57 protein-coding genes and 2 pseudogenes (2 of these 59 cut by a window edge) are annotated in these 55,718 nt (G+C 58.9%); 26 read left to right on the forward strand and 33 right to left on the reverse strand.

Going from position 1 to position 55,718, the window contains the following annotated elements; all coding sequences use genetic code 11:
* The 4 genes in view from ACYJRZ_RS17880 to ACYJRZ_RS17895 are tightly spaced (each overlapping or abutting the next) and all read left to right on the forward strand, a layout consistent with a single transcriptional unit that may run on beyond the window.
* Window positions 1-234, forward strand: partial view of an ABC transporter permease gene (locus ACYJRZ_RS17880; RefSeq protein ID WP_459461109.1) — the 3' portion only. The gene continues 771 nt to the left of window position 1, outside the view; only the last 234 of its 1,005 coding nucleotides appear in the window; its start codon lies beyond the left edge, outside the window; it ends in the stop codon at window positions 232-234.
* Window positions 231-1,247 carry an ABC transporter permease gene (locus ACYJRZ_RS17885; protein WP_459461111.1) on the forward strand — a complete coding sequence of 339 codons (1,017 nt, stop codon included), beginning with the start codon at window positions 231-233 and terminating at the stop codon, window positions 1,245-1,247. Before ACYJRZ_RS17880 ends, ACYJRZ_RS17885 begins: the two co-directional genes overlap by 4 nt.
* Complete coding sequence (gene rhaM, locus ACYJRZ_RS17890; RefSeq protein WP_459461113.1) at window positions 1,244-1,570, forward strand: L-rhamnose mutarotase; 327 nt, start codon at window positions 1,244-1,246, stop codon at window positions 1,568-1,570. Before ACYJRZ_RS17885 ends, rhaM begins: the two co-directional genes overlap by 4 nt.
* Window positions 1,567-2,949 carry an FGGY-family carbohydrate kinase gene (locus ACYJRZ_RS17895; RefSeq protein ID WP_459461115.1) on the forward strand — a complete coding sequence of 461 codons (1,383 nt, stop codon included), beginning with the start codon at window positions 1,567-1,569 and terminating at the stop codon, window positions 2,947-2,949. The genes rhaM and ACYJRZ_RS17895 overlap by 4 nt, the downstream gene beginning before the upstream one ends.
* Here ACYJRZ_RS17895 and ACYJRZ_RS17900 read toward each other — a convergent pair.
* Window positions 2,946-3,770, reverse strand: coding sequence for an aminoglycoside phosphotransferase family protein (locus ACYJRZ_RS17900; protein ID WP_459461117.1), 825 nt, complete (start codon window positions 3,768-3,770; stop codon window positions 2,946-2,948). The two genes, ACYJRZ_RS17895 and ACYJRZ_RS17900, sit on opposite strands and share 4 nt — an antisense overlap.
* Before the next feature lie 15 nt (window positions 3,771-3,785).
* Between ACYJRZ_RS17900 and ACYJRZ_RS17905 the strand changes: the two genes are divergently transcribed.
* Together ACYJRZ_RS17905 and ACYJRZ_RS17910 are read left to right on the forward strand one after the other, a co-directional pair.
* On the forward strand, window positions 3,786-4,163 hold the full coding sequence (locus ACYJRZ_RS17905) for a hypothetical protein (RefSeq protein ID WP_459461119.1): 378 nt from the start codon (window positions 3,786-3,788) through the stop codon (window positions 4,161-4,163).
* A 1-nt stretch (window position 4,164) separates the two neighbouring features.
* Entirely contained in the window at window positions 4,165-5,271 is a 1,107-nt protein-coding gene (locus tag ACYJRZ_RS17910; protein ID WP_459461121.1) for a branched-chain amino acid ABC transporter substrate-binding protein, read from the forward strand.
* Between the two features lie 79 nt (window positions 5,272-5,350).
* Here ACYJRZ_RS17910 and ACYJRZ_RS17915 read toward each other — a convergent pair whose 3' ends face one another.
* The 4 genes from ACYJRZ_RS17915 to ACYJRZ_RS17930 form a co-directional block, all read right to left on the reverse strand.
* The gene (locus tag ACYJRZ_RS17915; RefSeq protein ID WP_459461123.1) at window positions 5,351-6,175 is read right to left on the reverse strand and encodes a sugar phosphate isomerase/epimerase family protein; all 825 of its coding nucleotides are present in this window, start codon (window positions 6,173-6,175) and stop codon (window positions 5,351-5,353) included.
* Window positions 6,176-6,204: 29 nt separating this feature from the next.
* On the reverse strand, window positions 6,205-7,380 hold the full coding sequence (locus ACYJRZ_RS17920) for a dihydrodipicolinate synthase family protein (protein ID WP_459461125.1): 1,176 nt from the start codon (window positions 7,378-7,380) through the stop codon (window positions 6,205-6,207).
* A gap of 12 nt (window positions 7,381-7,392) precedes the next feature.
* Window positions 7,393-8,550, reverse strand: coding sequence for a Gfo/Idh/MocA family protein (locus tag ACYJRZ_RS17925; RefSeq protein ID WP_145318542.1), 1,158 nt, complete (start codon window positions 8,548-8,550; stop codon window positions 7,393-7,395).
* Window positions 8,551-8,677: 127 nt separating this feature from the next.
* Window positions 8,678-9,385, reverse strand: coding sequence for a TetR/AcrR family transcriptional regulator (locus tag ACYJRZ_RS17930; protein WP_459461127.1), 708 nt, complete (start codon window positions 9,383-9,385; stop codon window positions 8,678-8,680).
* 286 nt (window positions 9,386-9,671) lie between these two features.
* Between ACYJRZ_RS17930 and ACYJRZ_RS17935 the strand changes: the two genes are divergently transcribed.
* Entirely contained in the window at window positions 9,672-10,883 is a 1,212-nt protein-coding gene (locus tag ACYJRZ_RS17935) for a TIGR03862 family flavoprotein (RefSeq protein ID WP_459461129.1), read from the forward strand.
* A gap of 20 nt (window positions 10,884-10,903) precedes the next feature.
* Here ACYJRZ_RS17935 and ACYJRZ_RS17940 read toward each other — a convergent pair whose 3' ends face one another.
* Window positions 10,904-11,857 (reverse strand): NAD-dependent epimerase/dehydratase family protein, encoded by a 954-nt coding sequence (locus ACYJRZ_RS17940; protein ID WP_459461131.1) that lies wholly within the window; start codon window positions 11,855-11,857, stop codon window positions 10,904-10,906.
* 185 nt (window positions 11,858-12,042) lie between these two features.
* Window positions 12,043-12,429, reverse strand: a complete 387-nt coding sequence (locus ACYJRZ_RS17945; RefSeq protein WP_459461133.1) for a VOC family protein — start codon at window positions 12,427-12,429, stop codon at window positions 12,043-12,045.
* A gap of 261 nt (window positions 12,430-12,690) precedes the next feature.
* Between ACYJRZ_RS17945 and ACYJRZ_RS17950 the strand changes: the two genes are divergently transcribed.
* Together ACYJRZ_RS17950 and ACYJRZ_RS17955 are read left to right on the forward strand one after the other, a co-directional pair.
* Entirely contained in the window at window positions 12,691-13,206 is a 516-nt protein-coding gene (locus tag ACYJRZ_RS17950; protein ID WP_459461135.1) for a P-loop NTPase family protein, read from the forward strand.
* Between the two features lie 229 nt (window positions 13,207-13,435).
* Entirely contained in the window at window positions 13,436-14,482 is a 1,047-nt protein-coding gene (locus ACYJRZ_RS17955) for an isopenicillin N synthase family dioxygenase (RefSeq protein WP_459461137.1), read from the forward strand.
* A 62-nt stretch (window positions 14,483-14,544) separates the two neighbouring features.
* On the opposite strand, the gene ACYJRZ_RS17960 is transcribed toward ACYJRZ_RS17955, so the two are convergent.
* Both ACYJRZ_RS17960 and ACYJRZ_RS17965 read right to left on the reverse strand, forming a co-directional pair.
* Window positions 14,545-14,865, reverse strand: coding sequence for a 2Fe-2S iron-sulfur cluster-binding protein (locus ACYJRZ_RS17960; protein WP_459461139.1), 321 nt, complete (start codon window positions 14,863-14,865; stop codon window positions 14,545-14,547).
* Between the two features lie 29 nt (window positions 14,866-14,894).
* A complete protein-coding gene (locus tag ACYJRZ_RS17965) occupies window positions 14,895-16,127 on the reverse strand; it encodes a cytochrome P450 (protein ID WP_459461141.1) in 1,233 nt (410 codons plus the stop codon).
* Between the two features lie 123 nt (window positions 16,128-16,250).
* Here ACYJRZ_RS17965 and ACYJRZ_RS17970 point away from each other — a divergent pair, with 123 nt between their 5' ends.
* Both ACYJRZ_RS17970 and ACYJRZ_RS17975 read left to right on the forward strand, forming a co-directional pair.
* Window positions 16,251-17,132: a helix-turn-helix domain-containing protein gene (locus ACYJRZ_RS17970; RefSeq protein ID WP_459461143.1), complete on the forward strand. Its 882-nt coding sequence runs from the start codon at window positions 16,251-16,253 to the stop codon at window positions 17,130-17,132.
* Between the two features lie 151 nt (window positions 17,133-17,283).
* Window positions 17,284-18,210 (forward strand): cation diffusion facilitator family transporter, encoded by a 927-nt coding sequence (locus ACYJRZ_RS17975; protein ID WP_459461145.1) that lies wholly within the window; start codon window positions 17,284-17,286, stop codon window positions 18,208-18,210.
* Between the two features lie 89 nt (window positions 18,211-18,299).
* Here ACYJRZ_RS17975 and ACYJRZ_RS17980 read toward each other — a convergent pair whose 3' ends face one another.
* The 3 genes from ACYJRZ_RS17980 to greA form a co-directional block, all read right to left on the reverse strand.
* A complete protein-coding gene (locus tag ACYJRZ_RS17980; protein WP_459461147.1) occupies window positions 18,300-19,466 on the reverse strand; it encodes an acyltransferase family protein in 1,167 nt (388 codons plus the stop codon).
* Between the two features lie 115 nt (window positions 19,467-19,581).
* Window positions 19,582-20,403 carry a class I SAM-dependent methyltransferase gene (locus tag ACYJRZ_RS17985; RefSeq protein WP_459461149.1) on the reverse strand — a complete coding sequence of 274 codons (822 nt, stop codon included), beginning with the start codon at window positions 20,401-20,403 and terminating at the stop codon, window positions 19,582-19,584.
* 96 nt (window positions 20,404-20,499) lie between these two features.
* The gene (gene greA, locus ACYJRZ_RS17990) at window positions 20,500-20,982 is read right to left on the reverse strand and encodes a transcription elongation factor GreA (RefSeq protein WP_459461151.1); all 483 of its coding nucleotides are present in this window, start codon (window positions 20,980-20,982) and stop codon (window positions 20,500-20,502) included.
* Window positions 20,983-21,285: 303 nt separating this feature from the next.
* Here greA and ACYJRZ_RS17995 point away from each other — a divergent pair, with 303 nt between their 5' ends.
* Window positions 21,286-21,912, forward strand: a complete 627-nt coding sequence (locus tag ACYJRZ_RS17995) for a LysE family translocator (RefSeq protein ID WP_459461153.1) — start codon at window positions 21,286-21,288, stop codon at window positions 21,910-21,912.
* 27 nt (window positions 21,913-21,939) lie between these two features.
* Here ACYJRZ_RS17995 and ACYJRZ_RS18000 read toward each other — a convergent pair.
* Together ACYJRZ_RS18000 and ACYJRZ_RS18005 are read right to left on the reverse strand one after the other, a co-directional pair.
* Window positions 21,940-22,623 (reverse strand): annotated as a pseudogene (locus tag ACYJRZ_RS18000) (GNAT family N-acetyltransferase).
* Window positions 22,623-23,114 (reverse strand): MarR family winged helix-turn-helix transcriptional regulator, encoded by a 492-nt coding sequence (locus tag ACYJRZ_RS18005; RefSeq protein WP_459461155.1) that lies wholly within the window; start codon window positions 23,112-23,114, stop codon window positions 22,623-22,625. The pseudogene ACYJRZ_RS18000 and the gene ACYJRZ_RS18005 overlap by 1 nt, the downstream one beginning before the upstream one ends.
* Before the next feature lie 427 nt (window positions 23,115-23,541).
* Here ACYJRZ_RS18005 and ACYJRZ_RS18010 point away from each other — a divergent pair, with 427 nt between their 5' ends.
* The 3 genes from ACYJRZ_RS18010 (at window position 23,542) to ACYJRZ_RS18020 (ending at window position 26,591) form a co-directional block, all read left to right on the forward strand.
* A complete protein-coding gene (locus tag ACYJRZ_RS18010; protein WP_459461157.1) occupies window positions 23,542-24,351 on the forward strand; it encodes a WecB/TagA/CpsF family glycosyltransferase in 810 nt (269 codons plus the stop codon).
* The gene (locus ACYJRZ_RS18015) at window positions 24,348-25,601 is read left to right on the forward strand and encodes an FAD-dependent oxidoreductase (protein ID WP_459461159.1); all 1,254 of its coding nucleotides are present in this window, start codon (window positions 24,348-24,350) and stop codon (window positions 25,599-25,601) included. Before ACYJRZ_RS18010 ends, ACYJRZ_RS18015 begins: the two co-directional genes overlap by 4 nt.
* Before the next feature lie 105 nt (window positions 25,602-25,706).
* Entirely contained in the window at window positions 25,707-26,591 is an 885-nt protein-coding gene (locus tag ACYJRZ_RS18020; RefSeq protein ID WP_459461161.1) for a GNAT family N-acetyltransferase, read from the forward strand.
* Between the two features lie 48 nt (window positions 26,592-26,639).
* Here the strand turns inward: ACYJRZ_RS18020 and ACYJRZ_RS18025 are convergent, their stop codons facing one another.
* From ACYJRZ_RS18025 to ACYJRZ_RS18035, 3 genes are read right to left on the reverse strand one after another with little or no spacing between them, the layout of a single operon-like run.
* The gene (locus ACYJRZ_RS18025; RefSeq protein WP_459461163.1) at window positions 26,640-28,193 is read right to left on the reverse strand and encodes a hypothetical protein; all 1,554 of its coding nucleotides are present in this window, start codon (window positions 28,191-28,193) and stop codon (window positions 26,640-26,642) included.
* A gap of 59 nt (window positions 28,194-28,252) precedes the next feature.
* Window positions 28,253-29,353, reverse strand: a complete 1,101-nt coding sequence (locus tag ACYJRZ_RS18030; protein WP_459461165.1) for a glycoside hydrolase family 5 protein — start codon at window positions 29,351-29,353, stop codon at window positions 28,253-28,255.
* Between the two features lie 29 nt (window positions 29,354-29,382).
* Complete coding sequence (locus ACYJRZ_RS18035) at window positions 29,383-31,542, reverse strand: GumC family protein (RefSeq protein ID WP_459461167.1); 2,160 nt, start codon at window positions 31,540-31,542, stop codon at window positions 29,383-29,385.
* 242 nt (window positions 31,543-31,784) lie between these two features.
* Here ACYJRZ_RS18035 and ACYJRZ_RS18040 point away from each other — a divergent pair, with 242 nt between their 5' ends.
* Window positions 31,785-33,197, forward strand: coding sequence for a lipopolysaccharide biosynthesis protein (locus ACYJRZ_RS18040; RefSeq protein WP_459461169.1), 1,413 nt, complete (start codon window positions 31,785-31,787; stop codon window positions 33,195-33,197).
* Window positions 33,194-34,336, forward strand: a complete 1,143-nt coding sequence (locus ACYJRZ_RS18045) for a glycosyltransferase family 4 protein (RefSeq protein WP_459461171.1) — start codon at window positions 33,194-33,196, stop codon at window positions 34,334-34,336. Before ACYJRZ_RS18040 ends, ACYJRZ_RS18045 begins: the two co-directional genes overlap by 4 nt.
* On the opposite strand, the gene ACYJRZ_RS18050 is transcribed toward ACYJRZ_RS18045, so the two are convergent.
* Together ACYJRZ_RS18050 and ACYJRZ_RS18055 are read right to left on the reverse strand one after the other, a co-directional pair.
* Complete coding sequence (locus ACYJRZ_RS18050) at window positions 34,289-35,755, reverse strand: glucosamine inositolphosphorylceramide transferase family protein (RefSeq protein ID WP_459461173.1); 1,467 nt, start codon at window positions 35,753-35,755, stop codon at window positions 34,289-34,291. The genes ACYJRZ_RS18045 and ACYJRZ_RS18050 overlap by 48 nt on opposite strands.
* Window positions 35,756-35,963: 208 nt before the next feature.
* A complete protein-coding gene (locus ACYJRZ_RS18055) occupies window positions 35,964-36,668 on the reverse strand; it encodes a hypothetical protein (RefSeq protein ID WP_459461175.1) in 705 nt (234 codons plus the stop codon).
* Window positions 36,669-37,371: 703 nt separating this feature from the next.
* Here ACYJRZ_RS18055 and ACYJRZ_RS18060 point away from each other — a divergent pair.
* A complete protein-coding gene (locus tag ACYJRZ_RS18060) occupies window positions 37,372-39,102 on the forward strand; it encodes a tetratricopeptide repeat protein (protein ID WP_459461177.1) in 1,731 nt (576 codons plus the stop codon).
* A gap of 81 nt (window positions 39,103-39,183) precedes the next feature.
* Here ACYJRZ_RS18060 and ACYJRZ_RS18065 read toward each other — a convergent pair whose 3' ends face one another.
* From ACYJRZ_RS18065 to ACYJRZ_RS18120, 12 genes are all read right to left on the reverse strand, one after another.
* The gene (locus ACYJRZ_RS18065; RefSeq protein ID WP_459461179.1) at window positions 39,184-40,020 is read right to left on the reverse strand and encodes a bifunctional allantoicase/(S)-ureidoglycine aminohydrolase; all 837 of its coding nucleotides are present in this window, start codon (window positions 40,018-40,020) and stop codon (window positions 39,184-39,186) included.
* A gap of 390 nt (window positions 40,021-40,410) precedes the next feature.
* Entirely contained in the window at window positions 40,411-41,874 is a 1,464-nt protein-coding gene (locus tag ACYJRZ_RS18070; RefSeq protein ID WP_459461181.1) for a sensor histidine kinase, read from the reverse strand.
* The gene (locus tag ACYJRZ_RS18075) at window positions 41,871-42,545 is read right to left on the reverse strand and encodes a response regulator transcription factor (RefSeq protein WP_459461183.1); all 675 of its coding nucleotides are present in this window, start codon (window positions 42,543-42,545) and stop codon (window positions 41,871-41,873) included. Before ACYJRZ_RS18075 ends, ACYJRZ_RS18070 begins: the two co-directional genes overlap by 4 nt.
* 179 nt (window positions 42,546-42,724) lie before the next feature.
* Window positions 42,725-43,069 (reverse strand): type II toxin-antitoxin system RelE/ParE family toxin, encoded by a 345-nt coding sequence (locus tag ACYJRZ_RS18080; RefSeq protein ID WP_459461185.1) that lies wholly within the window; start codon window positions 43,067-43,069, stop codon window positions 42,725-42,727.
* Window positions 43,056-43,331, reverse strand: coding sequence for a ribbon-helix-helix domain-containing protein (locus ACYJRZ_RS18085; RefSeq protein ID WP_459461187.1), 276 nt, complete (start codon window positions 43,329-43,331; stop codon window positions 43,056-43,058). Before ACYJRZ_RS18085 ends, ACYJRZ_RS18080 begins: the two co-directional genes overlap by 14 nt.
* 115 nt (window positions 43,332-43,446) lie before the next feature.
* Window positions 43,447-44,214, reverse strand: a complete 768-nt coding sequence (locus ACYJRZ_RS18090) for a L,D-transpeptidase (RefSeq protein ID WP_459461189.1) — start codon at window positions 44,212-44,214, stop codon at window positions 43,447-43,449.
* Between the two features lie 315 nt (window positions 44,215-44,529).
* Window positions 44,530-45,870 (reverse strand): class I SAM-dependent methyltransferase, encoded by a 1,341-nt coding sequence (locus tag ACYJRZ_RS18095; RefSeq protein ID WP_459461191.1) that lies wholly within the window; start codon window positions 45,868-45,870, stop codon window positions 44,530-44,532.
* 328 nt (window positions 45,871-46,198) lie between these two features.
* Complete coding sequence (locus ACYJRZ_RS18100; protein WP_459461193.1) at window positions 46,199-46,924, reverse strand: SDR family oxidoreductase; 726 nt, start codon at window positions 46,922-46,924, stop codon at window positions 46,199-46,201.
* 28 nt (window positions 46,925-46,952) lie between these two features.
* Window positions 46,953-47,252: a hypothetical protein gene (locus ACYJRZ_RS18105; protein WP_459461195.1), complete on the reverse strand. Its 300-nt coding sequence runs from the start codon at window positions 47,250-47,252 to the stop codon at window positions 46,953-46,955.
* Window positions 47,253-47,392: 140 nt separating this feature from the next.
* The gene (locus tag ACYJRZ_RS18110; RefSeq protein ID WP_459461197.1) at window positions 47,393-47,599 is read right to left on the reverse strand and encodes a hypothetical protein; all 207 of its coding nucleotides are present in this window, start codon (window positions 47,597-47,599) and stop codon (window positions 47,393-47,395) included.
* Window positions 47,600-47,709: 110 nt separating this feature from the next.
* Window positions 47,710-48,282, reverse strand: coding sequence for a cysteine hydrolase family protein (locus ACYJRZ_RS18115; protein ID WP_459461199.1), 573 nt, complete (start codon window positions 48,280-48,282; stop codon window positions 47,710-47,712).
* Between the two features lie 35 nt (window positions 48,283-48,317).
* The gene (locus ACYJRZ_RS18120; RefSeq protein WP_459461201.1) at window positions 48,318-48,569 is read right to left on the reverse strand and encodes a hypothetical protein; all 252 of its coding nucleotides are present in this window, start codon (window positions 48,567-48,569) and stop codon (window positions 48,318-48,320) included.
* Between the two features lie 193 nt (window positions 48,570-48,762).
* Between ACYJRZ_RS18120 and ACYJRZ_RS18125 the strand changes: the two genes are divergently transcribed.
* A complete protein-coding gene (locus ACYJRZ_RS18125; protein ID WP_459461203.1) occupies window positions 48,763-48,924 on the forward strand; it encodes a hypothetical protein in 162 nt (53 codons plus the stop codon).
* A 71-nt stretch (window positions 48,925-48,995) separates the two neighbouring features.
* On the opposite strand, the gene ACYJRZ_RS18130 is transcribed toward ACYJRZ_RS18125, so the two are convergent.
* Entirely contained in the window at window positions 48,996-49,301 is a 306-nt protein-coding gene (locus ACYJRZ_RS18130) for a hypothetical protein (protein ID WP_459461204.1), read from the reverse strand.
* Between the two features lie 215 nt (window positions 49,302-49,516).
* On the opposite strand from ACYJRZ_RS18130, the gene ACYJRZ_RS18135 reads away from it, so the two are divergent.
* Window positions 49,517-49,795: a hypothetical protein gene (locus ACYJRZ_RS18135; protein ID WP_459461206.1), complete on the forward strand. Its 279-nt coding sequence runs from the start codon at window positions 49,517-49,519 to the stop codon at window positions 49,793-49,795.
* 94 nt (window positions 49,796-49,889) lie between these two features.
* Here ACYJRZ_RS18135 and ACYJRZ_RS18140 read toward each other — a convergent pair whose 3' ends face one another.
* Window positions 49,890-50,345 carry a hypothetical protein gene (locus ACYJRZ_RS18140; protein WP_459461208.1) on the reverse strand — a complete coding sequence of 152 codons (456 nt, stop codon included), beginning with the start codon at window positions 50,343-50,345 and terminating at the stop codon, window positions 49,890-49,892.
* Between the two features lie 213 nt (window positions 50,346-50,558).
* Here ACYJRZ_RS18140 and ACYJRZ_RS18145 point away from each other — a divergent pair.
* From ACYJRZ_RS18145 to ACYJRZ_RS18170, 6 genes and pseudogenes are all read left to right on the forward strand, one after another.
* Window positions 50,559-50,897, forward strand: a pseudogene (locus tag ACYJRZ_RS18145) ((2Fe-2S)-binding protein); the annotation flags it as partial.
* A gap of 125 nt (window positions 50,898-51,022) precedes the next feature.
* Window positions 51,023-52,042, forward strand: coding sequence for a helix-turn-helix domain-containing protein (locus ACYJRZ_RS18150; protein WP_459461210.1), 1,020 nt, complete (start codon window positions 51,023-51,025; stop codon window positions 52,040-52,042).
* An 85-nt stretch (window positions 52,043-52,127) separates the two neighbouring features.
* The gene (locus ACYJRZ_RS18155) at window positions 52,128-53,255 is read left to right on the forward strand and encodes an efflux RND transporter periplasmic adaptor subunit (RefSeq protein WP_459461213.1); all 1,128 of its coding nucleotides are present in this window, start codon (window positions 52,128-52,130) and stop codon (window positions 53,253-53,255) included.
* On the forward strand, window positions 53,252-53,947 hold the full coding sequence (locus ACYJRZ_RS18160; protein ID WP_459461215.1) for an ABC transporter ATP-binding protein: 696 nt from the start codon (window positions 53,252-53,254) through the stop codon (window positions 53,945-53,947). The genes ACYJRZ_RS18155 and ACYJRZ_RS18160 overlap by 4 nt, the downstream gene beginning before the upstream one ends.
* Window positions 53,947-55,089, forward strand: coding sequence for an ABC transporter permease (locus tag ACYJRZ_RS18165; protein ID WP_459461217.1), 1,143 nt, complete (start codon window positions 53,947-53,949; stop codon window positions 55,087-55,089). Before ACYJRZ_RS18160 ends, ACYJRZ_RS18165 begins: the two co-directional genes overlap by 1 nt.
* Window positions 55,090-55,094: 5 nt before the next feature.
* Window positions 55,095-55,718, forward strand: partial view of an ABC transporter permease gene (locus ACYJRZ_RS18170; protein WP_459461219.1) — the 5' portion only. Its footprint extends 579 nt past the window's final position; only the first 624 of its 1,203 coding nucleotides appear in the window; it begins with the start codon at window positions 55,095-55,097; its stop codon lies off the right edge, out of view.

Below are 55,718 nucleotides of genomic sequence, written 5' to 3' on the forward strand. Positions count from 1 at the left end.
ATTGCCGGCGGCGTCGGTTCGGTCGCCGGCGCGGTCTTGGGCGCCCTCTTCCTTGGGGTCATTAAGAACGCACTTCCGGTCATCGGCATCTCGCCGTTCACGCAAATGGCGATATCAGGCACCGTCATCATCCTTGCCGTCGTCTTCAACGCCCGGCGCGAACGCAATCGCGGCCGCATCATCCTGCGCGATCAGGCCGCAAAGGACACCGCCAGCCAGGGAGCGCACGCATGAGCAACGGTTCTCAAGCGGCAACCGCGGAAAAGCGCGTCATTCCCGATCGCCTCGGCACTCCTTTCAAGCGCATCCTGTCGAGCTGGGAAACGCTGCTCTTCGGCGTTGCGGTCGCGATTTTCATCTTCAATTCGTTGGCCTCGCCCTATTTCCTCGACCCCTACAATCTCTCTGACGCGACCTTCAATTTCACCGAAAAGGCGATGATCGCCTTTGCGATGGCGCTGCTGGTGATTGCCGGCGAAATCGACCTCTCGGTCGCAGCAATCATAGCGCTGGCGTCGACGGCGATGGGCGCAGCCGCGCAACTGGGCGTCGACACACCTGGCCTCGTCGCGATCTGTATCGGCGTCGGGCTCGTCTGCGGCATCTTCAACGGCTTCCTGGTTTCGGTGCTGAAGCTGCCGTCGATCGTCGTCACCATCGGCACGATGAGCCTGTTTCGCGGCATTTCCTATATCGTTCTCGGGGACCAGGCCTATGGCAACTATCCGGATAGCTTCGCCTATTTCGGCCAGGGCTATGTCGCCTGGGTCTTCTCATTCGAATTCGTGCTCTTCATCGTGCTGGCGGTCGTCTTCGCGATCCTGCTGCATGCGACGAATTTCGGTCGGCAGGTCTATACGATCGGCAACAATGATTTCGCCGCGCGCTTCTCGGGCATTCCGGTTGAGCGGATCAAATTCATCCTATTTCTCCTGACCGGCATCATGAGTGGCATTGCCGCCGTCTGCCTTACCTCCCGCCTCGGCTCGACGCGCCCCTCGATCGCGCTCGGCTGGGAGCTGGAGGTGGTGACAATGGTCGTGCTCGGCGGCGTATCGATCCTCGGCGGCTCGGGCACGATCGGCGGCGTCGTCATCGCCGCCTTCGTCATGGGGCTCGTCACCTTCGGCCTCGGCCTGCTCAACGTACCAGGCATCGTCATGTCGATCTTCATCGGCCTCCTCCTCATCATCACCATCGCGCTGCCGATCATTGCCCGGCGCATCAAGACCATGAGCTCCAAATGACCGCTGCTCTCGAACGCCACGCCTTCAAGATGACGCTCAATCCAGGCATGGAAGCGGAATACCGGAAGCGACATGATGAAATCTGGCCCGAGCTGGTGGATCTGCTGCATCAGGCAGGCGTCAGCGATTATTCGATCCATCTCGACCGCGAGACAAACACGCTCTTCGGCGTGCTGACACGACCGAAGGATCATTCCATGGCAAGCCTGCCCGAACACGCTGTCATGAAGAAATGGTGGGCGCACATGGCCGATATCATGGCGACCAATCCCGACAATTCGCCAGTTCAGAGCGATCTCGTCACGGTCTTCCATCTGCCATGAGCAACGAGACAGCCTACCGCCACATCGCTGTGATCGACATCGGCAAGACCAACGCAAAGGTCGTTGTGCTGGATGCCGCGACCGGTGCCGAGATTGCAGCTGTCAGAACTGCAAACAGCGTTCTGAAGTCGGGTCCTTATCCGCATTACGATACCGAAGGCCTGTGGGATTTCATCATTTCGGCTCTGAAGGGCTTTGCAGCCATGCCCGGCTTCGATGCAATATCAATCACAACGCATGGTGCCTCGGCGGTCCTGTTGGACGCCGACGGCGATCTTGGCTTGCCGGTTCTCGATTACGAACACATCTATCCGCAACCCGTTCAGGAAGCCTATGGGCAACTGCGCCCGACTTTTGCCGAAACCTTTTCGCCGCGGCTATCCGGTGGCCTGAATGTCGGCGCGCAGATCCACTATCAGCAAAGCACCTTCCCGGCGGATTTCGCCCGCATCGCGACGATCCTGACCTATCCGCAATATTGGGCGTTTCGCCTGACCGGCGTTGCCGCCAATGAGGTGACCTCGCTCGGCTGCCACACCGATCTCTGGAATCCGACGGCTGGAACCTATTCGTCGCTCGTCGACAGGCTCGGCATCCGCACGCTGATGGCGCCGGTCCGTTCAGCTTTCGACGCACTTGGACCGGTCCTGCCAGCACTTAGCGAAGAGATCGGACTGACGAAGGCAGTGCTCGTCTATTGTGGCATTCACGACTCCAACGCTTCACTGCTGCCGCATCTGGTCGAGAACGAAGCACCTTTCGTCGTCGTCTCGACGGGAACCTGGGTGATCAGTTTCGGCGTCGGCGGCGATCTCGACCATCTCGATCCCGCCCGCGATACGCTTGCCAATATCGATGCCTATGGCCGCGCCGTGCCGTCTTCCCGCTTCATGGGCGGCCGCGAGTTCGAGATTCTGGCAGCGGAAATCGGTACTGCATCCCATGAAGCAATCGAAGCCGCATTGGAACCAGTGATCGAGAAAGGCCTCATGCTACTGCCCAATGTAGTCGAGGGCTCCGGTCCGTTTCCGGGCAGGAAAATGCGTTGGATCGGCAGTGCGATCAATTCCGCCGAACGCCTTGCCGCCGTCAGCCTCTATCTTGCGCTGATGACCGAAGCCTGCCTCGGTCTGATCAGCGCTAAAGGACCGATCTTCGTCGAAGGTCCCTTTGCGCGCAATCGCGCCTACCTCATCGCCCTCTCTGCCTTGACGAGCACCGATGTCATCGCGCTAGCGGGCTCGACCGGCACCAGCCAGGGTGCCGCCTTGCTGGCGGGGATAAGACCCATCGGTGCGGCGGACAACCCGCCTATTCGCGCCGAACTGCGGGGGATCGCGCGCTATCGGCAGTCCTGGCGCGAGGCCCTGATCTCCTAATCTTCGGTTCTGGCGAGTTCCGCCGCCGCGATTTCGGCAACGCGCAGGGTTGGATCGACGTGTTCATCCTCGCCATCTTCGATCAACCAGCTTGCCGAAAGGCCGGCCCAGGCAATGATCCATCGCAACAGGCGCTCACGCTTCATTCCCGCTGCCTCGGCAACGACCGTCACTTGCCGAGCAAGACGGCCGGGAGATGTGGCGACTGTATTATCGGGATTGCAGAAGAGATTGGCGTAATCAAAGCCGCGCTCGCCCACGAGCCCCTTCGGATCGATCGCGAGCCAACCGCGCTCCGCGAAATCGAGGATATTGCCGTGATGAATGTCGCCATGCAGCGCTACGACATCGCGGGGCTCCGACAACAGCGCGCGGGCGGCAACTGCGGACTGGACAAAGATACCACCTTCACAGTGAGCCATAGTTTCGAGCGAACGAAACCGGTGGACAAGCGGAATCAATCGCGGCAAGGCGCCCCCGCGAGAGGCATGAAGCCCAGCGACGGCCTTGCAGATGATACGGCTTGCCTCGTCGTCCTCGCCATTCCTTGCCATCTCGGCAAGTGAGCGGCTGCCGGTCGCCCGTTCGAGCAGGACAGCATCGTCCTTATGTTCGAGAACGCGCGCGGCACCAATGCCATTCCACCAGACCATAAGCTCGGCCCCCGATTTCTCCTCCGGTGCATCGGCGATCTTCAGCATCGCCGGCTCGCCATCACGACGCACGGGGAAAAGCCGGCTGGAATGCGTCACGATCGGCGCGCCATCAGGGATCAGCTGCCAGAGGTCAAAATAGGCTTTGAAATCGTCACTCTCATTCACGCGAGATCAGTCTCCTTGGCATGCGTTGCGATCGGCGCTGCGGCTTATGTGGATCAGCGGCATGTAGATTTCCACCTCCCGTCTCAACTAACCTTTCTGTCGTATGACCTCGATCCCCGCGGCAGGCAGGCGACAACCATCCCTCGTCAAAATTTTCGAAAAAGCGCTAAAATTGTCTTCGCGACGGTTATTTTCTTGCGGAATCGTCCCAATATTCCTACAGAAAATACCCTTATGAGCGTTTTCGAGATCAAAAAATGTCCGGAGGCGATCATCCGCTTCGATATCAGCTTTGTCTCTTTAAAAAGAACGCTTCACGGCAGTTTGCGCGTCGAGACAGGCGATTGCGAGCGGGTTCAAAGGGCGCTGCCGCGCCCATCCAAGGAGAGCTAACATGAGTCTGAAGACATTGACGGCCGCGACCTTCGTCGCTTCGCTGGCCTTCGCACCTCTCGCGCATGCGGACATCACCATCGGCCTCATCGCGCCGCTGACCGGCCCGGTCGCAGCTTACGGCGAGCAGGTCAAGAATGGCGCGCAAACCGCGATCGAAGAAATCAACAAGAGCGGCGGCGTTCTCGGCCAGAAGCTCGTTCTGAAGCTTGGCGACGACGCCGGCGATCCGAAGCAGGGCGTATCGGTTGCCAACGGCTTCGTCGGCGAGAGCATCCGCTTCGTTGTCGGCCCGGTTACGTCAGGCGTCGCTATTCCGGTTTCAGACGCGTTGGCCGAAAACGGCATTCTGATGGTCACGCCGACCGCGACTGCCCCGGGCCTGACCAATCGCGGCCTGACCAATGTCCTACGCACCTGCGGCCGCGACGACCAGCAGGCCGTCGTTGCCGGCGAATATGTCGTGAAACACTTCAAGGACAAGAAGATCGCGGTCCTCAACGACAAGGGCGCCTATGGCAAGGGCCTCGCAGATGCCTTCAAGGCAGCGATCAACAAGGGCGGTATTACCGAAGTCGTCAACGACTCGCTGACCCCAGGCGAAAAGGACTACAGCGCCCTGACGGCAAAGCTGAAACAGGCCGGCGTCGACGTCATCTACTTCGGTGGTTATCATCCGGAAGCAGGACTACTGGCCCGCCAGCTGCACGACATCTCCGTCAAGGCGCAGATCATCGGCGGCGACGGCCTGTCCAATACCGAATATTGGGCGATCGCCAACGATTCGGCTGCCGGCACGCTCTTCACCAATGCGTCTGACGCGCTGAAGAACCCGGCTTCGCAGAGCGCCGTTGCCGCCCTGAAGGCACGTAACATTCCGGCCGAAGCCTTCACGCTCAACGCCTATGCCGCCGTCGAAGTGCTAAAGGCTGGCATCGAGAAGGCCGGCAAGGCAGATGATGCCGAAGCCGTGGGCGCTGCGCTGAAGAAGGGCGAGCCGATTGACACCGCCATCGGCAAGGTCACCTACGGCGAAACCGGCGACCTGACCTCGCAGAGCTTCTCGCTCTACAAGTGGGAAGGCGGCAAGATCGTTTCGGCCGAATAAGTCGCCACCTCATCGCTTCGAAACAGAGCCGGGCCACTTGCTGGCCCGGTTTTTTGTTGTCGATCCTGGGTACTGCCACTCAGCAAACACTGCGGAAACGCTCGATGCAGGTGGAGAGAACCTCCTCGCCTGGCCGCTTCCACCAATTATTCTGAGAGAATATCTCGACCTCCTGCAAGCCGAAGAAACCGGCTTTCTCGATTTCGGCGCGGATGCGCTTTAAGTCGATAACGCCATCGCCCATCATACCGCGGTCGAGCAGCAGGTCCGTGGTTGGCACGAGCCAGTCGCAGATGTGATGCGCCAGGATGCGGCCACCGGCGCCAGCACGCGCGATCTGCTGATAGAGCTTCGGATCCCACCAGACATGATAGACATCGATCGCGACACCGATGCCTTCGCCGAGGAGATCGCAGATGTCGAGCGCCTGCTCCAGCGTGTTCACACAAGCGCGGTCGGCCGCATACATCGGATGCAGTGGCTCGATCGCGATTGGAATGCCGGCGCTGCGCGCATGCGGCAGGATCGCGGCGATGCCGTCGGCCACCATCTCGCGAGCGTGAACGATATCCTTGGATCCCTCCGGCAAGCCGCCAACAACGAGGACGAGGCAATCGGCATTCAACGCCGCCGCTTCGTCGATCGCCCGCTTGTTGTCGTCGATTGCAGCCGCCCTCCCCTCGGCGCTTGCCGCAGGAAACATGCCGCCGCGGCAAAGCCCGGTCACTTTGAGCTTGTTGTCGGCGACGATACGAACAGCCTCCGAAAGCCCGATCTTGTGCACCTGATCGCGCCAGGGCGCAATCGCGAGGATATCCTGCTTCAAGCAGGCTTCGACCGCCTGGCGCATGTCATATTGCTGGCGCACCGTTGCCAGATTGATGGACAAACCTTCTATGGCCACCGTGATCTCCTTCCCCGATTCTTTTTCGGCTATTCGATGCCGACGGTCGCAAGGATCGTCTTCATGCGATATGTCGCCAGATCCGGATCGCGCAGAACGCGCGCCGTATCCGCCAGACGGAACAACTCCGAAAGATGCTGGATGGAGCGGGCGGTCTGCTGGCCGCCGAGCATCTGGAAATGATCCTGGAAGCCGTTGAGATAGGCGAGGAAGACGACGCCGGTCTTATAAAACCGCGTCGGCGCCTTGAAGATATGGCGTGACAGCGGAACAGTCGGCGCCAAGATCGCATGGAAGGCGTCGAGATCGTTCTGAGCGAGCTTTGCAAGAGCCGCGCTCGCCGCCGGCGCGATGGCATCGAAGATGCCGAGCAAGGCATGCGAATAGCCCTGCTCGTCACCGGCGATCAGTTCCGCGTAGTTGAAATCGTCGCCGGTATACATCTTGACCGACGGAGCGAGCCGACGGCGCATGACGATTTCCTTCTCTGCCGAAAGCAGCGAAATCTTCACGCCATCGACCTTGGCCGCATTCTGATTGATGATCGCTGTCGCGGTCTCCATGGCCAGCATGTCGTCGGCCGAGCCCCAATAGCCCGCCAGTGCCGGATCGAACATGGAGCCGAGCCAATGAATGATGACGGGCTCTTTGACCTGACCGAGGATGCGGTCGTAGACCCTGACATAGTCGTCCGGACTCTTAGCGACTGCCGCCAGCGCCCGGCTCGCCATGAGAATGACGTGACCGCCCTGCCCTTCCACATAGGCGACTTGTTCCTCATAGGCGCGGATGACGTCATCGATCGTGACATTGGGACCGGGCTGCAGATGATCGGTGCCGGCGCCATAGGCGATCACGGCATTCGGCCGGCCGCGGGCGGCCGACTGCGCATGCGTGATCAGCTCCTTTGCGCCGGTCCAGTCGAGCCCCATGCCGCGCTGTGCGGTATCCATTGCTTCCGCGACGCCGAGGCCGAGGCCCCACAGATATTCGCGGAAAGCGATCGTGCGATCCCAGTCGATATTGCGATCAAGCCACGGATCGTTGTCAGCAAGCGCATCGACCACGACATGCGCCGCCGCATAAGCCACACGATTGAAGTGATGGCCATCCGCCGGTTTCACAGGCGCGATCAACGGCTCATTGGCGGGCGAGAAGGCGGTGATCGTGCCGTCCGCCCTTGGCAAGTGAAGGCTTCGCTCCATGAGATCAGCCTCCTAACGGGCCGAAAGGGAGGGAACATCGACCCAGCGACGCTCGGCCCAACTCTTCTGGGCCAGCTCCGCCAGCTGCACACCCTTGGCGCCCTCGCGCAGCGTGAATTTCCACGGCGCATCCTCGGCCACATGGCATAGGAACTGCTCCCATTGCGCCTTGAAGCCGTTGTCGAAGGCCTGCGTGTCCGGCACCTCTTCCCAGGTGTCGAAGAAATTGATGGGCTGCGGCTGATCGGGGTTCCACACCGGTTTCGGCGTATTGACCCGGTGCTGCGTCCAGCAACGCATCAGGCCGCAGACGGCCGAGCCATGAGTGCCATCGACCTGGAAGGTGACGAGATCGTCGCGGCGAACCCTGACCGCCCAGGAGGAGTTGATATGCGCTATAACGCCGCCTTCGAGCTCGAAGGTTGCATAGGCGGCATCGTCGGCATCGGCGACATAGGTGTTGCCGTTCTCGTCGACGCGGCTTGGAATATGCGTCGCGCCGAGGCAGCTGACCGACTTGACCTCACCAAAGAGATTGTCGAGCACATAGCGCCAATGCGGCAGCATATCGAGGATCATGCCGCCGCCATCTTTTTTGCGGTAGTTCCAGGAAGGACGCTGTGCCTTGACGCCCCAATCGCCTTCGAAAACCCAGTAGCCGAACTCGCCGCGAACGGAGAGGATCTTGCCGAAAAAGCCGCTATCGCGCAGCATGGCGATCTTGCGCAGGCCAGGCAGGAACAGCTTGTCCTGGACGACACCATTCTTGACGCCGCGACGCTCTGCGGAAGCGGCAACCGACAACGCTTCCTCCAGCGTCTCGGAGATCGGCTTTTCGCAATAGACATGCTTGCCGGCGGCAATCGCCTTTTCGAGAAGCTCGACGCGCATCTGCGTCGAACCGGCATCGAAGAAGATCGTATTGCTGGGATCGGCAAGAGCGGCATCGAGATCGGTCGTCGTCTTCGAAAGACCGTGCTTGCGGGCAATCGCCTCGATCTTTTCGGCATTGCGGCCGACAAGCACCGGCTCAGGCATCAGCCGGTCGCCGTTCGACAGAAGAACGCCGCCCTGTTCGCGGATCGCCAGGATGGAGCGCACGAGATGCTGGTTGTAGCCCATGCGGCCGGTAATGCCGTGCATGATGATGCCTATCGGCTTCGTTGCCATGAGTTTTCCTCCCGTAAATAACTATATAGTTACATAACTGACACGGCGAAGCCATGCTGTCAACGGCCATAGTCAATGGCCACAGCGGCAATCATCCATCGTTGCTTAGCTTGTTACCCTAAGGATTTTAGGGACGCAGATAGGCGAAAATCACGTCGACGATATGCTCGCCCCAGGCATCGATTTCGCTCTTGTCCGAGAGGTTGCGGCGGAAGATCGTTGAGAGCGTCCAGCGATTGGTCAGGAAGAACGAGCCGAGGGCCGCAATGCTCATATAGATCTTCACTGGATCGCAATCGCTGCGAAATACGCCCGCCGCCGCGCCGCGGTCGAGCAGGCCAGAAATCTCGGAGACCAGCGGCGAGTGCAGCTCGAAAATGCGCGCCGAACGCTTCAGGAAGCGGGCCTTGTGCATGTTTTCCGTGCTGAGAATCCCCAGGAATTCCGGGTGATCCAGGAAATATTGCCAGGTGAAGACGACCAGCTCCCGCATTCCATCGGCAGGTGAGCGATGCGAGAGATCGAGCCGTGCTTCCGCCGAACGAATAGCGATATAGCTGCCTTCGAGAACCGCGACATAGAGCGCATCCTTGCCGCCGAAATAGTGATAGAGCATCCGCTTGTTGATTTTCGCCCGTTCGGCAATGGCGTCGACGCGGGCACCGCCATAGCCGCGCTCGGCAAACTCCTTTGTCGCGGCCGCCAGAATAGCCTTGCTGGTGCGCTCCGCATCCCGAAGACGGGGCCGGTCCGAAGCAGTGCGCGAGGAGGTTTTCTCTGCATTCGCAAGGTCTGCACTCTTTGCGCTGCGCTTCACGGTCTTGGCTTCCGACATCATGGCTCCCGGCGGCATTTCATAAGGCTTATGCGGCTCATCCTCACGCCGATAAGTAACCGATCATCTCATAAGTTGACAGCCCCCGGTGAATCAGAGGCAATAGTAACCATATGGTTATATCGATTTAAATGTGGATATAGCTAAAGATACGAGCGGAAACGTGGGATTTCCGGCGCTGCGGTAACCCGTCTGAACGACAGAGAGATTGGACCGGGACGGCGACTATCTTGCGTTCGGCCCCTATCCGGCCTTAGAGAACGATAGCAAGCGGCACCGGGTGAGCATGACAAAAGCACAAATCGCAATCATTGGCGGCGGCCCTGCGGGATTGATGGCGGCAGAGACCTTGTCGCGGCTTGGCCATCGCATCGTGATCTATGACAGCATGCCGACGGTCGCGCGCAAGTTTCTGCTGGCCGGAAAATCCGGTCTCAACATCACGCATTCGGAGGACTACGGTGTCTTTGCCACCCGCTTCGGCGCTGCCTCGGCCCGATTGCGCGCAGCACTTGACGATTTCCAACCTGATGAGATCAGAGCCTGGGCGAAAGGCCTGGGAACGGAAACCTTCATCGGCTCGTCCGGCCGCGTCTTCCCGAAGGTCATGAAGGCATCGCCGCTGCTGCGTGCCTGGCTGACAAGGCTGCAGGCACTAGGCGTCAGCATCATGACGCGGCATCGCTGGTGCGGCTTCGAGGACGACAGTCTGGTGTTCGAAACAGCAAACGGGCGCGAGCTCGTGCGTCATGACACCGTTCTGCTGGCACTCGGCGGGGCAAGCTATGCCCGGCTCGGATCGGATGCGGCATGGGTCAGTTGGCTTCGCGACAAGGGTATCGACATCGCCGCCTTCCAGCCAGCCAATTGCGGTTTCGACGTCACCTGGAGCTCAACCTTCAGCGAACGCTTTGCCGGCGAGCCGCTGAAAGCCGTCACCGCGACATCGGAAGCGGGGACTTTTCCCGGCGAATTCGTCATCTCGAAAACGGGGATCGAGGGCAGTCTGGTCTATGCCCATGCCGCCTCGCTACGCGACCGGTTGGCAAAAACGGGCGAGGCCTCGCTCATTGTCGATCTGGCGCCCGGACGCAATGAGGAGCGTTTGGCGCGCGATCTGGCGCGGCAGGATCCCAAGGCAAGCTTCTCCAATCGTCTGCGCAAGGGCGCCGACATCGAGGGCGTCAAGGCGGGTCTTTTGCGCGAGCTTGCCGAACCCGCCGTTCTCTCGCATCCAGAAGCGCTTGCCCGCCTGATCAAGGCCCTGCCGATTCCGTTGCTGAAGCCAAGGCCCATTGCCGAGGCCATCTCGTCTGCCGGCGGCATCCGATGGGATGAACTCGACGAGCGATATATGCTGAAGAAGCTCCCCGGCATGTTCGCCGCCGGAGAAATGATCGATTGGGAGGCGCCGACCGGCGGCTATCTTCTGACGGCCTGCTTTGCGACTGGGCATGCGGCGGCGAAAGGCATGGATGCCTGGCTCCAGAACCGTTGACCAGGCTTAAAGCCCGTCTTTCAGCCGATCCGGCCGTTCTCCATCAGCCAGGCGACCGCTTCCTGAACGGCCTCTAGCGATGTGTAGCGCGGCCGATATCCAAGCAGCCGCTCAGCCTTGGCGATCGAGCAATTCGGGCTTCTGGCAATGTGCTCCCACGTCGCCTGCGCGTCTTCCGCCGATTGGCCTTCGGCCCATGCCTCATAGGATAGGAATTCCAGCTTCGGTTCATGTCCGAACCAGCGCGACATTGCTTCGGCATAGCCCCTGAGCGTTAGTGCAGCGCTTGAAACTGCATGGAAAGCCTCTCCCGTCGAAACCCGCCAATTGGCGATAGCGCCCATGAACATTTGCGCGACATCATCGGCATGGACATGATGAACCGTCTCCAGGCCGAAATTCGGCAGGACGATGGTTTCACCCCGCGCCAATGTCGAAAACGCCGACGGGTTGAAGTGGCCGGCGGGATTGAGAGGTTCCCAGCCCGGACCGACGATATGGCCGGGATGGATCAGGGTCGCGGGAAATCCCCTGCGCCGCGCTTCCTCAAGCAGATGCGCTTCGATCGCCGCCTTCTGAATGCCATAGTCGCCGAACGGCCGCTTCGGCGCCTCTTCCGGGGTCGGAACCACGGTCGAAAATCCATGCGTCCAGATCGTGCCGGTATGCAGGAAATGGCCGACATGATCGGTGAGCGCCTCGGTCAGATGCCTTGCGCTGTCGAGCGTGAAACAGATCATGTCGATGACGATATCCGGCTTCAAGGCACGAACGGCCGGGCCGAAGCTGCCATCTTTCTCCATGGCAGCACGATCCATCGCCAGCATTTCGACTTCGCTCCATGCCTTATTCGGCGAATAGGGCTTGGCCTGGCCGCGGCTGATCGCCACCACCTCATGCCCGGCTTCGACCAGCCGCGGCACCAGATAGGTGCCGACATGGCCTGTTGCACCGATTATCACCGTGCGCGTCATGATATCCTCCCAATGTCGAGATCGAACGCCGGCGGGCGCCGACATTCAAGACGTGATCTGGCCGATGAGAATAGGAGAGCAAGCGGTTTTGTCATCCCCTCCGATGATGCAAAAAGACATTCATCGCTGCCTTTGCGGCCATTTCAGATGACGATGATGAATGGACTGGACGAAAGCGGCAAGGATCAACCACCCATCATATCCAACTGCGGTTCGCCAATCTCCACGGCATGGCCGTCCGGATCATAGAAACGGAACACGCGCTGCCCCCATTCCTGCCTCTCGATGAGATGAATGAGATCGACATGCGGTGCTATCGCTTCGAATGCCGCATCGACGTCCTCATGTTCGAAATAGAGGAGGATGTTCCGCCGCCCATAGGGGCCGGATGCTTCACCGTTCGCGCCCCAGACCGTTTTCTCCAGCGACTTTCCGTCATGAATGGCAAAGCCGGTCTCGAACAGTACAAAGTTGCCGAAGTCGTGCAGGATCCTGAGGCCTAGCAGACGGCCATAGAACGCTTTCGAGCGCCCGATATCGCTGACAAAGGGGATTGGATTTACGAAACGCATCGCCGGGACCCGCTTGAATTAGAAAAATGGGCAGGAAGAAACGACCTTTAAAGTGCTTTGCTATATCCCGGAACCGGATGCCGATATCCGGCACATGATTTCATCGTCACCAATCCCGCCGGCATTCAGCATTTCGTGCAGCGCAACGCGGCCTGACTCCCGACCGTTTGCATCAATTGCAACAGCAATAGAATAGCTTCATAAACGCTCCGGCATCTTTGCCGGGTTTCCCAGAGGCTCGCATTATCGGGTCATCATCCAATGTCGCGCATCGCCATCTTGGGAAATGCAGGAGGTGGAAAATCCACCCTCGCCCGCAAATTGGGCGAGCGCCACTCAATTCCCCATTTCGAGATCGACAGGCTGCTCTGGCAGGAGGCCTGGGTTCCGGCACCGCTTGAAACTTATGTCGAGCAACATGAACGGATCCTATCCGGTGAGAATTGGGTCATCGATGGCCTGGGGCACAAGAATTCAATCCCGACGCGGATAGATCGCGCGACCGAGATCATCCTCATCGACATGCCGCTCTGGATACATTTCTGGCTCGCAGCCGAGCGCCAGATCGCATGGCAGTCCGGCAAGCTCGACCATACACCTGGCGGACTGTCGGCCATGCCGCCGACGCGCGATCTGTTTCGGACCATCTGGGAAATCGAACGGGACTGGATGCCGGACATACGCCGCCTGTGTATCGAAGCGCAGGCGACCGGCAAGACGTTAATACGGATAGGCAGCGTCGATGAGTTGGATACGTTTATGCAGAAATTGAGGTGAACTGCGGACTCAATCACTATTCATATTAGCCGCAGTCGCGAGAACGACGGCTGTAAAAACCATTCCAAAAGATCAGCGATCTTTGAGATTATCTTCTTTGCCTTAGTGACGAAGGGCCTCTAGCTTCGTCTCAACCCATAAGGGACGCTTTGCGTCATCACGGCTCGGACACGGCAGGCGATGGCATCACAGCCCGAGAACAAAGACGAGCTTGAAAGAGGAAACCTCATTGACCTCCCATACCGCGCCATCAGACTCCGATACATCACTGCCCACGCTCGATCTCCAGCGCTTCTACGCCTCGCCCTCGGACCGTCAGGCATTCGTCGCGGAGCTTCGCAAAGTGCTCTACGACCATGGTTTCTTCTATCTGACCGGCCATGGCGTCGATCCCAAACTCATTGCGGATGTCGTTGCGACGGCGAAGCGCTTCTTTGCATTGCCGCTCGAAGAAAAGCTCAAGATCGAGATGGTGAAGTCGCCGCATTTTCGCGGCTATAACCGCGCTGGACAAGAGCGGACCCGCGGCGAACAGGATTGGCGCGAGCAGCTCGACATCAACACCGAAAGCGCACCCTTCGAGATTGATCCGGATACGCCGGCATGGCGGCGCCTGCAGGGGCCGAACCAGTGGCCGGAAGCATTGCCGGAGCTCAAGCCGCTGCTGCTTGCCTATCAGGCAGAGGTGACACGCATCGGCATCGATATTCTGAAGGCGATCGCCGCGGCTCTCGGCCAGGCGGAAAACGTCTTTGCCGATATCTATGAGCCGCAGGCCTCGCAGCTTCTGAAGATCATCCGCTATCCGGGCCGCGATGTCGCCAAAACGGATCAGGGCGTCGGCGCTCACAAGGATGGCGGCTTCGTCACTGTGCTGTTGCAGGACACCGTGCCCGGCCTGCGGGTGCGCACGGAAGACGGCGTCTGGATCGATGCACCGCCGGTTCCGGGCACCTTTGTCATCAATACCGGCGAATTGCTCGAGCTTGCGACCAACGGCTTCGTGCGCGCCGACCTGCACGACGTCGTCGCACCGCCTGCCGGCGTCGAGCGTTTCTCCGTTGCCTTCTTTCTGGGCTCCCGTCCGGATGCCATTATCCCCGTCATCGAACTGCCGGATGAGCTGAAGCGATCGGAGCGCGGCATCTCGGTCGATCCCCTGAACCCGATCTTCCGCGAAGTCGGCCAGAACCAGCTGAAGAGCCGGTTGCGCTCCCATCCTGATGTCGCCCGCGCTCACTATGCCGATCTCCTGGCATCGGAACAGTCGGTTTAGGCCGGATCCATCAAGATCGAGGCGAGGTCGCTATATCGGCCACCTCCTCTCGAAGCTAATCCCTAGTGCTGGCTATCGGGCACGATCACCCGCATGCCGTCGACGATGCTGCTGGCAAGGATTTGACAGCTCAACCGGCTGGTCGGCGCCGGCTCCATCACAAATTCGATCATCATCGCTTCCTCCTCGGAAGGCGGTGGCAGACGATCGAGATGGGGTTGCTCGATGTAGCAGTGACAGGTGCCGCAGGCCAAGGCGCCGCCGCATTGCGCCACGATGCCGTCGATGCCGCTCCTGACAGCGATGGCCATCAGCGTCTCGCCCTCCTGTGCCTGGACGCGGGTCTCGCGGCCGGCGGAATCGATGAACACGATTTCACACATTGCATTCTCCATATTTTCGGCAAATCCGTTCATGCGGCGATGAGGCGAATGTCCAGGCGTTTCGGTCCGCGCACGGACAGCCCGCGCTTGTAGGCGGGATTGTCGTCCAGCAGTTCGATCGAGCAGGTGCGCTGCAGGAGTGTCGAGAAAATGATCTCCATATCCAGCCGGGCCAGATGATTGCCGAGACAGAAATGTGCGCCGCCGCCAAACGCCAGATGGCGATTGGGCGTGCGCTCGACATAGAACTCGTCAGGCGACTCGAATTGTTCGGGATCGCGATTGGCTGCGCCATAGAGCAGACCGATCTTCGTACCCTTTGGCAACAGCTTGCCGGCAATCGTCCTTTCCTCGGTCAGATAGCGATGGAAGAATGGCAGCGGCGACTCGAAGCGAAACATTTCCTGGATGGCGGTCGACATCACCGCCGGCTTTTCACGCAACGTCTTCAAAGCATGGGGATATTGCAGCAAAGCATGCATGCCGCTGCCCAGTACATCGATCGTCGAGCCGTGCCCGGCCATCAGGATCAGCATGCAAGTGGAAACGAGTTCGTCTTCGGTAAGCTCGCCGGCGACATGCGCCTCGGTCAGCCGACAGAGAAGATCGTCGCGCGGCGTGCGTATGCGCTCGGCAATGAGCTCCTTGAGGAGTTCGTAAAACTCCGTCGTCGCACGCTCGGCGATCGCCTTGCGCTCCACGCTGCGATCGACGTCGAAATATTGCACGACCTCTTCCGACCACTTGCGCAGTTGCCCGGCATATTCCTCCGGCACGCCCAGCACCGAACCGATGATGTGACCTGGAACCTGCGAAGCTAGATCCTCGACGAAATCGATCATACCTGCCTGCAGGAGACGACCGAGCAGACGGTCGACGAAATCCTGTATCATGCCGCGCTGCCGCGCGACGAGCGCAGGCGTAAATTCACGGAAGACCTTGCGGCGCAGCCGGTCGTGGGTTTCGCCATCCGAATCCAGCAGGCTGAATTGCACGAAACGGGAATGGTTCGGCATGTCATGCCAGTTCTGCCGAACCTTCTGCTCCCGTATTTCCTCCGGAGAGAGAAAGAATTCGAGAGACCGCACTAGCGTCTTGTCGGCCGCAGCGGCAGCCACATCCTGATAGCGCGACAGCAGCCATATGTCGAACTGCTCATAGTAGACCGGACCCGGGCTGGCGCGCAGCACGCGGTAAGACGCATAGGGATCGTCCGTGAACGCCTGCGAGAGCGGATCGAATGCTGGAGTTGCCATCGCCATGATGAAGACCTCATCCAATCTGGTTCATCGGCCATAGAATACAGCGTCAAACGACGAAAGGACATGGATGCGAGCCGCAGCCATATGGATAAAACTCTCATTCCGAAATAGAGTTAGGTCGCCATGACCCATAAAGTGATTTTACCAGAAATCCTCCCTCTCGACTCCGTCTTCTTTCAGACTCCGGGCAAGTTGTCCCGGGCGTTCCCTTACACGCTTCTCGCGGCCGGGCGTCGGGTTTGCACGCCTGCTGAAATGCCGATCGCCCATCGCTTCAACCATCACACCCTGATCCTTACTCTCAGCGGGAAAGGCCTGCTGCACGTCAATGGGGTTTCGAACTTGCTGCATGAAGGGACGATCGCCTGGCTGGATTCCTCGATGCTTTATTCGCATCGCTGCGAGCCGCGTCATTCGCATTGGTCCTATCTATGGCTGGGTTTCACAGGATATGGGCTCGATACCTTGTTCGACAGTCTCGGCGTGATCGGCAATCCGATCTTCGACACGGCCAACACTCGCGATCCAGACGCGCTGTTCGAAGGCATCCTGCGGGAAGTAGAGACGGGCAGCTTTCTTGCTGACAACAGATGCTTTGCCCTGCTGGCACAGTTGATTTCATTCCTGGCATCCGAGCGTGCCGAAAGCAGCAAACTCAGCGCCTCGGTACAACGATTGCAACGGGTCATGGAACTGGTTCGCACCGACCTGACACGCCCCTGGGCGATAGAAGACCTCGCGACCGCCGCCAATCTGAGCCAGGCGCAATTGTTCCGCCGCTTTCGCCAGAGAATGGGAACGACACCTCTGGATTGGCTGCGCCATGAGCGTGTGAATGCCGCAAAGCCGTTGCTGATCGTAACGGATGAGCAGATCAGCCGAATAGCGGCGCGATGCGGCTATCCCGACCCCTTTCACTTTGCCCGCGACTTCAAGAAGCTGGTCGGCGTCACTCCCAGCGAGTTCAGGCGGCAGGGGCAGAACGTGCGGCCGATAGGGATATGAGAGATCAAATACCTCTTGGTTTCTGAGTCAACGATAGAACAGCCGACACAGCAGGCCCCGATTGGCTCGGCGTACATCACGCGCTAAGAGTTGCGGCAGCCTAAGCGCGTCTTTCCGAAACGAACGCCGCGCCTCTGCCGGGGATTGAAAAATGACGACCGAACAAAGCGTTCTGCGCATTTCCATTATCGTGACGTTCGTTCTCGCCGTCGCCGGCATTGTCTTCGGCCTTCTCTCCGGCTCCTACGCAATCGTCTTCGACGGCATCTACGCACTCACGGATGCGAGCATGACGATCGTTGCGCTGGTCGTTTCCAATCTGATCATATCTTCGGCGACAAACACAACCGCCGCCGGCAAATTCGCCAAGCATTTCACCATGGGTTTCTGGCATCTCGAGCCTATGGTACTCGGCCTCAATGGCGTGCTGCTGACGGGAGCAGCCGTCTATGCCTTGATCAACGCCGTCGGCAGCATCATGAGTGGCGGACGGCATCTTTCTTTCGATCAGGCCATTATCTATGCCGTCCTGACCATGATCATCGCCTTCCTGATGGCCGCCTATGCCAGGCGGGCGAACAAGACTATCGGATCCAACTTCATTGCACTGGATGCCAAGGCCTGGGTGATGACCGGCAGCCTCAGCGGCGCATTGCTCCTCGCCTTCATCTTCGGCTTTTTCATCCAGGGGACGAAGCTGGAGTGGATGTCGCCCTATGTCGATCCCGTCGCCCTGGCTCTCGTCTGCCTCATCGTCATTCCCATGCCGGTCGGTACCATCAAGCAGGCATTCGCCGATATCCTGCTCGTGACGCCTTCCGACCTGCGGGACCATGTCGACCGGGTGGCGGCAGAGATCGTTCGGCGCTACAATTTCCTATCCTACCGCTCCTATGTCGCGCGCGTCGGCCGCGGCAGGCAGATCGAGCTTTACTTCATCGTGCCGCCGGATGGACCAGCGAAGAAGCTGGAGGAATGGGACCATATCCGCGACGAGATCGGCGAAGCGATCGGTGGCGAAGGCCCGGACCGCTGGCTGACGATTGCATTTACGACCGATCCGGAATGGGCCGATTGAGCGCCGCCGCACCCACCCTCGATATCGCAGGGCGAAGCCGCTATGCGCAAGATGCTAAGGCAAGTTGGGAAAAGCGCCACCCGAAAGGATCACGCGCGCTCGGTATCAGCTGCCGAAAGAGAGCCGCTCGCTGTCTGCCCGCTTCGGGTAGAAGGAAGCATGCGGCTCTGAACGCGGCGCGTAAGCGGCCTCTCGACATATCTGAAAAGCACCTCGGCAACCATAGCGGCGACGAGCGTCGCGACAACGACGAAGAGTCCGAGAGGAAGCCCTGCCCCGATCACTTTCTCCCAGATCGTGCGCAGCGGCCGCAGGATGAAGGGATGGACAAGATAGAGGCTATAGGAGGCGTCCCCCAGCGCAACGCCCCACAGAACAAGCCGCACTGGGGGCAATACGGGACCGATGGCAGCTGCCAGGACGAATAGAGCGGCAGGCAGGCCGCTTCGCAGGAATTGCGGCAGGGCCGCATCGTTCCAAAGCGTCGAGACGTGTACGAAGCCCAGGAGCCCGATGGCCGCCAGCCCGAGTGCCCAGCCGCCGCCGATCCTTGCTCCGCTGCGGAAAATCAGCGCTACATAGACGCCGAAGAGGAACTCCAGAATGATCGGGTTCGTCCAGAACGATATCTGCACATGGAGGGGGTCGATCAGCCTTCCGACGAGCGCCATTCCGACCATGAGAACCGACAGCCACAAGACGCCCAATCGTATCGGCAGCAGCAGTGCCGCAGCGAAGAAGACGTAGAACAGCATCTCGTAGTTCAGCGTCCAGCCGAGGGCGAGTACCGGCCTGATCTCATCGACGCCGCGCCCGGACGGAATGAAGAAATAGGATGCCAGGACATGCGGTATGGAGCCGATGGGAACAGCAAGAAGCGAGGGGGCTGCAAGCGCGCCAAGCAGCATGAGGCTGGTCAGCAGCCAGTAAAGCGGGATCACACGTGCGCAGCGCCGCAGGAAAAAGCGCAGCGAAGCGCCGCCCTTGCCGAATTCCGACGCGGTCGTGTGGGTCATGATGAAGCCGGAAAGGACGAAGAATATGTCGACACCGAAACCGAGATTCCAAGCGGAGCCGTCGACCGCTGCACGTCCTGTTGCTGCGGCCAGCATGCCCGTCTCGTGCAAGGCATGGGCAACAACCACGGAAGAGGCGGCGAGCGCGCGCAGCACCTGAAGATTTACGAGCGTATGGGCGGATTTGCCGGCAGCGCGGCCAGCATCCCCATCCTCAAGTATTTCGCTATCACGCCCCACCGGAATCTCAGTAAATATCGCCTTGGATCTCCCATTTTCTATCCAAAACGATATAACAACTCATCGCCATGCGCATAATTCGGCGGCGCTGCTTTAAATTATAGTTATTCTTCAGTTAAGCTTCACCCGCGGTCGCCAATATGACATGCGCCTGAATTTTGGCCGCAACTTCGCCGCTGCCATGTCTCGCTTCGATCGCGGCGGCTGCATAGTCGGTCGCGGCCTGCAGCTTCCTCGCTTCCCTGGCCTCGATTTCGTTGCGAAGCAGGGTTCCCTGACAATAGGCGATGGCCGGAATGCGCGGTGAGGACGCGCGGCTGTGCTCTGCCCTCGTTTCGATCACGATTTCGGAGAAACCTGCAGCCTCGAGATCGCTGCGGATCCGGTCCACGTCGTGGTATCCGTGCGGCGTGCGTGCCAGAAAACGTGGCGGATCGTTCGGGAAAATCCGTGCCAGCGCCTTCGTCACGTCGTCGGCGAAAACATTGTCCTCGATGCGATCCCATACGTTGAACAGGAAATGTCCGCCTGATTTCAGAACGCGCTTTGCCTCGCGATAGGCCGAGATGCGATCGGGGAAGAACATCGCGCCGAACTGGCAGACGACGAGATCGAAGGCCGCATTTTCGAACGGCAGCGCCATGGCATCCGCCTGCCGCCAAGCGATGCGCCCGTCCGGCTGATGTCGCGAAGCGGCATAATCCAGCATCGGCTGGTTGAGGTCGGTGACGACGTAGCTTGCATCGGAGGACAGTTTCGGCGCCAGGGCGCGGGTGACAACTCCGGTGCCTGCCGCAATTTCCAACACTGTGCGCGGCCTAAGAGATCCGGCGCGTTGTGCAATGTCTGCCGCATAAGGCGCGAAAATCAACGGCACCATATAGCGGTCGTAATTTTCCGGAATCGAGCCCGCGAATATCTTGTCTGCCTCCAACATCGCCATCACCCGCTGCGCACCTGATAGACCGCAATATTAGCATATCGCGGCAAACGCGTCATTCAGGCTCTGAAGCGGCCCCAAATACCGGAGAGGCTATTCGATCGCGGTGATTTCCAGCTCGTCATTGCCAAGGCTCATGACGTCTCCCACCCCCTTCCCCATCAACAACCGTGCGACAGGCGACACATAGGAAATCGACCCCGCCTTAGGATCGGCTTCATCTTCGCCGACGATACGGTATGTCTGTATGCGACCATCTTCGCGGCTGAAGGTTACCTTGTTTCCGAAGGCAACGATCTCGGTTGAGGTGGGCGTCGCAATGACTTCGGCTGTCCGCAGCCTTTCTGCGAAATAACGGGCATCACGCAAGGGAATGGCCGTCTGCCGGCGGCGCTCGTTGATATCCTCGATGGCGCTTGCCGTTTCATAGGCTTTGCGTGCCTCCTGAAGCTGAAATTCCAGAGCCTTCAACCCCGCTTCCGTGACAAGGTTCGGATGTGGAGAAATGGGCCGGTCGGGCAGCACGGTTTCAGCGGCCGTCTCAGCGCTTTCTTCCTTCATGAACGCAGTGCTCAACTTCAAACTCCATTGCGAAGCGTTACAACCCTGAAAACCCGCCGTCGATGTTCTCTCACTGGACAGTGAGATGATCCGCCTTGCATGACGGTAAGCAAATCAGCCCTATACTATAGACCGGATCGCAATGCCGGAGGAATAGAACAGCCGCTGGAAAGCCAGCGTGCCGAAACAGACCAGAACCCGACATGGCTGTTGCAAGGATCTTCAGATCGATTAATCTTCAAACCAGATAAGAATGGCGATCCCAAATTTCCATGTTGCCGAAGGGATTTGCCGCGGCACCCAACTTCAGAGAGATCGATGGTCAGCCTCGGTGTTTTGACGACTTATACAGTGGTGGTTCTAGGCCTGATGGTCATTCCCGGGCCTGCCACATTGCTCACGCTCGCCAGAGCGGTCAGCGGCGGCAAGCGTGTGGGATTGGCAACCGGCATCGGCATCGCTGCCGGCGATCTTTTCCATACGATGATGGCGACCTTCGGATTGTCGGCCCTGCTCGCTACATCCGCACTGGCCTTCGAGATCGTCAAATATGCCGGCGTCATCTATTTGATCTATCTGGGGTTCAAGGCTTTTGTCGAGAAAAGCGGCAGTTTCGATCTGCCGACTGCGCAGGCGATCGCTCCCATGCGTGCGTTTCGTCAGGGTTTCTTCACCGAAATCCTCAACCCGAAAACCGCGCTCTTCTTCCTGGCCTTCCTGCCGCAATTCATTCATCCGGAAAGTGGGTCCGTCATCGGACAATTCGCGCTGCTGGGAGCGATTTTCGTCATCCTCAGCATCGGCGTGACCTCGCTTCTGGCGGTCGGCGCCGGCTCGATCGGCAGCTGGCTGCGCTGCAACCGCACGATCGGCCGATGGCAGGGAAAGGTCATCGGCACGATCTACATGGCATTGGGTCTGAGGCTCGCGCTGCAGCAGCAGTGACCCGCCTTTACGGCGAAAACCGGAAAATCAAAGCGACTGCCGTCTGACGACCGACAAGTTCATCTCCGAGCGGATGCGGAAACCCATCGCTTCATAGAGAGCGATGGCCGGCGTGTTTGTGGTATAAGCATGCAGATAGGCAGTCTCCCCGCGGGCCGCGATCTCACCAGCCACGAAACGGAAGAGCAAGGTCCCGAGGCCGCGCCCCTGAAAATCTGGATGGGTACAGAGGCCGCTAAGCTCGGCAAATCCCGTCTGGCGCATGCGCTGGCCTGCCATGGCGACAAGGCGTCCATCGACCTTCACGCCCCAGAAGGAGCCGAGGCTTTGGGCGCGCAAGGTGAAGGGGCCAGGCTTCGTCAGCGTGGCAAGCGCCAGCATATCCGCAGCATCGGCCTCCGTCAGCGGCACGACCCGATTATCCGAGATTCGCTCGGGAGGACGCTCCGCCATCATCTGCACGAGCCTGGCATGCGACAGCGTCATCAACCCTTCAGGAACGATAATGGGTTCGGCTTCGACGATCGCCATGACCTCCTCGCCCGAGGGCAGCCTTGCCAGTTCCTACAGACTTTCGGCCGAATTGTCCGCAGACGCCGCAAAGGGCACGATGGAAGGTGGATAGCGGCGGGCAAGCGCATTGCCCTCCGCCAGTGATGCATGGGCGGTTTCAAGAGCGCTCCAAATCGGACGATCGAGGATATGGCTCATCACTGCTGCTCCTTGCCGAGGGTGCCGCGTCGCCTGAGCGGAGCTTCCGCAAGTCCCTGCTCGATCGCGGCGAGTTGTTCCAATAGCGGCCCTGAAAGGTCGCCGCAGAGTTCGCGGACGGCTTGTTCTATGCGCGGCCAGACGAATTTTTTCGAATAGTCGACGAGCCCCTGCCCCTTCGAAGTCAGCGAGATCAGGCGGCGGCGCTGGTCTTCAGCCGAGGCCTGCATATCGACATAGCCCGCTTCCAGAAGCTGTGAGACAGTGCGCGTAGCGCCCGGCTGGCTAATGCCGACCGCCTGCGCAAGTTCTCCGATTGTCAGCGGGCCGGCTCGGTCGATAGCTGCGAGAAACGGATACTGGGCAGACTGCAAAGAGACGTCCAGCTCCTCCATGATCTGCTGGGTATCGGCCTGCAGACGCTCGCCGATACGACGGAACCGGCTGCCTAGACAAAGAAAACCCAGCGATCTCACGATATCTTCAGTCAAAGCACCCTCCACGCCAAATTACATAACAATTTATATAACGTCTTATGCAATGACAATCAAGCGCTATTGCTCGCCGCGCGAATGGAATTACTTGCGATCGGTCAAGCCTCTGAAATCATACCAGAAATATTCTCTTCCTCTCAGGAAATTCGAGCTTGCAAGAAGTTCATCTTATGCGAATATTATTTATTTAGAACTTTACATATTAACTGAATACTAATAAACGCCTTAACTTTCCGACTAATATTAGCTACCCATTACGCAATCGGAGGTAATGGATGTGCAAGATATTGGTACAGACTCTCAAAATTATTCAGGAAGAGCTTACTCAATCAAAAATGGCACCGAGGAATCAAACCTCAGCGAGGCAGAGGCCGCTCGCGCGCATCTTGTTTCCGAAAAGCAGATTTCAAATCAGGAGAGCCAAATGCAGCCGGCCGACGCGCCCGAACACGCAGCCGCCATTCCCGCTCAAGATTATCCGCTTGCGCTTCCAAGCGTGCTGATCGGCGGATTGCCGATTACTGTCGTCAATCGGCGCAACGCCGCTTCCTTCATGATCGATGTGGCACGCCACCGCCGCCGTGACAGCCGGCCTTATTACTTTACGTCGGCCAATGGCGAGGTCGTCGCACGCGTTCATGCGGACGCCAATATCGCCAAACTCTTCCAGGAAGCCGATCAGATCTTGGCCGATGGCCAACCACTCGTTATGGCCTCGCGCCTGCTCTGCCGGGTGCAGCTTCCCGAGCGGGTGGCGACGACCGACCTGTTCCATGATGTTGCCGAACTGGCCGAAAGGGAGGGCGTAAGCTTCTATCTCCTGGGTGCGAGCGAGACGGCCAACCATCAGGCCGTCGCCGCCGTGCAAACCCGCTATCCCGGCCTGCGCATCGTCGGTCATTGCCACGGTTATCTTGCGGGGGAAGCCCTGGAGCAGAAGCTTGACGAAATCAACGCGCTTGCCCCTGACATATTATGGATCGGCCTTGGTGTTCCGCGCGAGCAGATCTTCGTGCACGATTTTGCTGCAAGGCTTGCCAATGTCGGCGTTATCAAGACTTCGGGCGGGCTCTTCGATCATTTGGCGGAGAAAACGAAGAGGGCGCCCATCTGGATCCAACGAGCCGGCTTCGAGTGGTTCTGGCGCATGCTGATGGAGCCCCGCCGTCTCTTCTGGCGCTACCTGACAACCAACCCCTACGCCATCTATGCGATCCTGAGGTACTCGAAATGATGAACAGGCGATATCTCGAGCAGCCGGCAAACGAAACGGACACAGACATAGCCATCGTCGGCGGCGGGCTTTCCGGCACGCTTACCGCCTGCCTGCTCGGCCGTGCGGGATATAGGGTGACGCTCATCGACCGTCACCGCATCTTTCCGCAGGAATTCCGCGTTGAGAAAGTCCGTCATGAAGAGATCGAAAAACTCGAGCGTATTCAATTGCTCGCGCCCCTGTTCAAGGTTGCTGCGCCTTTCGACGACATCGTCAATCTGCACGGGGCGCGCGTATTGGATTGGACACATGGACAGCATTATGGCTTCTTCTACAACAAGCTCATTGGCGCGATGCGCTCCGCATTGCCGGAAACAGTGGATTTCATCGTCGGTCAGGTCACCGGCTTGCGGACGAGCGCCAAGCAGCAGCGGATTTCAATTCTGGGCAAGGATGAACTGACTGCCCGGCTGTTGGTTCTCGCAACCGGCATGGGCGATATGCTGCACCGAGATCTAGGCATTTCGCATAAATCGATCGGCGAAAGGCGCTCTCTCGCATTCGGCTTCAATATTCGTCCGCTTCGATCCAACAGATTTAATCATACAGCCCTGACCTATCATGGCGACGGTGACGGCATCGACCGTCTCGATCTATTTCCGGTCCTCGGCGCAACACGCGCCAACCTTTTCCTGTTCCGCGATCCGCGGGATTCCTGGGTCAGGTCGCTGCATGATGATCCGAAACAGGCGTTGATCGCCGCCTTCCCGTCGCTTGTCGATCATTTTGGCGATTTCGAGATTGCCAGCCGGATCGATAGCTGGCTCACCGAGATCACACTGGCCGAGAATTGCAGGCAAGACGGTGTAGTGCTCATCGGAGACGCCTATTTGACCTCCTGCCCGGCGACCGGACTCGGCGTCAGCCGGCTTCTGACCGATGTTGAGCGCCTGTGCCGCGCATACATCCCGCAATGGATGACAGAAACCGCTATCGATCACACCAAGATCACCGCCTATTATGACGATCTAGAAAAGGTTGATATGGACCTCCGTTCGGTGCAGATGGCCCGTCGCCACTTCAATCTGACCGCGAAAGTCAATGTCGGATGGCGTCTGCGCCGCCAGCTCCATATCACGCGGCGACGCATCCTATATGGCATTGAAAGCATAAGCCCTGCTCTCGCCGCAAAACTTCATCAGCTCAAGACGATGCGCACTAGGTCTGGGCTGCGATCCGCTGTGTTGAACACCAAACCCGTGGCATAGCCGGACTGACAAGCGCGAAATACTGTTTCCGGGAATATTACCCAGTAGAATCGGTGTATACCGCGAACAATACAGTTCTGTATCGATAATAGTACGGAGTTCATCATGGCAGTTTTAGGCGCATTTCCTCCTGGACTTACTTGCCGGCCAATCGAAGAGAGCGATTGGGATGGTATCATCGATTGCCTCCGCAGAAATTTTCCAACGCGTGATCGAAGCTATTGGGAGCGCGCCGTTACGCGGATGGAAAAGCGGCCTTTCGTGCCCGATCTGCCGAAATACGGCTTCGTTCTGGATATGTCCGGACGCATCGTCGGCGTCTTGCTGGCACTTTATTTTCGGCATGAAGGACTGGAAGGAGAAGAGCTCCGCTGCAACTTGTCGAGCTGGTCCGTCGATCCGGAATATCGCGCTTTTGCCGGCAAGATGGTGATCGCGGCGCTCAGACGAAAGAATGTGACCTTCATCAACGTTTCTCCGGCGCCAGGGACGATAAAGGTCAATGAAGCGCTCGGCTTTCGCCGCTATGCAGACGGGCAGCTCGCTTTTCTGCCGAGGCTGAGTGCTATGAGGCGGTCTTATCGGGTGCTCGAAGCTCGCGCTGATCTTCCGGAAATGTCGATGCTCTCGGAGGGCGATAGGGAAATTCTTCTCCAGCATGCAGTACTCGGATGTCTGTCATTCATTTGCGTCGACGGTGACGAAGCCTTTCCCTTCGTTTTCAAGACACGCCGCATCTTCCACGGCATTGTTCCAAGTGCCCAGGTGATTTACTGCCGCACGCCCGAGGAGCTTAGCCAGTGCGCAGGTGCACTTGGTCGCCATCTCTTGCGAAAAGGCATATTTCTCTGCGTCGTCGATGCGAACGGGCCGGTACCCGGTCTCGTCGGACGTTACTTTGCCGGAAGCGGGACGAAATATTTCAAAGGTCCGAAACCTCCCGCGCTGGGAGACCTGACATTTACCGAACTCGTCATCTTCGGCTCTTGATTGCTATTCGTTGAATTTAACGAATAGCGCGATGGAAGATAAACCGCGTTACAGCGAGGGCGCTGGCATGTGTTCGTCCGATCGACTGGCCATACCTCGCGAAATGCCGAGCAAGCGCCATCGCGTGCCAAAGGAAACCCCGACAAGCAGAAGACAAAAGCCGAGCGCAAGCGGCGAGAAGAATGCCTCCTCCTGCAATACGGCATTGGACGCAATGGTGATGATCGCGACGAAGGCAAAGAGGAAATCCGGCTCGCCGGTGGCGAGCAGCTGCTTGCGGGCCGACAGCGCCAATGCGGCAAGAAAGCCGAAGAAGACAAAACTGCCCACGCCCATCTGATAGAGCATGACGCCGACGGCGCTTTCGACAGGGACGGAGGCGACGCCCTCGTCCTGCGCCCGATCCCAATCCAGATTGAGGCTCATACTCGAAAGATTGCCGCCGATGCCGAGGCCCTGCCCGAACGGATTGTGCAGGAATTCGCGAACGCCCGCGATCAGGCCGAGAACGTGGTAATCGCCATGGGTGGCGCCGAAGAGGATAGCGGCGGCCGTCCAGACGACGGCAAGTGCGATGACGGCAAGTAGCGTCAGTTCGGCGCGCGATGGACGATAGATCAGCCGGGCGCCGATCGCCACCAGCAACATGAACGTCGCTCCCTTGGAACCGATGACGAGCAGCAGCGGCAGCGCGGCAATCGGCAGCAGCCAGCGTCCTCTGAAGAGGAGCCAGGCCGACATGATGCTCAGGCCGTAGGCATAGCTGATGGGGTGAAAGTTCGGACCGCCATTGCGGAAGATCGGCGGAAACAGGTCGCTGAACAGCTTAATGTTGAAGAAGGTCGTCATCATCGTGTCTTCGATGCCTCGAAGGACGAAGCCGGTCTCCCTCAGCTTCTTTTCCCATACACCGGCCTCGATTTGCGCCTTCAGACCGCGGTGAATATAGAGGTCGCCGTGAAACAAGCTCAGGAAATCCATCCTGAAGATCTGTTCCAGATAGCCATAAAGGATGGCAACGGCACAGAGCCAAAAGATACCCTTGCGCAGATCAACGGGATAGAGGCTGGTTGCGAGAATTGCGATGTGGAAACATGCAAGCGGTGTGATCGTATTGCGGAAATAGATGACGGCATCCTTCGGCCCGCCGTGAACAGCGCCGAGCGCTAGATAGAAACAAACAATGCCGCACAGCATGAAGCTGAACATCAACCAGGGCCGCAATTCCGTCAGAGTCCGCACGCGGTATTGGAAAGAAGCCATGACGAAAGCGCCGAACGCCGTCATCAGGATGACGAAATTGGCGCCGCGCAGTGCATCGAACGTATTGTGATCGGGCACAAAGGGGGTGAACCAGGCGACCACGAGGTTTTGGTAGAGGAAGGAGCAGGCAATGACGATCGGGATGCAGCCGGGCTGAGCAACAGACAGGACGAGCGTCAACGCGAATGTCGCGGCAACCCCGAACGGCGTCCAGACAGCGAAGGCAGAGACAGAAGCGATAACCGCGAGGATGGCGATGCAAAGATGGAACATCGCGTCCGAACGCAGCGAACTAACGCCTCCCGCCCCGAAGCCGGCGCGATGTCCCGTAATGCTCATCACCAAACTCCATTCGTCCGCATCAGTTGTCGTTCCGTATTGCCATTTTCTCCCGCTTCTCAGCCCCCATTACTGCCCCCCAGAAGGGCTGCGATCATGGCGTCATCGAAGCCCTCAATGCTGTTTCTGCTGCTGATGATGCCAAAGCCTTGATCGAGCTCCCAATAGGCCCAGCCGATCTTATTGCTCTCCGCCGCCTGTCGCACGGCCCGAACCCAGAAACGACGGCTTTCGGCATCGACGCAGAAGTTGAGGACGCCGAATTCGTTCATCATGACTGGGCAGTCATATGTCTCGGACCAGCGCCTCAACTTCACGAATTCGGCGGCAATCGCGGCCTCCGTCCAGGGCGTCGCCAATTGTTCCTCGATAAGGCTTGCCGCCTGTTCGTCTCCGGCCGCGCGCAGCTTTTGGATGCTCTGCTGTACCGACGGCGTCTCGATGGTCGCCGGCAAGGGCAAATTCGAAATCCGCGCCAGTGGTGACGCGTCCCAGGTCTCGCATTGGTGGGTGAAGGCCGTGGGTGAATAGAAATGAACGGCAGCGATCTGATTATCGTCGGCAAGAGGCGGCGTTTCGCCTATTTCCCAGATGCCCTGAGAGGGAGATGGGCCCCAGATCAGCGTATGGTTCGGGCATTTGGATCGCACGACCTCGGCAAGCCGTTGCCTTAGTTGAAGCCACGCGTCATTCCCCAGAGGCGGCTCGTTCAACAATTCTGCATAGACCGTCTCATTCGGGAGGTTCGCAAGGACGCTGCCTAGCGCCATCCATGCAGCGGCCGCCCTTTGCGAACCGGCCTGGAAATCCTGGCGGAGAGCCGTGTGCAGACTTTCGGAAGGATGCATGTCCGCAAGAACCGAGAAGCCCAGCCGATTGAGGTCGGCCACGCCAGCCTCGATGCGATGGAGCGCGGTCGTATCACCTGCCGACAAGAGATCGCCATTGATCGGCAAGCGGATGGTTTGAAAGCCCAGTTGGCGAAGCTTTTCGAGCACAGGCTCGCTTGGCGCCACGCCATCGCTGCGATCGAACCATCCGGGCAGATTGACGCCGCGCGAAGGTACGATGGGCGTGGCCGCCGCACGCACAGCGCCGGCAGCCGGAAGAGCCGCCAGAATGGAGCCGCCTGCCAGCTTGAGAGCGCTTCGGCGTGACATCAGCGTCGATCGCAAGCTGCTCCCCACGGTCACCCCCTCGCAGAGATTCGGCCGCCCTGCTCTCCATCGTCAGCCGATCGGATCGCTCGCACCACCTCGCTATCTTGCGTGTCTGTGTGCTCGGGTGCAATTGTCAACGTAGCGCTGCGCCCGATCTGATCTCCATCGAGGCGCTGACGAAGCAAGTTGGTGATTTTCCCCGCTTCCTCGCCCGGGCTGAGCGCAAAAAGCATGAGATCCGCTTCGGCAAAAAGCGCCGGATCCCAACTGCCGGCGACGGAAGGTCCCATCAGAAGAATGAAATCGAAGGAGCCCGCAGTAGCCAAAATATCGTCGAGGCCGAGGCTTGGCAGCGGCTTCCCATTCTCGGCAACTGGCCTGTTGTACACGACCGTTCGCAGACCGCTCGCACCGCTCACGAAGACGCTGTTACCGCTACGCGCTACCGCACCCGACTGATCGCCAAACTCGACCACAAGCACATTCTGTTCGGCCTGCTGGAGACCGATGCCGACCATTGCCCCCGCAAGTCTTGCCGCAACCGGCGTATGAAGCGATGAAACCAGCAGCACGTAAGGCTTCGGATGCTCGGTCAGATGCAGAATGATGCGTCGCATGAGCTGCAGCACATCCCGTGAAAAGGCTTCGTTTCCGGCCTGGAAAAAGCGTCTTCGCATCGCGCGGATGCTGAGATAGGCGCCGGAGCCGGCAAGACCAGGCAGCCGATACTCACCAAGATTGACCGGCGTCGGCACCAGCTCCGGTTTTGCGGTCTCCTTCATGGCATCCCGATGAGGCTCGACGCCGAGGAGGCTGCCTCTTATGGGGCTCGTCGGATCTTGCTCCGGCTGATGTTTGGGGCCGCGCACCAGAGCAAGACCGCAGCCGATGATAAGGCCAAGCGCAGCACTGACCGGTAAGAGCAGCAGCGGCTTGGGCCAGGTCGGCTGCACCGGCGGAGCGGCAGCGCTGATTACCCGCGCCTCCTGCAGCTGTAGGCCCTGCATCTGCGATGTTTCCTCGGCGCGCTTCAGGAAATCTTCAAGCACCGTACGCGCCGCCTTGGTCTTCGCCTCCAGCTGCCGCAATTGCACCTGCGCGGCATTCGAACTGTCCAGCTTCTGGCGGAGATCATCGAGCTTTGCCTGGAGTGCTGCGACATTCTGCCCGGCGAGGTCGGACTTTGCCTTCAATTCCCGCGTAATCCGCTGCGCCTCCACGGTCATGAGGCCCTGCATCCTGTCCAGCTCGGATCGCAGTCTTTTAACGATCGGATGGCGCGGCTGATACATGGCTTCATAATTGGCGAGGTCGGCCGCTCGCTGATTGTAGTTTTCGCGAAGTTTGACGGTCGCCTCGGACGACAGGATTTCCGACAGCCGGGCAAGACCGGCCGGCGAGGTACCTACAGCGACGGCCTGAGTATACTTATCCTTAGCCTGATCGGCCTCGCTTCGCGCTCCGATCAGCTGATCCGTAAGCTTGTCGATCTGGGACTGCAGCGTGCCCCCGGCGGAAGCATCCAGAATCTGATGCGAGACCTTGAAATCTCCGACTTCCTGCTCGGCATCGCTGACGTTCTTCTGGAGATTGCCGATCCGGTTTGCAAGCAGGGAATTAACGTCGCTGTTTGCAGTCTCCCGCTCACCCGACAGACCGGCCCTATAGCGATTGACGATGGCATTGGCGATCCGCGCCGCCTTGTCGGAATAGCGGGATGCGAAACTGACATCGATGACATAGGTGAGCCCGGCGCGCTCTACGGTAACGGCGCGTTGGAAATTCTTGAAGATCGAATCCTTCGTAGGATGCGAAGCCAGACCGACACGCGCGAGGAGACCGCCGTTTGCAAACTCGGGATCGCTCTCGATGTTTTCGCTTTCGAAGACCTTCATCAGCAGGTCGCGCGATTCAATGACGAAGACCTGGCTTGCAATAGCCGCACTATCGCTGCCGATGCCGGGCAGAACATTGTTGAGATTTGTGGTGCGCGGATCGCGCGGATCGATCATGACGGACGCTGTCGCGGTATAGCTCGGCTTTGCCACGGCAAGGTAAGCCAGCGCCAGCAGGAGCACGGCCAAGATGCTTGCCAGCACGGTCTGCCAGCGTTGGCCCAGGATGGTCCACACGGCACCGACATCGAACAGCGGCGGAAGCGAGCGCTCGTCAATGTTAAACGGCTTCATCCAGTTCCTCTCCGCGGCCGCGGGTCTCCGGCTCATCGCACATCACTAAATTCAGTATTAGTGAATAATGTTAATCATCCGTTGAGTTTACACCGGAGCGTGTGATCAACTTCAGACATCGCAAGTAACCATGTTGCGACTTCGTTCTGGCGCGACCATCAGTACTTACGATATTAGAGATACATTCTATTTCAGGCGCTGCAGGCCACGCGATCGGCAGCGATCAACACGGGACCAGGGCGGTGAGCGACAAAGCTGGCAGCAGCGATACTTTATCGGCCGAAACGCCGCCGCCTGCGAGCAACCTGCGCTTGTCGATCGGTGCGCTTGCCAGGAGCGGCGCCGTTGCCGGTGCCATCAAGCTCGCCAGTGCCGGCCTTTCGTTCCTGATGTTCGTTGCCGTCGCCATGACGACCGATCAACGGCAATTCGGCCTTTATAGTGCCGCCTATGCCGGAGCGAGCCTGGTTTCCTTCTTCGCCATCGTCGGCCAACAAAGCGCCGTACTCAGGTTCTGGCCGCAATATGCCGGCAACAACGATCTGAAATCCGCGAACGGCATGATGGCTCGCTCAATCCTTGTCGCACTCATAGGGCTTGTGAGCTTCAGCCTGCTCATTCTCGTCATCGGCTTCTTGCCATTCGTCGGTACACAAACGCCCGAATGGCTCGCGATCTGCGTGGCGACCATGGTGTTGGCTTTCGCGCTCGGCTGGTCGGAATTCGTCGCTTGCGCTCTTCGCGCCAAGAATGCGCTCATCTTTGCGCTGCTGCCGCGTGATGTCATTTGGCGGGCAGTGGCAATCCCGGTTTTTGTGCTCGCCCATTTCATGCAGATGAAGATGAGCGCGGTTGCCGCAACCTACCTCACGGCCGGATTGCTGCTCCTCATGATCGCACCTCAGACATTCGTGCTTTTTCGCGACACGATCCGCGACCCGCGCGGCCCGCTGACGACAGAACAGAAGGATGAATTCAAGACGGTGACGCTCGGGCTCTGGGGCGTCACGGCGCTGCCGCCGGCGCTCAGCCAGGCAAGCACCTTGCTGGTCGCGGCCATTCTCGGCCCCGAGGCCGCCGGCGCGATTTTTGTCGCCGATCGAACGATGCGACTGGTCGTATTGGCACTCAACGGCATCAATCAGGCGCTTGCGCCACAGATCTCCGCCGCCTTCTACACCGGGGACAAGGCGCATGTACAGCGTATCACCAGCCTTGCCGCTCTGGGTGGCTTCATCATCGCCTTGTGCGTGCTGGTATCCTTCCTGGTCTTCGGCGACCTGATCCTGTCGATCTTCAATCACGCCTATGCCACGCCGACGATGCAGGTAACGCTGATTATCTTTGGCATCGGCGCGACCATCGGCACCGCCTGCGGGCCGACCGAAATCCTCATGCAGCTGACGGGCCTCCAGCACGCGCTTTTCAAGCTGCTTGTTATCGTCAACACCTTCGGGCTCTGTGCAACGGCGGTGCTGACCTATTGGCTCGGCCCGATCGGCGCAGCGCTCGCCATCGCCGGCACGATCATCGTTTGGTGCGTGACCGCCGTGTTCATCGCGCGCCGCACCATCGGCATCAACCCATCGATCCTCGGCTTCCTTGCCGGAGAAGACGCGCTCGCCGCCCGCTCATTCCTCAAAGGCCGTTCATGAAAATCATCCAGGTACAGACTCAGGCGGAAGCGGGCGGCGCACAGCGGATCTCCGATATGGTCGGCGAGGGACTGCGCGCGCATGGCCATGAGGTGCGGACAGTCTTCATGTATCGAAAAACCGAGGTCTACGACGGCGATCCGCACGCCGATTTCATTCTCACCACGCCGCCGCGCGGCCTGCCAGGCCAGATGCGGGCCGCCATCGGGCTTGCCGGTTATCTACGCAAGGCGCGGCCGGATGCGGTCATTACCTTCCAGCACTATGGCAATATTTTCGGCACCATCGGCGCCCGGCTCGCCGGCACGAATCTCATCATCGCAAACCAGAGCGGTGCGCCGCAGACAAGTGGCGTTAGGGGGATTCTGACCCAGATCGACAAGCTGATGGGTGCCTTCGGCGCCTATCACGCCAACGTCGTCAATTCGCGCTGGACGGAAACGCAGTTCGACAGCTTTCCGAAAGCCTATCGCCGCCGGACGTTACGCATAGACCATGGCGTTTCTGCGCCCTCGGTCGCCTTCGATAAGGCGGCGGCGCGGGCGGCTTTCGGCCTTCCCCGAGAGGCTTGGCTCGCCGTCTCTTCCGGCCGCATGGCGCCATCGAAAAACCAGATCGCGCTCGTCGGTGCCCTCACCCATCTGCGCGACATTCATATCGCCATAGCCGGTACCGGCCCGGAGCGGGATGCGATCGTCGCTTTTGCCGAAGCCAACGGCGTCACCGACAGGCTGCATCTCGTCGGCGAAGTGCCCCCCTCGCGCATCTTCGAATTCCTCGCGGCGGGAGACGCTTATGCTTTTTCCTCATTGACGGAAACCTTTGGCCTTGCCGCCGTCGAGGCAGCCATTTCCGGGCTGCCAGTGGTCACAAGCAAGCTCAATGTCCTGCGGGAGGTCCTGACGACGGATGAGGGCGAAGCCGCAGCACTCTTTGTCGAAGCCGATGCCAAGGGCATGGCCGAAGGACTTGCCCAACTCATTGCCAGGCCCGAGCTTGCAACTCGACTTGCCACAGCTGGTCGGCAGCTGAAGGAACAATATTCGCCGGCACGCATGTGCGCCGGCTACGAAGCCCTGCTTCTGTCGCGCTCACTTCCGCACGGCTGCAATCCCGTCGATAACCTCCAGTCGGCCTGAACGATTGAGCGTATGGATTTTCGGATAGGGCCAATCACCATGCGCCGCAATCGGCCGGGGCGGCGTCAGCCGAACCGTCTTTTCATCCAGCTCCAGCAATTGCGAGATACCGAGCCCGCCACCGTAGCCGAGCGTTCCGTCCTGGACCGGTAGATAGATGCCACCCCGCTCGCGGACGAAAGCGCCGCCCGGGCGAGCCATGCGGCGATCGATGAGTATCGGATTCAGCACATGCGGCGTCCAAGGGCCGACAAGCCGGGGCGCGTGGAAGACCACGAGCGTATCGGACGTACTGCCGTGACCATCGCGATTGGTTGCAAACAACCACAGCTGCCCACCATGTTCGAGGAGCGTCGCATCGGAAATTTCGCCTTCGATGAGCACAGCCTCGGGAGCCCAGCGATCCGGAAATTCTATCGAACGATAGAGGACAAGTTTTCCGCCCGAACTTGCTTCAGGAAGCATCCAGATTGCGCCGTCGCGCTCGAAGACTTGCGGATAAGACAGATGGTAAGGCTCTTCCAGCACGCATCGCGGCTCTCCGGGCTTCCCCGTGGCATCGAACGGCACGACGGAAATGACAGCCTTGCCGGTCGCATGCGGATAATCTTCCACGAACAGGAAGGAACGATCCTGCCATTGAAATGGAAAGGGATCGGCATAGAAACGATCCCCCTGATCCGGCAGTACCGACCAGCCTTCGCCGAGTTCATAGGTACTCGCCACACCCGGCCCATCTTTGAAGCGATAGCCGACACGCCAATGCGCATGGCGAAAGCGCACGCGGCGCATCGCTTCTCGGCCCAGGCGCGGCAAGGCGTCAGTCAGACAAGCGGATGCAAAGCCCAACGTTCCAGCGATGGAATTCTCTCGCGCTATGAGCACCGGTTCGTTCATAGCGAGCCGGCTTTCGGCAAAAGCACGAACCGTGGAAACAGAAAGCGTGATGGCGCGTGCGAGCACATCCTCTACGCCAAGCGACACGGTTTCCCGCCGATCGATCATCGGCCAGGCTCGACCCACCACCGTTTTTCCGTCCAGGACGGCATCAATAACAGGCAAAGCGCCAGCGGCGACCGACATCGCGACCGACAAGTCCGATCGCAATCCGTCGAACTGCAATGTGATGGTCGGAACATCCGAACGCGCCGCGCCGCCGGAAAGATCCAGCCGAAATGCTGCAGCCCTATTGCGACTGCTGGCTGGGATTTCCGATAGAGGAGCAGCAAGAGCCGGATCGCGCCGGCGGAAGATTATTCGCTCCAGAGCCAAAGCTGTATTGATGGCGGCCGGCCACGCATTCGACCCGGATTCATGCACGACAGCGATATCGTGGCCCTCGGCCTGCAGACGCGCGACCACGAGTTCCTGCCATCGGCGCGGAGCGGACTTCGGAACGATGATATCGATCGATGGCATGGCGTTACCCATCCGCAGCAGCCTCGGTGAGCCTCGGAGACCTGGAAACTATATTTATTCGGGAAAGCTTACTTTCCGGTTATTCTGCAGTTGTATTGCAGAATAGAGCTTTGCTGCTACCGTTCAGCCGCCTTTTGATCAGCCGAGTTCTTCGCTCGATGAGTTCCAAAGGGTCTTCATTTGCAAGCTGATCGCCGCGCAAACGATCTCAGCTATCGGAGGTTGCCGCCGATTTTATCGGGAACGATGCCAAAATAGAGCAAGCTTCGGTGAAGGCGCCATCCAGAATGCGTAGTTTGCGGGCGTGCGCATGCGCATATTCCTGGTAGAAGCCAGACGAGATCCAGATGTGTGAACGCCCTCGCCGACCGCTCCAGCCGACGGCACCGATCGATTCAGCTGCTGCAAGCTTGCCGCTGATATGGGCGCGCGAAAGGCTGAACGATGAGGCGAGAGACGAAATCGAGCTGACATTCGTCAGGAGCCGTCCCTGTCCCACCACAGTTTCCGGATCTATTCCGGCGATGAGGCGATCCATCAGAAATCCCCCCGCATCGCCGCTGGTAAAGATGGCGTGAAGCGGCCCAGGGCTGCGTACCTCCCGGCTTGTTAACAAGGCATGTGCCGCAAGCGGTTCGATGAGTATCAGCATGCGCTGCGGCTCCGTAAGGAACCGAGCCGCCCTGCCTCCTCCGTCTATAAGGTCGAGCGCCTGGAAATGCAGATTGTACCAACGGATCAGCATCGACAGTGTCGAGTGCGTAGGCCCGACCTCATCCGAAGGACCACCTCTGGAGCCCGCGACCGGACGAATGACATTGTATCGCAACGCTTCGTCGAAAAATGCATAGGCCGTATTGCGGCTGGCAATCCCGTACTGCCGGGCGAGATTTCCTAGACCACCTCTGGTCAATCCTGGTCCAACCCTGCGAACGGCCAGAAAATAGTCGCTCAATGCGGCGTGACACAGGAGCCCGCGTTGTTGGGTGGCAAAAAGCGCAGCAGTCCAGGGTAGGGATTCGTAAGCAACGGCGAAGCTGCGCGCCAAATAAGAAATGACGGGAAAAAATCCCCTCGTTTCGATCAATTCGCTCGGCTTGCGGGGAGGCTGTGTCCCAACTGCACGTGAAGGAGGCGCCGGTTGACGAGGGGGGAAATCAAGTACTCTTCCCATAACAGTTCTTTCAACGTTGTCGGCTGAGGGACGTCCAGCGCATCGGTGCTCACTTTGAACTCGCTGGAGATCTCGCGATTACTGGCTCGAGAAAAACATAGAACAATCGAAAGCCTGCTTCGTTCCCTCTTTTTCAAACACTAAGCATCCGGCACCCTGCGGCTGCCGAAAATCTCTAAAATATCGCTCCATGGTAGTTGAAGATATATATGCGCGTCCTGACGAGACCTCGGTAGAATTCTGATATTTTCTGATATTTTTCTGAATCATCGACTTCGCTAAACCGAATGAGCACCGATCTGTCGCAGCGGAGCCCTCACACTATCCGAGCAAGTCACGATTTGTTTTGGCTTGAGCCGATATCCACGCGTTGACTGCCGAGTTGGGGCCTCTCTATACTCACCGTATTTTCGATACCTCAGATGACGATCGGTGGTCGTAGGTGTTTTGTTTTGCGGGGTTCGTCCTCGATCCAGATCGCGCCGAGCTTCACGGACCCGACGGCTCGGCAATCAAGCTGCGCCCTAAAGCTTTTGAATTGCTGAAATTCCTCGTCGCGAACAACAGGCGTGCCGTCAGCAAGCAGGAACTGATGGATACTGTCTGGCCCGGGATTCATGTCGGGGAAGACAGCCTTTTTCAATGTATTCGCGAAATACGCACCGCTTTGGGTGACACGGAACGGCACATGATCAAGCTTGTGTCGGGCCGCGGTTATGTGTTTACCGAGGAGGTATCCACGAGACAGGAAGGCCCGGACCCGCGACCGGCGCTGAGCAACACGCCGATTGCCGATGCTCCGGCAACTGACCCTATCGCACCGCGCCATTGGCTAGGTTCGCGTGAAGCCTTGGTTCTCGGCGTAGTCGCACTTCTTTGCATGCTTGCCATCACTTTCGGTGTCGCTTTCTTTTCTTCGGGATTTGGCGGCATTTCGGGAAACGGTGGACCTGTCATCGAAGTCCTGCCGATCGTCGATACCGTTGGCGATACCCAAAGTGCCGCTCTTGCACAAAGCGTTGCTGCGGAACTAATCAATGGCCTTGCAATGATCGATGGTCTCCGCCTCGTCCTTCCCAAGGAACGCGAGCCAGCGGCGTCCAACAAGCTCATCTCCAATCGCTCCGATGGGGCCAATTTCCTTTTGCAGGGAGAACTGCAAAGAAGTCCCCAGGCATGGATCTTCCAAACACGCTTTATCAATGCGAGCAGCCGGGAAGTCGTATCAATCGCCGAAGTCAAGCTGGACGCCAGCGAGCCCGACCAACAGCTTCTCGCATCCCGGCTCGCGGCCGGGGTTGGCTATGACCTTGCCGTTCGCCTGAACAAATTCGGTCAAACCGACAGCGCCCCTCAGGCTGGCGCAGCCAGCGTCGCGATACAGCAGGCCTCCGCCTCGATCAATGAGACGACGCATGAGCGGTTTGCGACGGCTCGATCGATACTGGAAAAATATCTCGCGGAACAACCGGATAATGTCGATCTGCAGATTGCATTGGCTGCGCTGCACCTGCGCGGAATTCAGCTTGCCTGGTACAATCCTGCCGAAAGCAGGGCTGCGGAGAACGACGCGAGATCTCTGTTGGAACGAGCTTTGAAAGCCCGGCCAAACTTCCTTTCGGTGCTTGGAACCTATTGCCGCTTTCTGACCGCCACCAACCAGTTTGCCGAAAGCCTTGTGGCTTGTGCGAGGGCATTGAGCCTCAACCCGTGGGATGGCACGGCCCTGTTCCATCTCGGCTTGACACAAGTTCAGCTGGGCCGGTTCGAGGATGCACTTGCAACATTCGAACAGGCCGATCGCTTCGATACGCCCGATGTCTCGCGCTGGACTTGGTTGCTGGGAGCGGGTTTTGCAGATCTGCTTTTGAACCGGAATGAAGACGCCGTACGATGGCTGCAACGCTCCATTTCGATTACACCGGGAACGGGGCGCACGCATATGCTTCTGGCAACGGCTTATCAACGACTGGGCCGGACGGATGAAGCAAGACAGGCTTTCGGGACGGCGCTGCAATTGAGACCAGGCTCAACGGCCGTCAATCTTGCCTTGCCATCCCTTAACGCCAGCCCGATCTATCTCGAAGCGAGCAAAAAACTCGTCCACACGCTTGTCGAGATGGGGTTGCCGGCCGACGATGATGAGCAAAAGCAGGACGGCAAAGGACAGTGAAAGCTCTTCGCCGGCGCTATGGCGCTCGCCGGCGAAAGACCTGGCAGCAAGGAGACGCAGCTATCCGGAGGGGCGCCTAGCTCAACGGCGCGAACCGAAAGGACGCAGCGCCATGTGGCGATTGACATCCTTGTAGAGCAGATAGCGGAACGGACCGGGGCCTCCCGCGTAACAAGCCTGCGGGCAAAAGGCGCGCAACCACATGAAGTCGCCGGCTTCCACCTCGACCCAATCCTGGTTAAGGCGGTAGACGGCCTTGCCTTCCAGCACATAGAGGCCGTGTTCCATAACATGAGTTTCCGCAAAAGGAATGACGGCACCCGGCTGCAGGGTGACGATCGTCACATGCATGTCGTGCCGGAGGTCGGACGGATCGACGAAGCGGGTCGTTGCCCAGCCGCCTTCCGTGCCCGGCATGGCGGATGGCGTGATATCCTTCTCGTTCAAGATGAGCGGCTCCGGATGGGCCAGCCCCTCGACGGCCTCATAGGCCTTGCGGATCCAGTGGAAGCGGGCATGGGCGCCAGAGCAATTGTGCAGCGACCATTTCAACGCTGGCGGCAAAAACGCATATCCGCCTGGCCGGAGAACATGCTTGCCTGAAGGCAGCGTCAACTCGATCTCTCCGTCGACGACGAATAGCACGCCTTCGGCCTCGGCATCCTGCTCCGGACGATCACTGCCGCCACCCGGCGCCACTTCCATGACATACTGTGAAAAGGTCTCGGCAAAACCCGAAAGCGGCCTTGCGATCACCCAGCAGCGCGTATCGTTCCAGAAGGGCAGATAGCTGGTGACGATGTCCTGCATCACGCCCTTGGGGATGACCGCATAGGCTTCCGTGAACACAGCGCGTCCCGTCAACAGATCGCTTTGCGGCGGATGGCCACCCAGAGAGGAGTAGTATTTTCTTTCCATTATCGAAGCCCTTCATTCTCATCATTCAGAAGGCCGAGGCATGTGCCTTCCGCCTTATTACATAGCGTTTGAAATCCAAATGCTGCGTTACATCGCCCTCGCTGTCTCCGACAATTTCACGATCTCAGCCTAAGCGCGACCGCGCGCATGCTGCAGCAATGTCACGCTATCATTGTCCCCTAGATAGACGTTTGCGCCCGCATCTATCAACAAGCTGATGATCTCAATATGGCGTGAACCGCCGTCATCGAGAATGACCCTATCCCGTTGGAACCTCCGCCGACCCTATCAGGCAACCCGGCTTCGGAAAATCGACTATCCGAGTCCTCACCGCTGAGAGAATGAAAACAGCTTCAGGATTTTGCACGGCCATACCGAGCATATGCCGTATCAGCCTGGCACTTGCGGCTTCTGCCGCCAACCCCGATCCTCGGCTACGACGGTGGGGGAGATGGAACCGATCTGCAGGCGCACACAAAAACCGCGACCAGTGTCCAGGAACGAAACTCGCCCGCCGTGGAGCTCAGCCGCCTTCTTGATGAGGTTCAATCCCAGACCAGCACCGGACGAGCTGGCGTTGATACGGCGAAACGGCTCGAAGACGCGATCGCGCTCCGCCAGTGGTATGCCAGGACCTTCGTCGCAGACATCGATCGTACCGCCAGCGCCGACACGAACGATGATCAGGCCCCTGCCTCCGGCATGATCGATCGCATTCCGGATCAGGTTGACGACCGCCATTTCGATCGTCGAGGTCTGGATCATGAAGATCGCTTCCTTCGGGCTTGGCTCGAAATCGAAATCGTAACCCGCATCCATCGCAATCGGGGCAAGATCGGCGGCGATGTTTTCGACGAGCACATTCAGATCTTTCTTCTCGGCGCGCAGTTCGACCACTCCGATCGCCTGCATTTCCAGAAGCTGGTGGGCAACGCGGGACAAGCGGTCGATATCGCCCCGCAGCTGACGGCTGACTTCGGCCTCTGGAAGAAGGTCCGCTCGCGTCCGTGCGATCGCAATCGGCGTCCGCAGCTCATGCGCGGCATCGGCAAGAAAGCGATTGTGCCTGTTATATCCCTCGTCCAGCTTCGAAAGGGCATGGTTGAAGGCATCTACCAGAGGGATGATCTCGGTCGGCACCTTGGAACGATCGAGGCGAGCCGAGCGTGTGTCGAAATCGATCGCCTGCGCCTGCGTCGCCGTTTCCACAAGCCCGCTCAGCGACCGGCCGACGGCACGCGGGGTAACGAGCAGCGTCGCCACGCCGGTCACCGCCAGTATAGGAAAGACGCCGATGAAGATCACGAATGCCAGCGCCGGCAAGACGTTGAGCCAATGGATTTCGCCATTGGGACCTTTGGCAACGTCGACCCGCATATTGATCCACACGTTCAAACCGTCATTGTCAAAGCTACGCTCCGTGGCAGCGACAATCTGCAACTTGCCAACCGAGGTCTCCCGGTTCTCCACCGTGGCATGCGCTCCATTGCCAGCCTCCACCCTTGCCCGGTCGATCGTCCACGGGAAGTTCTCATTCAGCGCGACAGCCGGTATCTCTCCATATTGAAAGAGTATTCCCTTGTGATCCCGGATCATGAACCAGAGTTCGGGATAGCGTCGCTTCAGCTCTGCTACCTCCTGCGTCTCCGCCACCTGCAGCTGTCCGTCATCGTCTCTGGTCACCTGCTGAGCGACGACCCGGACCGCCTCTTCATTGGCATCTTCCAGTTCGGGATTGATGATCCAGATCCAGCCAACGAGAAGGACGAAGAAGAGAACGAGAAGGAAGGCCTGCAAGGCGATCAGGCGCCTTATCAGCCCCCAGCGTAACGATCGACTGCGCTCCGGGTTCATGCCTTAGCCCGGATCAGATAGCCGATATTGCGCACAGCTCTTATCTCGACCGTAGCCTCAGCCAGAAGCAGCTTCTTTCGAATGCGTGAAATATGCGCATCCAGGGCATTTGAGCCGATCTCATCCTCAAGGGCGTACACGGCTTCAACCAGGCTGGGCCGCGTGACGATACGGTTCGGGCGGCGCATCAGCGTCTCCAGCACCAGATATTCACGGCGCGGAAATTCGACCAGAGATCCACCGACGAAGATTTCATTGGTTGCCGGATCGACACTCAGATTGCCGAAATTCAGATAACGATCAGAGATCGTCGGCCCCCTCCTCTGGAGCGCTCTCAGGCGGGCAAGCAGCTCCTCGATGGCGAATGGCTTGGCAAGGTAGTCGTCGGCGCCGCTATCGAGCCCATCGACGCGATGGTCGACGCTACCGAGCGCAGTCAGCACCAGGATTGGCACAGGATGCTTGCGTTGGCGCAGTGCGGCCACAAGATCCAGCCCCTCGCCGTCAGGCAGACGGCGGTCGAGCACAAGGACATCATAGCTTCCGACACGGGCCATGGCGTCGGCATCCGCAATGGTGCGGACATGATCTGCGAGCACATCGCGGCGGCGCAGCGCTTCAAGCAGCGCGCGCGCCATTTCCGGCTCATCCTCAAGAAGCAGAATTCGCAATGACCTTTCCTCGAAGGACGGCCATTGCCATCCTTCGCCCCCACTGACAGCCAAAGATTGCGGCTACATTACATGCAGATTGCGAAGGTGGCACCAGGACGAGACCAACTCGTCACAGTAAACGGAGGCGACCGCTCTATTTCGAGCAGAAAACCCCCAGCGGATCAGCGATCAGGGCGCTATCCTTGCAGCATGCGCACCAGCATTCGCTTGATGTGATCCTGCCCGCCAAAGAAAATCGCCGCAACGACGATCGTTTTGTGTTCCTCGATCGGCAGAAACCAGACGGCCGTCTTGTCGCGCCGCAGGAAACGGATGCCAGGATATATATCCGGCCGCAATGTTCCGATGTATGGGGTCTCGACCAACCGATCGATTTCCAGACGGAGTTCGCGAATACGGCTGCCCGCGCGCTCCAGAGCTTCCTCAGCCGAGTCTCCAAGATCGAGATAGGATGCAAACAGATGATCGAAGGTCAGTTCGAAATCGAGATCGGCATCCTTGGAATATTCAAGACTCCACACGAAGAGCTCGCTGTTTGCGCTCGATCATGCTCTCGATCCGTTCTTCCATCTCCTGAGCAGAGATCTTCGGTCCATCAACGCGACGCTGGATGAGCCTACGCAGCCCTTCCGTCTCGGCCGCTTCGGCTTCCGTTTTCTGTCGCAGCAGTTCCAGACCTTGCTGGAGAACCGAGCTCAAGCTGGAATAGCGGCCGGTCTCGACAAGCGAGCGGGCGAACGCATCCTGCTGATCGGTCAACGATATCGACGACTTGATGCTCACGAGACAATCTCCTTTAGACGCTAAAGTGCTACTCAGTCGCACACATGTCAAGATTTCGTACCGCACTACATCGCCCCGAAACATAGACTCCCTGCGCCAAGGGAGCCGATTTCGCTCAGGCAGAAACCGCTTTGCTTTGAAGCGGCGACTGGTAAACCACGATCCGTGCGTGATAGGGGATGCGTTCATAGAGGTCGATGACATCTTGATTGATCAGGCGAACGCAGCCTGATGAGGCTGCCTTGCCGATCGAGCGCCATTCCGGCGAGCCATGCAGACGGTAGAGCGTATCCTTGCCATTCTGGAAGATATAGAGCGCACGGGCACCCAGCGGGTTCTTGATGCCCGGATCCATACCGCCATTAGCGACGGAATATTTCGCGAGTTCCGGTTTGCGGGCGATCATATCGCCCGGCGGCTTCCAGCGCGGCCAATGCTGGCGCCAATGAATAATCCCCTCGCCCTGCCATGCAAAGCCGTCGCGGCCGATGCCGACACCATAGCGCATAGCCGTGCCGCCGCGCTCCACGACATAGAGAAATCTCGATGCCGTATCGACGACGACCGTGCCGGGCGCCTCGCCGGTCGGATCGGGAACGCGCTGACGATAGAATTTGGGGTCCAGCTTTCGATAGGGAACAGCCGGAATGACATGGCCCCCATCCACGACGGATCCATAGCGCGCTTCGAGCTCGGGATCCGGCGTGATGACGCTCTGAGGCTCTGACGCCATGGGAACGACGGGCGGCACGCGAGCCGGGGCTGCAATCGGAGTTGGAACAGGGGCTGTGGTGGCACAGCCAGCAAGCGCTGCCGTCGCGGAGATCGACCCCAGCATGAAAGCCCGCCGCGAAAGAGTCTTTTCAGTCTTAATTGAGCGCATTCCTGTCCTAACAAACCCCGCACATTGATATCGCTCTTTGACGGATGAAGCCGAAGAAACGATATGTCTCATCATTGAGTGGTGATGACCTCATATCCACTTGGGACCCGTGATGACAAGTTTACCAATAGCATGGCCATGCAAACTCAATCGGCGAGTGTGTGCCAGAAGCCACAGGGCCTCGCCTCTCCGCGAGCATGTCGAGCACTCGCAGCCGCCTCGACGTTTAACGCTTTGATTGCAGGCGCCGCAAAAAAGGCCGGGCAAGATATCGTGCTCCATGCCCGGCCAAATTCTATATGCCCGCTGCAGGCTTTAGAGGTTCCGCGAGGACTCCGCGCCGGATTGATTTTGCTGACGGGACTTGCGCTCGTCGTGCAAGGTCAGATCCCGCCTTGCCCGCGCGCTCGCGGCCTCGATCGGCCCCATCCTTCCCTGCTCGGCAATCGCCGCCCGGGCCCGCTCGATATCAACCATATAATCGCGTGCCAGCGGCAGGGCTGAAACATTCTTCGTCAGCTGCAATTGCCAGTTCATGTGCCCCATGCGACGGAAGGCGAGTTCGGACCCGACGAGGTAGAATTCGAACATGCGACAGAACCGCTCGTCATAGAGTTTTACCAGCGTGCTCCTGTTCTTCATGAAGCGGTCGCGCCATTGCTCGAGCGTCTTGGCATAATGGAGCCGCAGGATTTCGATGTCGGTCGTCCAGAGACCGGATTTCTCGACCACGGACAGGACTTCGGACACTGCCGGCGAATAGCCGCCAGGGAAGATATATTTCGCGATCCACGGATTGGTGCTGCCGGGACCGTCGGCCCGGCCGATTGCGTGGATCAGCGCGACCCCGTCTTCCTTGAGCACGGAGCGGATTTTGTCGAAGAAGGTCTTGTAGTGGTTGATGCCCACATGCTCGAACATACCGACCGAGACGATGCGGTCGACGGGACGTGTCCAAGAGCGATAATCCAGCAGTTCGAACGTGACCATATGCTCCAGCCCGGCGTCCTTCGCGCGAGCTTTTGCGGCCAGCAATTGCTCCTCCGAAAGCGTCAGGCCCGTGACCCGCGCGCCGAATTCCCGCGCAAGGTAGAGTGCCATGCCGCCCCATCCGCAGCCGATGTCCAGAACCTCAAGGCCCGGACGATCCAGCATCAACTTCGATGCGATATGCCGCTTCTTCTTGAGCTGTGCTTCTTCCAGCGTTTCATCACCGACCGGAAAATAGGCGCAGGAATATTGCCGATCCTCATCCAGCATCAAAGAGTAGAGCCGAGCGTCGAGATCGTAGTGATGCGCGACATTGCGCTTCGAGCGACCGGCGAAGTTCAATTGATCGAGACTTCGGCGCAGCCAGCGGACCTTTTCCATCAGTTTCTCAAAAGGATGGCTCCCCCCCTCCATCAAGTTGAGGGCTAGCAGGTCCACCATCTCATAGAGATCGCCGGATCCCGGCTCGACTTCGCCGTCCATATAGGCCTCGCCCAGCGCCAGGGCCGGATTGAGGAGCAGGCGCCGCTTTGCGCGGGTGGTATTTATTTTCATTGCTGCACGCGGTTCCGATCCCGTACCGAAACTGCGCGTGGAACCGTCCGGAAAAGTAACCGTAAGCGTTCCGATTTTGATCAAGCGAGAAAGAGCTGCTTCTAGGAACATGACAACTACCTGTTTATCGTTTCCTCGACGGTAATCTTCTGGCCTGAGGGGGCGCGAAGAATGCCGTACCGGTACCGAAAGCGTACTACTTAATCTGGTAAAATATCCAGACCATTTGCGACATCAAGGTTGAGTAAACTCAATCGCGATTACAAAGGTGTTCGCCATCCGCAGGATCAATGCTCGACTATATATGTGGGCGGCCCTGTGAATGTGAGACATCCGCCGGCGGCAAACGAAAATCTTCTGGGCATCAGTTTCGCCAAGCCCGGTCGCAAAGACGCACTCGCCGTCGGTGGAATTTTCCTGCCAACCTATGCTTCGCTCCTCAAATGTCGAAAGCGCTCGGCAGAACCACAACGTCGCGAATCGTGACGTTGCGCGGTCGCGTCAGCATGAACATGATGGCATCGGCGACCTCTTTCGGCTCGATCAGGGCGCCGGCTTCCTTGGCCTTACGCAGGTTTTCCTCCGGCCAATCGGCAAGCAGGGCGCTGATGACCGGGCCTGGAGAAACAGAGCCTACACGAACACCGCTCTTCAGAAGCTGGCGCCGCATGGCCTGAACAAAGCTGGTCATGGCCCATTTCGAGGGCGAATAGACAGGCTCCCAAGGGATCGCCGAATGCCCAGCAACCGAGCTCGTGACGATGATATCGCCCGTTCCTCGGCCGATCATATGCGGCGCGACGGTGCGAACATTTTTGATGACGGCATTAACGTTCAGGTTGAGCATTCTGTCTATGGCGTCGAGACTGGCCTCCACCAAGTCGCCGCCGATATAGGTGCCCGCATTCGCATGAAAGATGTCGAGACGATCGACCTTGGCAAGGATGCCATCCAGCAGCCCGGCGCACTGCTCCGGATCCAGCAGATCGACAACAAGCGGAATGGCAAAGTCGCCCAGGCGCTCGCACACCGAAGCCAATGCTCTCTGATCCCTATCGATGAGGACGACCTTCGCTCCCGCCGCAATTATGGCCTCGCTCGAGGCCAGGCCGATCCCCGATGCCGCGCCGGTTACCGCGGCGATCTTCCCTTTCAGTTCCTCCATGCTCTCCTCCTTCGATAAGCTAGCTATGTTAAATGGCTCCGCAGGCTGCGTGATAATCCGTAAGGCTTCGGGTGACACGCCATAGCAAAACCTGCTCCGGCTCTATCACCGACCGTCGTGGCAAAGATTTCCCCAACGCAAATCGTCGGGCCAAGGTGATCGGGAGCCACTGTTTGTTGTTTTCAATCCGCCGCTGCGCGCTGTTCGGCGCCATCCTCACCGCAACACCCATCATTTTCCTGAAAAAGAAATGCTGCAGCAACATATGTTGCTTCAGCCCGACGATGATTCTCCTGCCTCCCACGCCAGCTTCAGGATTCACATACATTCAAGCATGATTCCCTAGCGCACCGCACGCGGCCCTTCGCCGCGCAATCTGCAGCGGATGCCGGCTCAACCCTTTACATTGCCACGGATTACCTTCGTCCAACCGGCATTTAGCGGCTGGCTTACAACAGGGACAAATAATTAGTGAATGGCGGCTGAAGTGGGCGCGTTGATCTTTGTAGACCAGATGCCGACATAGGTTCCGATCAACATCACGGCTAGGTCCTCTGCCGTGTGATAGCCGTCATGAAAGAAATCGAGAGCCGCCCCGACGAGAGTGCTCGAAGCCTTGTCATCCGGCAACACGTCATAGAAGCTATACCATTGCAATACAGCTTCAGCGAGCATTCGGCATTCGCTTCCTGTGGGACCGCGATGAGGCATGGCAATCTCCTCCGAATCTTATGAAACCGCATGTAGCGGACCATCGCAGCAAATCAAGAAGCGGGCAGCTTCCGTCATGTGGTGGACAGAAATTCCTCGACCTGCATGATTTCGGATTGAACGGAGAACCGTCGTTCCAGCAGCGTGAGCGCAGCGTCATGGGCATCGTCATCGCCGCTGCAAACGGCGTCTCTCAAAACGATGATCCCATATCCAAGCTCGATTGCACCCAAGGCTGCGGCTAAAACGCAGACATCTGTCTCACCACCGCTGATCACCAGGGTATTGATGCCTTCCCGAGCGAGATTTTGATGAAGGCGGCCATCGGTCCAAGGCGAATAAGTGAGCTTGTCGAAGATGCGGGCCGGCGGAACGAGACGCTGAAGCGGATCGATAAGCCGCATCAACTCGGCGGGAAGCCGGGCGGCGGTCATCATCTCCCATTTTTCATAGTAATCCCGCCACTTCCCCGGCATAGCGTCCGCCCGCACCGGAGGAATGAAGCGGGTAAAGAGCGTACGTTCGGGAAATCGCCCGGCGACCTCGACCACCTGATCCAGAGTGCGCGCCATCCAGGGCACATGCCATGGCGTTTGTTCGAAGAACATGCGTTGCATATCGATACAAAGATGCAGCCAGGTCCTCATCCCGATACCATTTTATCGATCACGGCGAACATGCTTCAGCCGCGATATTTGCCCTCGTTCATCTCACGCGGATCATAGTTGATATCCCAATCCTTCTCGGGCTTGGTCTTTCCAGGCGGCTTTTCGTTCATGGTTGCGTCATCCGATCCGGTGATCACCTTCGGCTTGGCGCTTGCCACGCCATTATTGCGGCTGCTTTTCACCAGCCGGCGGGTTTGGCCCTTCGCATCCTCAGCAGGATCACCCGCGCCCGCGCTCTTTTCACCCGGATTATTCGACTTAGGCATGGCGTTATTCCCGTTTTCTCCGATATCGGATCCTGCGCCGAACAGCCGACATGCGGCAATGTTCCTAAAACATCGGAATTTGTCGATCGCATCATGAAATGATGTGGATCGCGCGACCGCTCACGGGGGCGGGAACCTTGAGGCGCCGCCGATGTTGGGACGCGGACACGTAGATCGCAGAGGAAGAACGACAATGCCAGCGTCTGATAACGGCAAATACAATGCATTGACCGTGTACATTATCTTGATCGTGGTGGTGGCGTGTGTGCTGACTATCGGCGGCATAGCCTTTTATCGCGGCGAACCTCAAAGGCCCGGCCAGACGTCCCCGCATGCTCTCGATCAAACTCAATGAAAGCCGAGACTTCGGCCAAGGCAACTTCGCGTCTGGAATCCGAGGCCGTCTATTCATCGGTTGGCTTGTCGTCAACGCGTGACTCCAAAAACAAATCCGATAGCCGCGGCCGCCAAGAGCGCAGCGATCGGCCTTTCGCGAATTCGCCGCTCGACTGCGAAGGCTGCAAGTTTGTTGTTCGATTGTTCTTGAGAGCCGGACCGGTCCTCCTCAAGGCCGGTGCCGCCAGCGACGGCGGTATGCGTCAGGGAAGCAGGATCCGAGGCTGGAAACGTATCCGCAAGCGCTTTGTCCAGTTCGTTTGCCGGCTTGCTTCTTTGCTGCTTCTGTTCCATCAGCAAGGATTGAACCGCTGGTGACTTATTTTGCTCGGGCATTTTTCGCTCCATTCACAACAGATCAAATCGGAATATGCTCAATGAGTGCCGGCCGCCGGCTAGAAGGCTCCTAGCTGACGCAACGGCTCTTCGGAAGATTTGTTCCAACAGCTCGATCGCGCCACCGGAGCTCCCTATATACAACGAATGGCAAGTCCGTTTGCCGATCCGATGTAGCGCGACAACACACCGTTCCTCATGGCGGGAGTAAGGGCATGCGCCGTTACCATCATCTCGTCGAAGGCATTCTCCAGCCGGAGGAGATCGATCGGCTGCAACGGATTTTCGACGTTGTGATCGCTCAACCATGGTTCGATTTGAATGATTTCAACCGCGAGGCCTTTGCCCTCGAGCTCATCAAGCTTTATCGCAGCGGGGTGGTCGATTTCACCAATCTTCATCAGCTCGGCGCTTTAACTGCCATTGCTTCTTTCAGCCGAGACATGCCGGATGAAGAACGCCAAGCGCTCAATCTTCTATACCGCGCAGGCTGATTGGAAGGTGCCTCGAAGCTGACGGAAGACACGCCGGGTGCAGCACACCGCTCTTTTCGCAGCGCGCTCCGCCTGCTGACTTCAGATCGAGTGATCAGCGGTCGACTTGCGTGGGAAGGATAGTGTCGACGGACACCTCGCCCTCCAGTACGCCCCGTTTCAAGTCGGTTCGGCCGCGAGCGATCTCGATCACGGTGTAGAGCTTGTCGTCGCGAAACGCACTCGCGTTACTGGTAGTAACATCTTCGGCGGGGGCGGCATCGACCTCCATAAAGTCGAGCTCCCTGCCAGTGGCCACGATGCGCGCGTCACCCGAACTTCTGGCAGCCACGATGATCGTGCCCTGATTGGGAGCATTGTCCCAGCGCGGATCGTCCGGGGCAGCGATGGGCTCCAAGCGATAGATATTCAGCGTCTCCATACCGTCGGCTGATGAGGAGAGCGCCGCCGCATCCCGCAACTGAGCCTTGCTCTCGACGGAACGCCCGAAAGTTGTCCGGCTGGTTGCATTGTTGACATCGTCAGTTCCAGTTCGCGAAACATTCGACATGGTGTTCTCCTTTTTCTTTCCCGCCTCTGTTTTCTAACTGCCTCGCAATCGAATTGGTTCCTGACCCCCCAGGTTTATGGCCATGACGAAGATCCTCATTCCTGCAAAGAACAAGCGACAAGCCTTTCTGTTTCCAGTCGCCAAGATCGGATGCCACGGACATGACATCCGCCGAGGCGGCGAGAGCGCAAATGAATTGGGCGAGCGCTCAAATTTCGACGGCGGACGCTGCTTGCCGCATTCTTCCTTGCCCGCGAGCCTGTCGCCGTGTCCCGCAGTTGGGCAGCTGCTCAACTCACCGCCGTCCATTCCGATCTTCGCAAGCGCTTCCTCATTGTTGCCGGTCGTCCGGGCTCTGATCAGCCGGACCCAGGCGCCACCGTCTGCTCCTGCTTTTCGGTCGGCATCAACAGCATCGTCTCCGCTATCCGCAATGGATGTCACAGCGTCGAGGCTGTCGGTGCAATAACGAATGCCGGGACCAATTGCGGCTCCTGCCGTGCGGAAATCAGAGGGATCATCGATGGATGTCTTGCCGCGGCGGCGAAGTGATATGCCATGGCAACCGGTCTCCCTCCCCAGATTTTGACGACCTGAAACATGATTGAGGTCGCGGTGCGGCTCGTCTTTCGGCATGATCGGCTGGAGATACAGTCAGGTCCTGCTCCTAACGATCAATGATTTTCATTCCGCTTCCATTCGTCGTCGCAATTTTGCTCGTCATTCTTTTCGTTGTGGTCCGGAGCCGTGACGATAGCCCCTCACCCAATCTCCCTTTCCAGGCGCTCATCCTGGTGAGTACGTTTCAGGCCGTGCTTTCCGGATTGCGCTGGGGCTATGCCATTCTACCTGTCATGTACGTCATGCCGGTCGCGGCTGCGATGGTGCCGCCGCTTGCCTATCTCGGCGTCGCCAGGCTGGCACGCAAAAGCACGCTTTCCATGGTTCAGCAGATCTGCCTGCATGCGTTTCCAGCGGGGCTCGTTATCGTGCTGATGGCAATATGGCGCGACGCTATCGATATCGTTATCATTCTTACCGAGTTCGGCTATGCAGCGGCAATCCTGCTTCTCATGCGATCGGGCGCGGATGCGCTGCGCCTCGCTCCGTTCGAAAACGCTGGCCCGACCTACAGAGCCATCCTCTTTGCCGCCGGTGCTCTCCTCCTCCTGGCCGCGATCGATATCTTCATCTGGCTGAACCTTGCCTGGACCGATGGCGAATATACGGTAAAGGTCATCAACCTCGGAAATCTTCTGGGATTGGCAGCACTGGCCGCCGCTGTGGCGGCAAGCAGCCGCAGCCATGCGCCAGCCGAGAAGGCTGAGAACGTACGTCCGCCTGAACTCGTTGAAGACGCGCAGACGCTCTCTGCCGTTCAGACATTGATGAAAGACAGGCACGCCTATCGCGATGTCGATCTCAATCTGGACCGGTTGGCGCGCAAGCTTGCGATTCCCGCCCGGCAGATTTCCGCAGCCATCAACCGCGCAACCGGCAAGAACGTCTCGCAATATGTCAATGAGCACCGGATCGCCGAAGCCTGCTTGCTGCTGGCGGAAACCGAAAAGCCGGTGACGGAAATCATGTTCGATGTCGGTTTTCAGACCAAATCGAATTTCAATCGCGAGTTCCGGCGGGTAACAGATACGACGCCGCTAGAATGGCGCGACAGGTCGCGCAGACCTTCCGGTTGATTTCGGCCACATCAAAGGCTGACTTAATCGCGATTAAGCACGATCCGGATCATGTTCGAGGTCTCCGTTTCCCCGTCGGATGGCCATGCTCTTTCTCATGAGCACCGTCACCGATCACGACCAAAGACTTGCCGCCACGCTGACCACCCTCTCCCTGGAGCGGCGGCACATAACACAGGATCCGCCGCGCGCTCCAAGGCGGCGGGCCATTCCCCTCCTGAGCCTGGCATTGGTTGCGGCGGCCACTGGCCTGATCATCGTCGTCTATCGTCCCAACATATTCCATCCATCGGGAACGCCTCTCTCTTCCATACCGGCCTTGCGGAGCGAGCCACGCGCAACGGAAACCTCCCGAGCTGAGGACACAAATGAAAGGGACAGCAAGCTGGATGTCATAAACAAACGGGTCGGCGAGATAACCGGTGCCGGGATTGTCGTTGCTCCGCGCAGCACGACGATCTTTTCCAAATATGAGGCCAGAATTACCGATGTCGCCGTCGAGCTCGGCGACCGGGTCGAAGCCGGCCAGCGCCTGATTGTACTCGATGATGCAGTCGCTCACATCGCGCTAGAAAAGGCTGAAGCCGCGCGGGCCGCTGCCGATCTGGCTCTCAAGTTGCGTGATATCGATCTCGTGCAGGCGCGTGCATCCCTCACCCGCCTTGAAAGCCTTGCCAGCCGCGATGTAGCCTCACGACAACAACTGGAAGAATCGAGAACCGCCTTTGCGCGTGCATCCAACGGCGTAGCGCAGGCCCGACAGGATCTCGCCACGGCCGAACTCGGTATTCGCTCCGCCGAGGAGCCACTGACGGAACTGACGGTGCGCGCGCCATTTGCCGGGACGGTGACACGGCTCAACGCCCATGTCGGTGACAGTGTGCTTGCCCGTGCTGACAGCGTGCGCGAAAACCAGAGCCTGCTCGTCATTACCGATACCGCCAGCATGGCGATCGACGCCGACGTAGCGGAAACCAACATTGCATTGCTCAGACCGGGCCTGCGGGGCGAAGCCGTGCTCGACGGATTTCCCGATCGAGCCTTTGCAGTCGAGGTGATGCGGCTCGCGCCCATTGCCTCGGTCGAAAAGGGCACGATCACGGTTCGCCTTTCCCTCATCGATCCGCCGAAAGGCATTCGGCCGAACATGGCCGCCCGCATCCGTATTCCCCTTGCAGACACGATCGCTGAGAATGGAGACAGCAAGCCATGACCCAGGACGCCTATATCGAGCTTAAAGAGGTGCGAAAGGCCTATCGTATCGGCAAGGAGGATATCTCCATTTTCTCGGGCCTGGACCTTGCCATTCCGCAGGGCGATTTCGTCGCGATCATGGGACCATCGGGATCGGGCAAATCGACGCTGCTCAACATGCTGGCCGGCATTGATCGGCCGGACGCCGGAAGTCTCAGCATCGGTGACTATCGACTCGACTGGATGGGCGAACGCGCGCTCTCTTCCTGGCGAGCGCACAATATCGGCATCGTCTTCCAGTTCTACAATCTGCTGCCGATGCTGACCGCGGCAGAGAATGTCGAGCTGCCGCTCCTCCTGAAGCCCCTGAGCGCAAAGGAGCGGCGTGACCGGGTCGGCACGGTCCTCGATCTCGTCGGCCTTGCCGGCAGGGAAAAGCAATATCCTTCTTCCATGTCCGGCGGGCAGCAGCAGCGCGTCGGTATTGCGCGCGCGATCGTTTCCGATCCTGGCCTGCTGCTCTGCGACGAGCCTACCGGCGATCTCGATCGGGCCTCCGCCGACGATGCGCTGCAGATGCTCGCCTTCCTCAATCGCGAACTGGGAAAGACCGTCATCATGGTAACCCACGACCCACAGGCCGCAGGCGCCGCGAGACGGACGCTGCATCTCGACAAGGGGCAATTCATCGAAGCGGAGAAAACTGCCTGATGACCTTCCTCGACCTCGCTCGAAAGAATGCCTGGCGAAAACCGCTGCGCACCATTCTCCTCATTGTCTGCATCGCCGTCGCCTTTCTGATCCATGGGTTGACCGCCAGCTTCCTGGCTGGATCGCAGGGCGTCTCGGCCGCCAGCGACAATATTCTCGGCGTCATGAGTGCCGGCGGGCGCGGGCAGCCATTGCCTATGGCCCACCGCGCCCGCATCGCAGCCGATCCCGATGTTGCAGCGGTCGGTTATATGACGCGCCTGCGCGGCTACATCGATGTCGAAAAGAACGTCGTACCCATCAGCGCCGTCGATCCGGCGCTAATGATGGAAACCAACGGTCGGGAACTCGCCCTTACGCCCGATCTGCTCGAGGCGATCGGCCAGGGTCGCGACCGCGTGCTGGTCGGACGGGCGCTCGCCGAAGCCGAAGGCTGGTCTGTTGGCCAAAACATCACCGTCACCGCCTTTCAGATGGCGAAGCAGGGCGGCGGCCGCGACTGGCGCTTCGAGATTGCCGGGATTTTCGAGGGCGAAAGCGCCAGCACCGACACCTATTTCACCATCGCGCGCTACGATTACGTCAATGCAGCACGCGCGAGAGACAGGGACACGGCGGATGCATTCATCGTCAAGCCACGCTACGGCGTTTCGCCGGGAGTTCTGGCCGCCCATATCGACGCGCTCTTCGCCAACTCTGCGGCACCCACGCGCACTCAGTCCGAAAAGCAGTTTCTCGAAGCCTTCCTGCGCCAGTATGCCGATATCGGCCTCATCGTCGATCTGGTCACGGGGGCTGCCTTCGCCACGCTGCTGATGATCGTCATCAACACCATGGTCTTCGCCGTGCGCGAACAGACATTCGAAATCGCCGTCCTGAAAACGCTGGGCATCTCGCGCATGACGATCCTCACCCTCGTCCTCGGCGAAACACTGTTCATGTTCATCATCGGCGAAGCCATCGGGCTGGCTCTGGCCAGAGCCGGAGCGATATTTGCTGGCCCATCGCTCGGTCTTGTCTTCTCTCCGGTCGTGCTGCTGCATGCAACGGCGATCATGCTTGTCCTTGGACTTGCAACCGGCCTCGTGCCGGCCGTCAACGCCATGCGAACCCCCATCATGAAAGCCTTCCGAACGAGGTAACCGATATGTTCATCCAAATCAGACAGATCATCGTTGCGGTAAGAACCGCGCTCGGCAGCATGAAGCGACGCGTGGCAATTTCGCTCTCCATGGCATTGTCGGTATCGCTCGTCGTCATCGTGCTCATAGGCTTCCTAGCAATGGCGAGCGGCTTCGAGAAAGCCCTCACCGGCGCGGGTTCGCCGCTGGTCGCCGTCGTGCTCGGCGGCGGCACAAACCAGGAGACCGGCTCCGATATATCAGCCGATGCGATCCGTAACCTCAAGGCCAGCGGCGGCGATATCGGGGTCCTTCGGGATTCGGCCGGAAATCTTGTTGCATCCCGCGAACTCGCGATCCCCGTCGATGTCGCCAGCAAAGGAGATAGAAGCTCAAGGACCCTTGCCCTGCGTGGCATGGATGGCAGCGGTCTTTCGATCCGGAGCGGTATCGTCCTTTCGCAGGGAAGGTTGTTTGCGCCCGGTGCCAGAGAGATCGTCGTCGGAGCGGGCATCGCCCGCGATTATCCCGGCTTCGGCCTCGGCGCCAAGGTGCGGCTCGGCACCGTCGACTGGACCGTGGTCGGACACTTCACTGCCAATGGCAGCGCATTCGAATCGGAAATCTGGGGCGATATCGATGCGGTGCGT

The organism is Rhizobium sp. No.120 (assembly GCF_054558365.1).

Excerpts from the sequence above, each read along its gene's own strand:
- ACYJRZ_RS17920 (WP_459461125.1), bottom strand. The coding sequence starts at position 7,380 with ATGGAGCGAAGCCTTCACTTGCCAAGGGCGGACGGCACGATCACCGCC.
- ACYJRZ_RS18025 (WP_459461163.1), bottom strand. The coding sequence starts at position 28,193 with ATGAGCATTACGGGACATCGCGCCGGCTTCGGGGCGGGAGGCGTTAGT.
- ACYJRZ_RS18070 (WP_459461181.1), bottom strand. The coding sequence starts at position 41,874 with ATGAACCCGGAGCGCAGTCGATCGTTACGCTGGGGGCTGATAAGGCGC.
- ACYJRZ_RS18135 (WP_459461206.1), top strand. The coding sequence starts at position 49,517 with ATGCGCCGTTACCATCATCTCGTCGAAGGCATTCTCCAGCCGGAGGAG.
- ACYJRZ_RS17925 (WP_145318542.1), bottom strand. The coding sequence starts at position 8,550 with ATGGCAACGAAGCCGATAGGCATCATCATGCACGGCATTACCGGCCGC.
- ACYJRZ_RS17950 (WP_459461135.1), top strand. The coding sequence starts at position 12,691 with ATGTCGCGCATCGCCATCTTGGGAAATGCAGGAGGTGGAAAATCCACC.
- ACYJRZ_RS18100 (WP_459461193.1), bottom strand. The coding sequence starts at position 46,924 with ATGGAGGAACTGAAAGGGAAGATCGCCGCGGTAACCGGCGCGGCATCG.
- ACYJRZ_RS18115 (WP_459461199.1), bottom strand. The coding sequence starts at position 48,282 with ATGAGGACCTGGCTGCATCTTTGTATCGATATGCAACGCATGTTCTTC.
- ACYJRZ_RS18015 (WP_459461159.1), top strand. The coding sequence starts at position 24,348 with ATGATGAACAGGCGATATCTCGAGCAGCCGGCAAACGAAACGGACACA.
- ACYJRZ_RS17895 (WP_459461115.1), top strand. The coding sequence starts at position 1,567 with ATGAGCAACGAGACAGCCTACCGCCACATCGCTGTGATCGACATCGGC.
- ACYJRZ_RS17995 (WP_459461153.1), top strand. The coding sequence starts at position 21,286 with ATGGTCAGCCTCGGTGTTTTGACGACTTATACAGTGGTGGTTCTAGGC.
- ACYJRZ_RS17930 (WP_459461127.1), bottom strand. The coding sequence starts at position 9,385 with ATGTCGGAAGCCAAGACCGTGAAGCGCAGCGCAAAGAGTGCAGACCTT.
- ACYJRZ_RS18030 (WP_459461165.1), bottom strand. The coding sequence starts at position 29,353 with ATGTCACGCCGAAGCGCTCTCAAGCTGGCAGGCGGCTCCATTCTGGCG.
- ACYJRZ_RS18140 (WP_459461208.1), bottom strand. The coding sequence starts at position 50,345 with ATGTCGAATGTTTCGCGAACTGGAACTGACGATGTCAACAATGCAACC.
- ACYJRZ_RS17975 (WP_459461145.1), top strand. The coding sequence starts at position 17,284 with ATGACGACCGAACAAAGCGTTCTGCGCATTTCCATTATCGTGACGTTC.
- ACYJRZ_RS17945 (WP_459461133.1), bottom strand. The coding sequence starts at position 12,429 with ATGCGTTTCGTAAATCCAATCCCCTTTGTCAGCGATATCGGGCGCTCG.
- ACYJRZ_RS18010 (WP_459461157.1), top strand. The coding sequence starts at position 23,542 with ATGCAGCCGGCCGACGCGCCCGAACACGCAGCCGCCATTCCCGCTCAA.
- ACYJRZ_RS18105 (WP_459461195.1), bottom strand. The coding sequence starts at position 47,252 with ATGTATGTGAATCCTGAAGCTGGCGTGGGAGGCAGGAGAATCATCGTC.
- ACYJRZ_RS17970 (WP_459461143.1), top strand. The coding sequence starts at position 16,251 with ATGACCCATAAAGTGATTTTACCAGAAATCCTCCCTCTCGACTCCGTC.
- ACYJRZ_RS18110 (WP_459461197.1), bottom strand. The coding sequence starts at position 47,599 with ATGCTCGCTGAAGCTGTATTGCAATGGTATAGCTTCTATGACGTGTTG.
- ACYJRZ_RS17935 (WP_459461129.1), top strand. The coding sequence starts at position 9,672 with ATGACAAAAGCACAAATCGCAATCATTGGCGGCGGCCCTGCGGGATTG.
- ACYJRZ_RS18155 (WP_459461213.1), top strand. The coding sequence starts at position 52,128 with ATGCTCTTTCTCATGAGCACCGTCACCGATCACGACCAAAGACTTGCC.
- ACYJRZ_RS17885 (WP_459461111.1), top strand. The coding sequence starts at position 231 with ATGAGCAACGGTTCTCAAGCGGCAACCGCGGAAAAGCGCGTCATTCCC.
- ACYJRZ_RS18160 (WP_459461215.1), top strand. The coding sequence starts at position 53,252 with ATGACCCAGGACGCCTATATCGAGCTTAAAGAGGTGCGAAAGGCCTAT.
- rhaM (WP_459461113.1), top strand. The coding sequence starts at position 1,244 with ATGACCGCTGCTCTCGAACGCCACGCCTTCAAGATGACGCTCAATCCA.
- ACYJRZ_RS17965 (WP_459461141.1), bottom strand. The coding sequence starts at position 16,127 with ATGGCGATGGCAACTCCAGCATTCGATCCGCTCTCGCAGGCGTTCACG.
- ACYJRZ_RS18150 (WP_459461210.1), top strand. The coding sequence starts at position 51,023 with ATGATTTTCATTCCGCTTCCATTCGTCGTCGCAATTTTGCTCGTCATT.
- ACYJRZ_RS18050 (WP_459461173.1), bottom strand. The coding sequence starts at position 35,755 with ATGCCATCGATCGATATCATCGTTCCGAAGTCCGCTCCGCGCCGATGG.
- ACYJRZ_RS18020 (WP_459461161.1), top strand. The coding sequence starts at position 25,707 with ATGGCAGTTTTAGGCGCATTTCCTCCTGGACTTACTTGCCGGCCAATC.
- ACYJRZ_RS18090 (WP_459461189.1), bottom strand. The coding sequence starts at position 44,214 with ATGCGCTCAATTAAGACTGAAAAGACTCTTTCGCGGCGGGCTTTCATG.
- ACYJRZ_RS18035 (WP_459461167.1), bottom strand. The coding sequence starts at position 31,542 with ATGAAGCCGTTTAACATTGACGAGCGCTCGCTTCCGCCGCTGTTCGAT.
- ACYJRZ_RS18095 (WP_459461191.1), bottom strand. The coding sequence starts at position 45,870 with ATGTTCCTAGAAGCAGCTCTTTCTCGCTTGATCAAAATCGGAACGCTT.
- ACYJRZ_RS17910 (WP_459461121.1), top strand. The coding sequence starts at position 4,165 with ATGAGTCTGAAGACATTGACGGCCGCGACCTTCGTCGCTTCGCTGGCC.
- ACYJRZ_RS18130 (WP_459461204.1), bottom strand. The coding sequence starts at position 49,301 with ATGCCCGAGCAAAATAAGTCACCAGCGGTTCAATCCTTGCTGATGGAA.
- ACYJRZ_RS18125 (WP_459461203.1), top strand. The coding sequence starts at position 48,763 with ATGCCAGCGTCTGATAACGGCAAATACAATGCATTGACCGTGTACATT.
- ACYJRZ_RS18065 (WP_459461179.1), bottom strand. The coding sequence starts at position 40,020 with ATGGAAAGAAAATACTACTCCTCTCTGGGTGGCCATCCGCCGCAAAGC.
- ACYJRZ_RS17960 (WP_459461139.1), bottom strand. The coding sequence starts at position 14,865 with ATGTGTGAAATCGTGTTCATCGATTCCGCCGGCCGCGAGACCCGCGTC.
- ACYJRZ_RS18045 (WP_459461171.1), top strand. The coding sequence starts at position 33,194 with ATGAAAATCATCCAGGTACAGACTCAGGCGGAAGCGGGCGGCGCACAG.
- ACYJRZ_RS18120 (WP_459461201.1), bottom strand. The coding sequence starts at position 48,569 with ATGCCTAAGTCGAATAATCCGGGTGAAAAGAGCGCGGGCGCGGGTGAT.
- ACYJRZ_RS17985 (WP_459461149.1), bottom strand. The coding sequence starts at position 20,403 with ATGTTGGAGGCAGACAAGATATTCGCGGGCTCGATTCCGGAAAATTAC.
- ACYJRZ_RS17940 (WP_459461131.1), bottom strand. The coding sequence starts at position 11,857 with ATGACGCGCACGGTGATAATCGGTGCAACAGGCCATGTCGGCACCTAT.
- ACYJRZ_RS18165 (WP_459461217.1), top strand. The coding sequence starts at position 53,947 with ATGACCTTCCTCGACCTCGCTCGAAAGAATGCCTGGCGAAAACCGCTG.